This window comes from Metapseudomonas resinovorans, assembly GCF_002003485.1.
In the GTDB taxonomy this organism is placed as follows: domain Bacteria; phylum Pseudomonadota; class Gammaproteobacteria; order Pseudomonadales; family Pseudomonadaceae; genus Metapseudomonas; species Metapseudomonas resinovorans_D.
On the sequence record NZ_BDMA01000092.1, the window covers coordinates 1 to 57152 of the forward strand.

The following is a 57152-nucleotide window of genomic DNA, read 5'->3' on the forward strand; positions in this document are numbered from 1 at the left end:
TGTCCAAGGCCAAGTGGGTGAGCTTGCGACCGCTTTCCAGGTACACACCGCCCTTGATCAGAATGCCTTTGCGGGCAGCTGCCGCCAGGCCGCTGACGATGGTGACTGGGGTCGAGATCACCAGCGCGCAAGGGCAGGCCACCACCAGGAGTACCAGTGCCCGATAGATCCACTCGAACCACTCGCCGCCCATCAGCAAGGGCGGCAGGATTGCTACGGCCAGCGAGAAAACGAACACGGCTGGCGTGTAGATGCGGGAGAACTGATCAACGAATCGCTGGGTCGGGGCACGAGCCCCTTGGGCCTCTTCAACCGCATGAATGATGCGCGCCAGGGTGGAATGGCTGGCTTCTGCGGTGACCCGATACTCCAGTTCCCCGGCCTGGTTGATGGTGCCGGCAAACACCGGATCGCCCACGGTCTTCTCCACGGGCAGGCTCTCGCCGGTGATAGGAGCCTGGTTGATCGTCGAGTTCCCCCTGACCACCTCGCCGTCGAGGCTGATGCGTTCGCCGGGGCGCGCCCGGACCCGACTGCCGATCGCGACGCTGGCCACGTCCGTTTCTACCCAACTTCCATCGACTTGCTGGACGGTCGCTTTCTCGGGCGCGAGGTCCATCAGGCCACGAATGGCATTGCGCGCGCGATCCAGGGATTTGGCTTCGATTAGCTCGGCGACCGCAAAAAGGAACATGACCATGGCCGCTTCGGGCCACTGTCCAATCAGAATTGCGCCCGTAACGGCAATGCTCATCAGGGCGTTGATGTTGAGATTGCGATTCTTGAGGGCGATCCAGCCTTTCTTATAGATGGCCAGTCCGCAAAGCAGCACAGCGGCAACGGAGATGACCGCCACCACCCATTCGGGCACCAACTGGGTGAAATGGAGAATCTCTGCCGAGGCTGCCGCCACCCCCGACAGCCCCAGCCTCCACCAGTGGCCTTTTACAGGCGAGTATGCTTCGGTCGACGCTTTTGCCTCTGCTTCCAGTTGGGGAGTGAAGCCGAGCTCTCGAATAGCACTCAACGCCGGCGCAAGCGCGTCCGGCTCATGGCTGATCGTGAGGGTGCGTTGCAGCAGGTTGAACTGCAGGGCTGCGATGCCCGGTATCCCCGACAGCTTGTCGGTGATCAGCCGTTCCTCGGTAGGGCAGTCCATCTGCGCGATCGCCACCCGCGTAGTTGCGGTGGCCGCCAGGGGTTCCGCCCGCATGCCTACGGACGCGATGGCCTCGACAAGGGTTTGAGGCGACAGCGATGCGTGCTGGACAGCAAGAGTGCGGTTCAGCAGATTGAACTGCAGCTCCTGCACTTCCGGGATTTTCTCCAACTTGCTCCGAATGAGCGCTTCTTCCGTGGGGCAGTCCATCTGCTCGATGCGGAATGTGCTCAACTGACCGGTTCGTTCCGAAGGCGCTGAGCAAACCGCGTCGCAGCAACTCGGTGTCGGCGCGCTGCCACAGGAACCAGCCTTGGGGGTGTCGTCGCAACAATTAGCCATTGGGGCATCTCCTCTGCTATTGCGCAGTGAACACCCTATAGCCACTATAGGGTCAAGCCTTTGTTTGGGGACGGCGATGAAAATTGGCGAGTTGGCAAAAATGGCGAACTGCCAGGTCGTGACGGTCCGGTATTACGAGCGCGAAGGCCTGCTCCCCGCGCCAGATCGAAGTGACGGGAACTACCGGCTCTACACCCAGGCGCATGTCGAGAGGCTGGCGTTCATTCGCAACTGCAGAACGCTCGACATGACGCTGGAAGAAATTCGCCAGTTGCTGGGTTTTCGGGACCATCCGACCAGCAATTGCGCCGGTGTCAATGAACTGGTCGATGAGCATATCGAACACGTGAGGGCGCGCATTGCCAGCCTGCAGGCGCTGCAGACGCAACTGATCGAACTGAGACAAAGCTGCTCTGAAGGCCGAGAGGCCGCCGCTTGCCAAATCCTTCACCAGCTCACCATTAGCGAGAGTCATCAGGCTGAAGAGCATTCTTCGCATGTGGGGCGAGGCCACAAGCAGTAGGGGATGCATCAGGTCGGGCTGCCCTCGCGCAGAGTGCGCCCCAGGCATTCTGGTGGACTCCCCTATGGCAGGTTCGAGGTTTCGCTGACTCGCGGCGGCTGTTCTCGTCTTTTTGATCAGCCCTCAAACCTATTCTGCGACCAACAACCCGCCCAAGCTGTTTGGTTGGGTCGAGGAAGGTTCGCTGTTAGCCGAACCTGACGCGTCTACCGATCCAGCCAGGCCCCTAGCCGAGTTGCTGACTGAATCGCCAAGCACGGCGCGAGCAGGCAGTTGTATGGGTGGGAGGAGAGCATCACGCGGGGAACAAATGGGGGAACAAAGAGCGCCAAGCAGCCAACACCCTCATTCTGCGCGACCCGCATCGAAAACAAGGCAGGCCACAAGCCAGCCGCGCAGTTCCTCACCAGCCACCAGGGTATGGCGCACACCAAGGCTGACGAGTTCGCCAGTCGTGTCATGGCGCCATCAGCTCGATGCTGGTGGAGATGATGGCGGTCATCGCGACCAAGAACTATGAACAGCGCCGCGAGCGTCAGGCTCCGGGCATTGACAAGGCGAAGGCTGAAGGGAAGTACAAAGGGCGTCCGTGGGGGGCCGATCTACTCAAGCGCGTCGCTGAGTTACTGAAGGCTGGTCTGGGTATCCGAGCAACGGCCCATCACGCCGAATGCAGCACCACCGTTCTGCGCATCGGCGACTCAGATGCGTGACGGGTGCCGATACTTCGCGCTGTCACCCTGCTGTCACGAGCTCAGCTGATAGATACCGCGAACGAGCTGTAACCCTTGATTTTATTGGCGTCCCAGAGTGGGTTCGAACCACCAACCTTCCCCTTAGGAGGGGGATGCTCTATCCAATTGAGCTACTGGGACGCGGGGCTTGCCAGTTGCTGGCAAGGTCCGGAGGACGGCCGGCATGTTAGCGACGTCCGCGCGTTTTGTCATGCCTCGCGGGATCAGTGTCCCGCGAGGCATTCACCTCAGCGGCCGAAGCGCTCCTCGGCTAGGCGATCAGCCACGGCGGTGGTGGCGCGGCCTTCGCTGTCGGCGCGAACGAAGATTTCCCGCAGGGTCTCGCCGATGCCTTCGACATGCTGGCGCAGCGCCGTTTCGCTGCCGTTGCTGCGCTCGTACCAGACGTCGATGATGCCGCCAGCATTGATGGCGTAGTCCGGGGCATAGAGGGTGCCGCGACGGCGCAGTTCCTCGGCTAGGCCCGCATCGGCCAGTTGGTTGTTGGCGGCGCCGGCAATGATGGGTGCGCGCAGCGCTTCGAGGGTCTGCGGGTTGATGATGCCGCCCATGGCGCACGGCGCGAAGACGTCCACATCGAGGCCGTAGATTTCGTTCTGCCCCACCACTTGGGCGCCCAGTTGCTCGGCGGCTTTGCGGGCGTTGGCTTCGTGGATATCGCAGACCCAGAGCTGGGCACCCGCCTCCTTGAGGTACTGCGCCAGGCTGAAGCCCACCTGGCCGACGCCCTGGATGGCCACGCGCAGGCCGGTCAGGTCGTCACGGCCAAGGCGATGCTTTGCCGCCACGCGGATGCCGACGAAGGTGCCGTAAGCGGTAGACGGCGAGGGGTTGCCGTCACGCACGCCGCCACCCAAGGCTTCGCGGGTGCCGGCGCCGGCCACGTGGCGGCTGCGTTCGGCCATGATGCGCATCTCGGTGACGCCGGTGCCGGAGTCGGCGGCGGTGATGTAGCGGCCACCCAGGCTGTCGACGAAATCGCCCATGGCCTGGAACAGCGCCTCGCTCTTGTCGCGGTGCGGGTCGCCGATGATCACGGCCTTGCCGCCGCCCAGCGGCAGGTTGGCCAGGGCGGACTTGTAGGTCATGCCACGGGACAGGCGCAGCACGTCGCGCAGGGCCTGTTCGTCGTTCAGGTAAGGCCACATGCGGCAGCCGCCCAGGGCCGGGCCGAGGTTGCTGTTGTGGACGGCGATGATGGCTTTGAGGCCGCTGGCCTTGTCGTGGCCGAAGACCACCTGCTCGTGATGATCGAACTCGACGTGGGTGAAGACGGACATGGATGTACCTCGAATCGGTGTTGGCGTGTTTCAAGTCGAAGAGCACCCTCTCCCCCGGCCCCTCTCCCGCAAGCGGGAGAGGGGGGAGGTCGGGGGGCGTAATTGAGTTCAGGCAGCCGGGTCGAACAGGTGCAGCACCTGGATTTCGCTGGCGGTGAGGCGGGTGCGGAGCTGCTTCTCCTGCTCGCGGACCTTGGCCAGGGCACGTTCCTTCACCGGGCCGTAGCCACGGATCTGCTCCGGCAGTTCGGCGAGGGCGACAGCGGCGGCGTAGTTGCTCGGCTTCAATTCCTTGATGAGCAGATCAACGGTGGCTTCGTACTCGGCGATCAGCTTGCGTTCGAGCTTGCGTTCTTCGCTGTAACCAAAGAGGTCGAACGCGCTGCCGCGCAGGAATTTGAAGCCGGCGAGCACGCCGAAGGCCTTGAGCATCCACGGGCCGAAGCGACGCTTGCGCGGTTCGCCGGTGAGCGGATCGGCTTTGGCCAGCCAGGACGGGGCCAGGTGGAACTCCAGGTGGTAGTCGCCCTGGAATTGGGCCTCGAGTTGCTTGCGGAAGGCGTCGTCGCTGTAGAGGCGCGCCACTTCGTACTCGTCCTTGTAGGCCAGCAACTTCGCGTAGTAGCGAGCAACGGCGCGGCTCAGGGCCTTGTCTTCACCGCTGTCGGCCTGACGCACGCGTTCCACCAGTGCGCGGTAACGCTCGGCGTAGTCGGCGTTCTGGTAGGCACGCAGGTGATCGGCGCGGTGCTGGATGATTTCTTCCAGGGTTTCGCAGCGCGGTGCTTCCACTTCAGCCGGTTTGGCCAGCTTTTCCACCGCCACGAGGTCGTGGGCGGCACGGCGGCCCCAGAGGAACGCCTGCTGATTGAGGGTGACAGACACGCCGTTGAGATCAATGGCCTTGTCGATGGCTTCGGCGGAGATCGGCACCAGGCCGCGCTGGTAGGCGTAGCCGAGCATGAACAGGTTGGTGGCGATGCTGTCGCCGAGCAGGCGGGTGGCCAGGCGGGTGGCGTCGACGAAGTGGGTCTTGGCACTGCCGACCGCTTCTGCCAGCGCGTCGCGCATGGCCTGGCCGGGCACCTGGGCATCGGGATTGCGGGTGAACTCGGCGGTTGCGGCCTCATGGCTGTTGACCACCGCGTGGGCGATGCGGTCGTTGAGCTTGGCCAAGGCCTCTTCGCTGGCGGCCACCACCAGATCGCAACCCAGCAGCAGGTCGGTCTCGCCGGCAGCGATGCGCACGGCGTAGATGTCGTCCTGCTTGGCGGCGATGCGGATGTGGGTGATCACCGGGCCGAACTTCTGCGCCAGGCCGGCCTGGTCGAGTACGGTGCAGCCCTTGCCTTCGATGTGGGCGGCCATGCCCAGTAGCGCGCCGACGGTGGTCACGCCACTGCCGCCAACGCCCGGCAGGAGGATGTTCCAGGGACGCTCCAGGCTCGGCTGGCGCGGTTCTGGCAGCGCCACGAACAGCGCCTTGGCACCGGCGGCCTCGGGCTTGCGCAGGCTGCCACCATGCACGGTGACGAAGCTTGGGCAGAAGCCTTCGACGCAGGAGAAGTCCTTGTTGCAGGCGTTCTGATCGATCTGGCGCTTGCGGCCCAGTTCGGTTTCCAGCGGCAGCACGGACAGGCAGTTGGATTTGACGCTGCAGTCGCCGCAGCCTTCACACACGGCCGGGTTGATGAACGCGCGCTTGGCCGGGTCCACCAGCTTGCCGCGCTTGCGACGGCGACGCTTTTCGGTGGCGCAGGTCTGGTCGTAGATCAGCACCGACACGCCCTGGAACTCGCGCAGCTCGCGCTGCACGGCATCCAGTTCGCGGCGATGGTGGAAGGTGACGATGGGCGCGAAGGTATCGCGGGTCGGGTACTTCTCCGGCTCGTCGGTGACCAGGGCGATACGCTTCACGCCTTCGGCGAAGACCTGATGGCTGAGCTGGTCGACACGCAGCTCGCCGTCGATGGGCTGGCCGCCGGTCATCGCCACGGCGTCGTTGTAGAGGATCTTGTAGGTGATGTTGACCCCGGCGGCCACGGCCGCGCGCAGGGCCAACTGGCCGGAGTGGAAGTAAGTGCCGTCACCCAGGTTCTGGAAGATGTGCGGGGTATCGGTGAAAGGTGCCTGGCCGATCCAGGTGGCGCCCTCCCCGCCCATCTGGGTGTAGGTGTCGGTGTTGCGGTCCATCCATTGGGTCATGTAGTGGCAGCCGATACCGCCCTGGGCGCGGCTTCCCTCGGGCAGTTTGGTGGAGCTGTTGTGCGGGCAGCCGGAGCAGAAGTGCGGCGTGCGGGTGGTCGTGTGCTTGGGCGCGGCCAGGGCCTTTTCCTTGGCTGCGAGGAAGGCCAGGCGGGATTCAATCTGCTCGCTGGAGTAGATCGGGGCCAGGCGCTTGGCGATGACACGGGCGATCATTGCCGGGGTCAGTTCGCTGAGGTTGGGCAGCAGCGATACGCCGTCTTCGTCGAACTCGCCCACGACGCGCGGGCGCTTGTCGACGGGCCAGTTGTAGAGTTGGCCGGTGACCTGATCCTCGATGACGCTGCGCTTCTCTTCCACCACCAGGATTTCATCCAGGCCTTGGGCGAATTCGTGGACGGAAACGGGTTCCAGCGGCCAGCTCATGCCGACCTTGAGCACCCGCAGACCGACCTTGGCGCACAGTTCTTCGTCCAGCCCCAGGTCATTCAGGGCCTGGCGCACGTCGAGGTAGGACTTGCCGGTGGTGATGATGCCGAGGCGCGGGCTGGGCGAATCCAGCATCACTTGGTTGAGGTTGTTGGCGCGGGCGAAGGCGCGGGCGGCGTAGATCTTGTACATGTTCAGGCGCTTTTCCTGCGCCAGGGGCGGGTCCGGCCAGCGGATGTGCACGCCGTCTTCCGGCAGGACGAAGTCTTGCGGAATCTTCACCTCGACCCGCAGCGGGTCCACTTCCACCACCGCGGAGGAATCGACGTTCTCGGCGATGGTCTTGAGCGCCACCCAGCAGCCGCTGTAACGCGACAGCTCCCAGCCGATGATTCCGTAGTCGAGGATTTCCTGGACGTTGGACGGATTCAGTACGGGAATGGAGGCGCCGATGAAGGCGTGCTCGCTCTGGTTGGCGATGCTGGAGGATTTGCAGCCGTGGTCGTCGCCGGCCAGCAGCAGCACGCCGCCGTGGGGCGAAACGCCCGCGGAGTTACCGTGCTTGAAGACATCGCCGCAGCGATCCACACCTGGGCCCTTGCCGTACCACATGGAGAACACGCCGTCGTAGCGGGCACCCGGGAACAGGCTTGTCTGCTGGCTGCCCCAGCAAGCGGTGGCGGCCAGTTCTTCGTTGACGCCTGGCTGGAAGTGGACGTGGTTTTCCTTGAGGAAGGACTTGGCTTCCCAGAGGCTCTTGTCGAGGTTGCCGAGGGGCGAACCGCGATAGCCGGAGATGAAGCAGGCGGTGTTCAGGCCGTGGGCCTTGTCGCGTTGCTTCTGCAGCATCGGCAAGCGGGTAAGCGCTTGGGTGCCGGTGAGGTAGAGGTGACCGGTTTCGAGGCGGTATTTGTCATCCAGGCGGATCTCGGCCAGAGACATGCAGGCGCTCCTTTTATTTTTATGGCGACCTTGATGGCAACGGTGGGTGCCATCTTGTGTTCAGCCCGAAGCAGGATCGCTGCGTCGGACGCGTGCCAAGACTATGACCGGACAGTGCTGATTTTTTCTTTCTATTTTCGGGCTCCAACGCCAGACTTGCGCATGATCCTTCCAACAAAAACAAAACTTCGGACTGATTCATGCAGAACACTCTGAGCCCCATCGACCGCAAGATATTGCGCCTGCTGCAACACGATGCCGACCTCTCCGCCGCCGAAGTGGCCGAGCGGGTGGAGCTGTCACAGTCACCGTGTTGGCGGCGGATTCATCGTATGCAGGAAGAAGGACTGATCGAGCGCAAGGTGGCCCTGCTCAATCCGAAGCTGCTGGGCTTCTCGATCACGGTGTTCGTCAACATCAAGCTATCCGCCCACGGCCGCAACAACCTCACCGAGTTCGAGGAGGCCATCGTCGGCTATCCGGAAGTGCTGGAGTGCTACACCATGGCCGGCGGCTCGGACTACCTGTTGAAGGTGGTGGCCAAGGACATCGCCAGCTATGAACGCTTCCTGCGGGACCAACTGCTGCAACGGCCTCATGTGCTGGAGGCGCACTCGAACATCGCCATGAGCGAGGTCAAACGCACCACGGAGCTGCCGCTGGATTAAGAACCTGTTTACGATTTCGCGAGCTAGAGCCATGCAAGGCAAAAACAGGCGAGGAAGCGGAGTTTACGAGCTGTAAATGAGCATTCCGACCGGGCTGGCGCCCCAGCCTGTTTTTAACGCCGTAGGGCCGACGCGCAGCAGATCGTAAATAGGTTCTGAGGGGCTCAGGCCGAGTCTGGCCAGGCAATGGGGCGGTGGTCTTCGATGAGCTGCAGCAGGCGCTGGCAGGTCTCGGTGAGGGAGCTGGAATTGTCCAGCAGGCAGAGGTCGGCGTTCTCGCCGGCCAGCAGGGTGTCGGCGAATCCGGTGTTACGGGCCAGGCGGGCTTCGATCTCCTCCGCCGATTCACGACCGCGAGCGTGCAGGCGCTGACGCAGTACCTCGTCTTCAACCGTCAGCAGCACGGCCAGCAAGTGCGGGTAACGCCGACGGGCTTCAGGCAGGTAGCCACGGGAGCCGTTCACCAGCACGTCGTCGCCTCCTTCCAGCCAGTCGTCGATCAGGCGCGGAATCCCGTAGGACAGTCCATTGGCGTACCAGCTCATGGCGAAGTCGCCACGCTCCTCGCGCTCGGCGAAAGCTTCGGGACTGACCGCCTCGGCAAGCTCCCCCTTGGCTTCGGCAGAACGGGTGATGACCCGGCGCGCTACGCGGCAGCCGTGCGCGCCCGCGTGCTCTCGCACGGCATCGAGCAGGCTGTCCTTGCCGGAACCGGAAGGGCCTATCAGGTAGATGAGCCTGCCTTTCATGGGTGCACCTGGAGGAAGGGGAGATGGCCCTGGATCACGGCCGGATTTTGAAGAAATTCACAGATGAAAATTTTGAACCGCTTTCATGACGGCGCAAAGGATTCTTTTGCTCAGGGCATGGTCTGACAACTGCAGCTACCCTTTAGCATGATGGCCAGACAGCATCATCCTGCCTTCATGGACCGTGAATGGGGCTTCGAGGGGCAATGCGGCTGTCGGACCGTGGTCAATGAAGGTTCTAGAGCGGCGGAAGCAGCTTTGGGAATTGTCTGGAAAGTGTTTAGGCACTCGCAATTCGGACAATTGGTGCTGGCCAAAAGCCGCTATAATGATCACAATCTGACGCCAATTTGACGTCAAGGAAACGTTCTGCCGACCTTAGGGTCATACCGATTCGAATCGCGAAACTGGTTGAACAATTGCTGCTAAGAACAGTCAAACCGGTGACAATCTTGCAGCTCATTGCCAGCATCGCTTTCCTGAACTAACCGGTTGAATGTATGCGCCCTATGAAACAGGCTATCTATTCCAGTCGCACGGCTGACAAATTCGTCGTTCGCCTCCCCGAGGGTATGCGAGAGCGCATTGCTGTCGTGGCCCGCAATCACCATCGCAGCATGAACTCCGAAATAATCGCCCGCCTCGAGCAGAGCATGCTCCAGGAAGGCGCACTGGACGAAGGCGTTTCCATGCGCCTGGACAGCCCGGAGCTGACCCTCCACGAGCGCGAGCTGCTGCAGCGCTTCCGTCAGCTCTCCCGGCGCCAGCAGAATGCCCTGGTTGCCCTGATCGCCCACGATGCGGAACTGGCGGCCGAGGAATCCTGAGGCCACCCGCATCGAATGAAAGACCGGCGACTGCCGGTTTTTTCATGCCCGCGATTCCGGAACTGCGTCTGGGATGATCGCAAAAACGAAGAAGCCGCCCTGTTAAGGCGGCTTCTTCATTTGTTCGATTGTCAGAGCAGGAAGAGCGTGGCCAGCCCCAGGAAGATGAAGAAGCCACCGCTGTCGGTCATGGCTGTGATCATCACGCTCGACCCCATCGCCGGGTCGCGCCCCATACGCGTCAACGTCATTGGGATCAGTACGCCCATCAGCGCCGCCAACAGCAAGTTCAGGGTCATCGCCCCGGTCATCACCACGCCCAGCGACCAGTTGCCATAGAGGTAATAGGCGACGGCACCAATCACCCCACCCCAGATCAGGCCATTGATCAGCGCAACGCCCAATTCCTTGCGCAGCAGGCGCGACGTGTTGCCGGGGCCCATCTGGTCCAGGGCCATGGCGCGGACGATCATGGTGATGGTCTGGTTTCCCGAGTTGCCGCCGATACCGGCAACGATGGGCATGAGCGCCGCGAGCGCTACCAGCTTCTCGATGGAGCCTTCGAACAACCCGATCACGCGGGACGCGATGAAGGCGGTGACCAGATTGACCGCCAGCCAGGCCCAGCGGTTGCCGACCGACTTCCACACCGAGGCGAAGATGTCTTCTTCTTCACGCAGACCGGCCATGTTGAGCACTTCGGTCTCGCTTTCCTCACGGATCAGGTCGACCATTTCGTCGATGGTCAGACGGCCGATCAGCTTGCCGTTCTTGTCCACCACCGGCGCCGATACCAGGTCATAACGCTCGAACGCCTGCGCGGCATCATAGGCATCCTCATCCGGATGGAAGCTCACCGGGTCGGTGGCCATCACTTCGGCCACTTCCTTGTCCGGGTCATTCACCAGCAGACGCTTGATGGGCAGCACGCCCTGGAGGACGCCGTCGTAATCCACCACGAAGAGCTTGTCGGTGTGACCGGGCAGTTCCTTGAGACGGCGCAGGTAGCGCAACACCACTTCGAGAGCCACATCATCGCGGATGGTGACCATCTCGAAGTCCATCAGCGCGCCGACCTGGTCTTCCTCGTAGGACAGCACGGAGCGAACACGCTCACGCTGCTGCGCATCGAGGGACTCCATCAACTCGTGGATCACATCCCGCGGCAGTTCGGGCGCGAGGTCGGCCAGCTCGTCGGCGTCCATCTCCTTGGCGGCCGCGAGCAGCTCGTGATTGTCCATGTCCGCGATCAGCGTTTCGCGGACCGCATCGGACACTTCAAGGAGGATGTCGCCGTCGCGCTCGGCCTTGACCAGCTGCCAGACAGTCAGACGGTCCTGGAGTGGCAGGGCTTCGAGGATGTGGGCGATGTCGGCAGGGTGCAGCTCGTCCAGCTTGCGCTGCAGTTCCGCGAGGTTCTGGCGGTGGACGAGATTTTCAACGAGGTCGCGATGCTGGCCTTCCTGACGATGCGTCAGGTCTTCCACCAGCTTGTGGCGATGCAGCAGTTCGATTACCTGGGCCAGGCGGTCCTGCAGGCTCTCTTGCGGCTTTTTGGCTTCTACTTCAGTCATATAGCGCGCTCCACCCCCAGTGGCAGAGCACGCCAGAAGGGGTCAGACAGTCATTTCGCGATTGTGCAATCGGGATTCTGAGTAACTACTGGGTAAGTCCATGATGGTTGTCCGAATGCCCCGGCGGGGCTGACCGCGCAATGATAACACCGCCTTTAGACTCTCGCGTTACAAATCATGGAAAGAACAATCGGTTGCATCGCAAAGCTGGGATTGCCTTCACCCTCCTGCGACGACGGCACTCATCTGTAGGACACGCCCGCGCGCGGAGATTCAGCGGATACCCTCGAGCGTCCATGCCAAGGAGACGGCACCATGAATCGACTCTCGATACTCATCCTCATCGCCCTGCCCTGCTGGCCGCAGCCCCCGTTGAACGCGGCATCGGTCTTCCGCTGTAGCGACGCCGAGGGCAACGTAAGCTTCAACCAGCATGGCTGCCCACCGGACAGCCAGGTCGAACAGCATCGCACGCGAACGCCAAATCTCTTGAGCAGCGAGCCGATACAGAACGAATGGAGCGACTCGCATTTTCCGATTCAGAAATGGGAAAGCCCTGAACGTCTTCAGGAAATAGTAGTGGTCGGTGAACGAGAGGAGGTGTGCGGCAACATGATTTCAGCGCAGGACAGGCGCAAGGCGATCATCCGCAAACAGATTCGCAGCGGCATGACCCGCGCGGATGTCGAGAGTGCTCTGGGAAAGCCGGACCGTATCAGCAGAAGCAATGGCAATTTGCGCTATCACTACAAGCCGAAGAAGGGCGTCAGCTACCAGGTGGCATTCGACACGAACGGCTGCGTGAAAGAGGGAAAATAAAGGCGCAAAAGAAAAGGGCCTGCATTTCTGCAGGCCCTTTCGGTATGGCGCACTCAGGAGGATTCGAACCTCCGACCGCCCGGTTCGTAGCCGGGTACTCTATCCAGCTGAGCTATGAGTGCGCAGTTGGTGTTTTTAGACCAGATCACCGCTGGTTTCTTCATGACCCTGGCTATGCCGCGGATCTTTGAAGATGGCGCACTCAGGAGGATTCGAACCTCCGACCGCCCGGTTCGTAGCCGGGTACTCTATCCAGCTGAGCTATGAGTGCGTTGTGGGCGCGCATTATAGGGATTTTCTTGCTTCGGTCAACTGCTTTTTTGATAAGTTTCAATAACTTATCGATCTAGCGCTTAACCATCCCTACAACACTGAATAATGGCGGAGAAGGGGGGATTCGAACCCCCGACACCCTTTTGAGGTGTACTCCCTTAGCAGGGGAGCGCCTTCGGCCACTCGGCCACCTCTCCGCAACACGGGGCGCATGATAACCATGTTTTCCCCGTTTGCAAAGCCAAAAATTGCAGAAAAATTAGTGGCTTGGTTCTTGGTCTTTCTCTTTCTGTATGCGCTGGTAAATTTCCTCACGGTGCACGGCAACCTCTTTGGGAGCATTGACACCAATGCGCACCTGGTTACCTTTCACCCCAAGCACGGTCACAGTGACATCGTCACCCACCATCAGGGTCTCTCCGACCCGGCGAGTCAGAATCAGCATTCCTTTCTCCTTACGGATTCGTTTCGGGACAACAGTCTGCAAAAAAGAAATGGTTACGGCCCCAGCACGAACTGCCGCTGGAACTTACACCCAAGTATTGACCAGCCCCGGCAAAAGGAAAGTTCCACCGTAGCAGCCAAAAACGACAAAAGGCGCGGGGTGAGCCGCGCCTTTTGAAAATTGCCTTACTCGCCCTGTCGGGTCGGGGCGTCCAGCTCGAACGCAGTGTGCAAAGCACGCACCGCCAGTTCGAGGTATTTCTCTTCGATGACCACGGACACCTTGATTTCCGACGTGGAGATCATCTGGATGTTGATGGTCTCCTTGGCCAGGGCTTCGAACATGCGGCTGGCTACACCGGCATGGGAGCGCATGCCTACACCCACGATGGAGACCTTGGCGATCTTGGTGTCGCCGATCACTTCACGGGCGCCGAGCTCGCTAGCGGTCTGCTCCAGCACGCGCTGGGCATTCTGGTAGTCGTTGCGGTGCACGGTGAAGGTGAAATCGGTGGTGTTATCGTGCGCCACGTTCTGCACGATCATGTCGACTTCGATATTCGCGGCGCTGATCGGGCCCAGGATCTTGAAGGCCACGCCGGGGATGTCCGGCACGCCACGGATGGTCAGCTTGGCTTCGTCGCGATTGAAGGCGATGCCGGAGATGATCGGCTGTTCCATGGATTCCTCTTCATCAAGGGTAATGAGGGTGCCCGGACCCTCCTGGAAGCTGTGCAGCACGCGCAGCGGGACGTTGTATTTGCCGGCGAACTCCACCGAGCGGATCTGCAGCACCTTGGAGCCGAGGCTGGCCATTTCCAGCATCTCTTCGAAGGTAATCTTGTCCAGGCGCTGGGCCTGGGGCACCACGCGCGGATCGGTGGTATAGACGCCATCTACATCGGTGTAGATCTGGCACTCTTCGGCCTTCAGGGCCGCTGCCAGGGCTACGCCGGTGGTGTCGGAACCGCCACGACCGAGGGTGGTGATGTTGCCGTGCTCATCCACACCCTGGAAGCCGGCGACCACGACAACGCGGCCAGCCTTGAGGTCGGCACGGATCTTCTGGTCGTCGATCTGCAGGATGCGCGCCTTGTTGTGGGCGCTGTCGGTGAGGATGCGCACCTGGTTGCCGGTGTAGGAAACCGCCGGCACACCGCGCTTGATCAGCGCCATGGCCAGCAGGGCGATGGTCACCTGCTCACCGGTGGAGACCATTACGTCCAATTCGCGCGGTACCGGCTGCTCGCTGATCTGTTTGGCCAGATCGATCAGGCGGTTGGTTTCGCCGCTCATGGCGGAAACCACGACCACGATGTCATCGCCGCCTTCGCGGAACTTCTTCACCTTCTCGGCCACCTGTTCGATGCGCTCGACAGTGCCGACCGAGGTCCCCCCAAACTTCTGTACGATCAAAGCCATTTCAAAAGCCGCCTAATCCCGTGAAGGGCGCCCATTAAACAATCAACGCAGAACACTGCCAAGGCCCGCCGGGCGTGGGGCGGACCGTTGGTGGCGGGCCTTAGAGGCCCTGTTCGACGAACGGTGCAGCCAGGGCCAGAGCCTGTTCCAGGGCCGCAGCGTCGGTACCGCCGCCACGCGCCATGTCAGGGCGGCCACCGCCCTTGCCGCCAACCGCCGCCGCGGCCTGCTTCATCAGATCGCCGGCTTTGAGTTGGCCGGTCAGGTCCTGGGTGACACCGGCGACCAGTGTCACCTTGCCCTCCAGCGCACCGCCGAGCAGGATCACCGCGCGGCCGAGCTTGTTCTTGAGTTGGTCGACCAGCGCCAGCAGCGCGTCGCCGTCCAGTCCATCCAGTCGCGCAGCCAGCACCTTCACGCCTTTGATATCGACGGCGGAAGAAGCCAGGTCGTCGCCGGCAGCACTGGCCGCCTTGGCCTTGAGCTGCTCCAGCTCTTTCTCGAGCTGGCGGTTGCGCTCCAGGAGCGCAGACAGTTTATCCAGCAGGTTGTCGCGGCTGCCTTTGACCAGGCCCGCGGCTTCCTTGAGTTGTTCTTCTGCACCGTTCAGGTAGGCCAGGGCAGCAGCGCCACTCACGGCTTCGATACGACGCACGCCGGCCGCGACACCGCCTTCGCTGGTGATCTTGAACAGGCCGATGTCGCCGGTACGGGATACGTGGGTACCCCCGCAGAGCTCGACGGAGAAATCGCCGCCCATGGTCAGAACACGCACCTGGTCGCCGTACTTCTCACCGAACAGGGCCATGGCGCCTTTGGCCTTGGCGGTGTCGATGTCAGTCTCTTCGGTCTCGACTTCGCTGTTCTTGCGGATTTCGGCGTTGACGATGTCTTCCAGGGCTTTCAGCTGCTCGGGCTTGATGGCCTCGAAATGGCTGAAGTCGAAGCGCAGGCGCTGACTGTCGACCAGGGAGCCTTTCTGCTGGACATGGTCACCCAGCACCTGGCGCAACGCAGCGTGCAGCAGGTGGGTGGCGGAGTGGTTGAGGGCGGTTGCCTGACGAACGGTGGCATCCACCTGAGCAGTGACAGCGGCGCCAACGCGCAGGGTGCCGTGATCGACCACGCCGTGGTGCAGGAAGGCGCCACCGGCCTTGGTGGTGTCGCGTACGTCGAAGCGCAAGCCGGTTGCGGCGATGAAGCCGCAATCGCCCACCTGGCCGCCGGACTCGGCATAGAACGGCGTGCGATCCAGGACCAGCACGCCCTCCTCGCCTTCTGCCAGCTGCTCGACGGCCTGGCCGTCCTTGAACAGGGCGACGACATTGGCGTCGCCGTGGGTGCAGACGTAACCGGTGAAATCGGTGTCTGCGTCGACCTTGACCAGGGCGTTGTAATCCATGCCGAAGGCGCTGGAGGCACGGGACATTTCGCGCTGTTTGTCCATCTCGCGCTCGAAGCCTTCCTCGTCGAGGGTCAGGCCGCGCTCACGAGCGATGTCGCCAGTCAGGTCCATCGGGAAGCCATAGGTGTCGTACAGCTTGAACACCACATCGCCCGAGATAACGGTGCCGGAAAGGCCGGACAGGTCCTGCTCAAGGATGCGCAGACCCTGTTCCAGGGTCTTGGCGAACTGTTCTTCTTCGGTCTTCAACACGCGCTCGATGTGCGCTTGCTGCTGCTTGAGCTCGGGGAAGGCTTCCCCCATTTCGCCGACGAGGGCAGCGACGATCTTGTGGAAGAAGGCGCCCTTGGCACCCAGCTTGTTCCCGTGACGGCAGGCGCGACGGATGATACGGCGCAGCACGTAGCCACGGCCTTCGTTGGAAGGCAGCACGCCGTCGGCGATGAGGAAGGAGCAGGAACGAATGTGGTCGGCCACGACTTTCAGCGACGGCGCGTCGTCATTGGCGCAACCGATGGCGTCAGCGGAAGCCTTCAGCAGGCTCTGGAACAGGTCGATCTCGTAGTTCGAGTGGACATGCTGCAGCACGGCGCTGATGCGCTCCAGGCCCATGCCGGTGTCCACGCTCGGCGCCGGCAGCGCGTGCATTACGCCATCCGCGGTGCGGTTGAACTGCATGAACACGTTGTTCCAGATCTCGATGTAGCGGTCGCCGTCTTCTTCCGGAGAGCCGGGCGGGCCGCCCCAGATTTCCGGGCCGTGGTCGAAGAAGATCTCGGTGCACGGGCCGCAAGGACCGGTGTCGCCCATCGCCCAGAAGTTGTCGGAGGCGTACGGGGCACCCTTGTTGTCGCCGATGCGCACCATGCGCTCTTCCGGCACGCCGACTTCCTTGGTCCAGATTTCGTAGGCCTCGTCGTCAGTGGCGTAGACGGTGACCCAGAGTTTGTCCTTCGGCAGCTTCAGCCAGTTGTCGCCAGTGAGGAATTCCCAGGCGTAGTGAATGGCATCACGCTTGAAATAGTCACCGAAGCTGAAGTTGCCCAGCATTTCGAAGAAAGTGTGGTGGCGCGCGGTGTAGCCGACGTTTTCCAGGTCGTTGTGCTTGCCGCCGGCACGGACGCATTTCTGGCTGGTGGTGGCACGGGTGTAGGCGCGCTTTTCCAGACCAAGGAAGCAGTCCTTGAACTGGTTCATCCCCGCGTTGGTGAACAGCAGGGTCGGGTCGTTGCCCGGAATCAGGGAGCTGGAAGCGACACGGGTGTGCCCCTTCTCTTCGAAGAAGCTCAGGAAGGCTTCACGGATTTCTGCGCTTTTCATAGGTTCTTCCACGGAAACTGCGGCCACGACGGCGGGTGCTAATCGTTATCGGCGAAGGGCGGCAAGCGGAAATCGGCGAAAAAGCAGCAGGTTCTCAAGAATATCCCGGCATTTAACGCCTGTTTCCCACGTTGCGCGCGAAACTCGAAGCCGTCTGGCGACGGGCATACGAATCACCGGCAAAGGGCCGCATTATATCGGCCCTGCGCCAGCGGGATAGTCTCTTTGTGCGATAGATGGCGGCTATTTATGCGCGCCATCCGATCAGGCTTGCCGGAAGGCGGCAAAAGCCTCGATCACAGAGGGAATATCGGCGGCTTGCACGTCCAGGTGGGTCACCAGTCGCAAGCGCGCGGCAGGACTGACGCGAATGCCGCGACCCGCCAGGAAGTCGCCCAGCGCGCGAGCCTGGTCGCCGATCTGCACGTAAACCATGTTCGTCTGTACCGGCTCGATGCTGTAGCCCAGTTCACGCAGGCCCGTCCCCAGACGCTCGGCGTTGGCATGGTCTTCCGCCAGGCGTTCCACCTGGTGATCCAGTGCATAAAGCCCCGCCGCCGCCAACAGGCCGGCCTGGCGCATGCCGCCACCGACCATCTTGCGCAGGCGCCGAGCCTTGGCGATCAGTCCCGCACTGCCACAGAGCACCGAACCCACCGGCGCCCCGAGGCCCTTGGACAGGCAGACGGAAACCGAGTCGAAATGCCGGGTGATCTCGTGGGCATCCACACCCAGCTTCACCGCCGCGTTGTACAAGCGGGCGCCATCCAGGTGCAGGCCCAGGCCGCGACGACGGGTCAGTTCCCGGGCAGCAGCCAGGTAGTCCAGAGGCAGGACCTTGCCTTGCATGGTGTTTTCAAGCGCCAGCAGACGAGTGCGGGCGAAATGGAAATCGTCCTGCTTGATGGCAGCCTCGACCCTGGAAAGATCCAGGCTACCGTCCGCTTCGCCTTCGATGGGCTGGGGCTGGATGGAGCCCAGCACGGCGGCGCCGCCACCTTCGTACTTATAGGTATGCGCCTGCTGGCCGACGATGTACTCGTCGCCGCGCTCGCAATGGGCCATCAGGCCCAGCAGGTTGCTCATGGTGCCGGTCGGTACGAAAAGCGCGGCCTCGAAGCCCAGGCGCTCGGCCAGGCTGGCTTCCAGGCGGTTGACGGTAGGGTCTTCGCCATAGACATCGTCGCCCAGTTCGGCGCGCTGCATGGCCTCGCGCATACCAGCTGTGGGTTGGGTGACGGTGTCGCTACGCAGGTCGATCAGGCTCATGCCGGGCTCCTTGGATGGGCGAAGGGCGCGATCCTAAATCCCGGCCCCGTGCGGGTACAGGTACAGATGGAAAGAAAGGCGTAGAACCTGTTCACGGTCTCGCGAGCAGATCGTGGTCAGGTTCTCAGACGTCGGCAGGCACTATGAGGATCCCGGCCCGCAGGCCGTTCTTCACCTTGGGATTGGGGAAGATGATCCGTGCGCCCTGCTCTTCCACCACCCAACGCGTACCGGCGATGTCCTCGGCCAGCAGGTAGCCTACGGGCAGCTCGCTGAAGTTCTCGATATCCGGCGCCAGGTGCAGTTGGAAGGACTCGCTGTGTTTGATGATCTCGCGCGATACCGAGAACAGTTGCAGGCCATCCAGGCTTTCGCCGTCGGCCTTCGGCTCGCGGCCTTCGATCAGCGCATGCAGGCGCGCCTCGAGTCGGTCGAGGTTGACCTCCGCATTGCTGCCGAACGGACGCGCCTTGCCCAGTTCCAGGGTAAAGGCCTCGGCATCCAGTCGCGCGTAGGTATAGGAGCTGAAGGTGATGCCGGTCTTGTTCTGCAGCAGCACGGCATCGATACCGGCGTCGCGCAGGCGGGCCAGTTCCCTGCGCGAATGCTCGCGGCCTTCGACATAGGGATAGAGGGCGAACTGTTCGATCTTCGACCCACGGATGGCGGTATGCAGGTCGTAGTGCAGGCGCGAGCGGTCAGGCTTGCTGAAGAAGGCAGCGGCGTAGCGCTCCAGCTCACCGGCGCGCATGGCTTCGAAGCCACTGGACTCGGCATGTCGACCATTGAACAGGCGGTTGATGTCCTGCTCGACGAAGCGATCGCCGCGACGAATGGCTTCGGGATTGCCCAGCAGGAACAGAATGCGCGTACGCGGCTTCAACTGGCCGCGCGCGATGGCCTGGACCAGGCGGTCCAGCAGTTCGATCGGGGCGGTCTCGTTACCGTGCACACCGGCTGAAAGGATCAGGTCGAGCCCACTGTCTTCGGCGGCCGGCGGAGTGACGTCCAGCGCCCCCTCCCCCAGCCAGTGCAACCGCACGCCCCCGGATGTCAGCTGGATCTTCTCGGTCGGCTCGCGGCCGGCGAGGGTCAGTTCGAGCAGTTTTCCGAGGGCTAGCATCCTGTTACCTCAATCGTGATCGCAGTCGGGACCATGTACATGGTCATCGTCGTCGCCAGCGGCGTCGGCCGGTTCCATTTCCAGCTGCAGGCTGACCAGGTTAGTGGCCAGCGGGCGCAGCAGCAGGTTGGCGTACTCGGTGTCGCCCTCCTCCACGTCCACGCCGATCAGCAACTGGCCATTGCCGGCCTGCTGGATCCAGACTTCCTTGCCCTGCCAGACGACGGCGAAGCGGGTGCAAGAGGTTTCGAGCTGGGTGCCGTCGGTATCTTCGAGGATGAGCTGCAGGGCGTCGGACATTTCAGGTTTCTCAGTTGAGCTGGAAGGGATAAACAGCGCCCAGTTTAAGGATCTGCGTCAGTTCATCCAATGCCGTCCGGCACTCCACCAGCAATTGCGGATCAGCCAGGTCGGACTCGCTGACGCGGTCGCGATAGTGCTTTTCGACCCAGGTGCTCAGGGTGGCGTGGAGTTCCGGGGTCATGATCACCCCCTGGTTCACCGCCGCCAGTTCGTCTTCCTTGAGTGCCACGCGCAGACGCAGGCAAGCCGGGCCACCGCCGTTCTGCATGCTCTGCTTGAGGTCGAAGACCTTCACTTCGCGGATCGGCCCCTGCGCCGAGGTCAGCTCATTCAGGTAGTTCCAGACGTTGGCATTGCCACGGCATTCTTCCGGAACGATCAGCAGCATGCTTCCATCGGCGCGGGTGAGCAGTTGGCTGTTGAACAGGTAGGAACGCACCGCGTCCTCCACGCCCACCGCGCTGCGCGGCACGCGAACCGCCTGGAAACGACCACCACGCTTGCCCAGCTTGGTATCCAGCTCGGCCAGCACCTTGTCGGTCTCGAGGAAGGCATCCTCGTGGTAGAACAGCACCTCGCCGTTACCCACCGAAATCACGTCGTTATGGAACACGCCCTGGTCGATCACCGCCGGGTTCTGTTGAGCGTAGACCACACCCTCCGCACCCAGCCCATGCAGGCGCGCGACCGCATGGCAGGCTTCCAGGGTCTGTCGCGCCGGGTAACGCTGCGGAGACGGGAAACGGCTGTCAAAGGCGCTACGGCCAAAGACGAAGAATTCGACGCCCGCCTCACCGTAGCCCTTGCAGAACCGGGTGTGGTTGGCCGCGCCTTCGTCGCCGAACTGGCCTACCGCCGGCAGCGCGGCATGGTGGGCGAAGAACTTGTCGTTGGCGAACATCGCGCCGAGCACGCGACTGGTGGTCGGATGCTCGATGGAACGGTGGAACTTGCAGTTCAGGTTGGCGGCGGTGAAGTGTACGCGGCCATCCACTGTGTCGGCGCTGGGGCTGACCGTGCAGGAGTTGGCGGTCCACATGCTGGAGGCGGAACTGCAGGCCGCCAGCAGCGGCATGGCTTCCTTGGCGGCCTTGGCGATGACTTCCGCATCGGTGCCGGCGAAGCCAAGGCTGCGCAGGGCGGCGACGTCCTGGCGCTCCTGCGGCGCGAACACGCCCTGCTTGAAGCCCATCTCCATCAGCGCCTTCATCTTGCCCAGGCCCTGCAGCGCCGCTTCCTTCGGATTGGAAACCGCCTGGCTGTTGCTCTGCGAGGCGACGTTACCGTAGGACAGACCACCGTAGTTGTGGGTCGGGCCGACCAGTCCGTCGAAGTTCACTTCATAGGCGTTCACAGGCTGACTCCTGGAGTAAGGGTTGCAGGCAGGGCAAGGGTTTCGCTTTCCAGCGAGGCCACCGGATAGGCGCAATAGTCAGCGGCGTAATAGGCGCTGGCGCGGTGGTTGCCGGAGGCGCCGACGCCACCGAAGGGCGCACTGCTGGCAGCGCCGGTCAGTTGCTTGTTCCAGTTGACGATGCCGGCACGGCTCTCGATGAGGAACTGCTGGTAGCGCTCGGCGGAATCGGACAGCAGGCCGGCGGCCAGGCCGTACTGGGTGGCATTGGCCTCGGCAATCGCCGCGTCGAAATCGCTGTAGCGGATCACCTGCAGCAGCGGGCCGAAGAACTCTTCATCCGGACGATCCGCCACGGCGGTGACGTCGAGGATTCCCGGAGTCAGCAGTGCCGCGTTCTCCAGCGGCTGGGACATGGCCAGCAGCACCGAAGCACCGCCCGCGATCAGATGGTCCTGGGCCTTGAGCAGGTGGCGCGCCGCATCCAGGGAAACCACCGAACCCATGAAGGGTGCGGGCTGGGCGTCGAAAGCGCCAACCTTGATGGTGCTGGCAACGCTCACCAGGCGCGCCAGCAGGGCATCGCCCCAGGCGCCTTCGGGCACCAGCAGGCGGCGAGCACAGGTGCAGCGCTGACCTGCAGAAATGAAGGCCGACTGGATGATGGTGTAGACGGCAGCGTCCACATCCTGGACCTGATCCACCACCAACGGGTTGTTGCCGCCCATTTCCAGGGCGAGGATCTTGTCCGGGCGGCCGGCGAACTGCTGGTGGAGCAGATTGCCGGTGCGGCTGGAGCCGGTGAAGAACAGACCGTCGATGCCCGTGTTGCCAGCCAGGGCGATGCCGGTTTCACGGGCACCCTGTACCAGGTTGAGCACGCCGGCCGGCAGGCCCGCCTCGACCCAGCATTTCACTGTCAGTTCGGCGACTTTCGGGGTCAGCTCGCTGGGTTTGAAGATCACCGCGTTACCCGCCAGCAGGGCCGGAACGATATGGCCGTTGGGCAGATGACCGGGGAAGTTGTAGGGGCCAAACACCGCCACCACGCCGTGGGGCTTGTGGCGCAGCACCGCAGTGGCGTCAGCCAGCGGGCCGCTTTTCTCGCCGGTGCGCTCACGGTAGCTCTGGATCGAGATCGCGACCTTGTTGACCATGCTGGTCACTTCGGTGGCCGACTCCCACAGCGGCTTGCCGGTTTCTTCGCCGATGCAGCGGGCCAGTTCATCGGCATGGCTGCGCAGCGCCACCGCGAACTGCTCAAGAATGGAAATGCGCTCTTCCAGCGGGCGACGTGCCCAGGCCGGGAACGCTGCACGGGCGGCCTTCACGGCTTCGTCCACCTGGACGGCGCTGGCACCTTGGCCGGACCAAACGACCGACTGAGTCACCGGGTTCAACGAATCGAAGGCTTCGCCCTGCCCTGCCTGCCAATTACCTGCAATGAAATGAGTGCTCATTTATACGGACTCCTTGGCCGACAGCGGAACAGCGCGAACCGAGGCACCGGCAGAGAGCTTCAGGCGCTTGGCCGTCAGTGCGTCCACCACGAGGGTGCCGGAAGCCAGGCGGGCCGGCGCAGCGGTGATGCGGCAGTCTTCGCGCTTGCGGTTATGGATCAGGAAAGGCGTCGCGTCATCGCCCGGCGTACCGACAGCGAGCACCAGGCTCTGGCTGTCGCGCACGGCGCGGATCTTCGACGTTTCGCATTCGATAGCCGGGCCGGCGTCGAAGATGTCGACGTAGCCCTGATAGCTGAAGCCCTCGCCCTTGAGCATGGCCAATGCCGGCTCGGTGTCGGTGTGCACGCGGCCGATGATGTTGCGCGCCGCTTCGGAGAGGAAGCAGGTGTACAGCGGGAACCGGGGCATCAGTTCGGCGATAAAGGCCTTATTGCCGACGCCGGTAAGGTAGTCGGCGCGGGAGAACTCCATCTTGAAGAAGTGCCGCCCCAGACTTTCCCAGAACGGGGAAACGCCATGCTCGTCGGACATGCCGCGCATCTCGGCGATCACCTTGTCACCGAACAGCTCCGGGAACTCGGCGATGAACAGGAATCGCGCCTTGGACAGCAGGCGACCGTTCAGGCCGCTGCGATGACCGGCATGGAGGAAGAGCGAGCAGAGTTCGGAGTTGCCGGTCAGGTCATTGGCCAGGAACAGGGTGGGGATCTGCCGGTGGATATGCAGTTCCTGGGAGGCGCTGACGGTCAGGCCGACCCGGTAGTTGTACCAGGGCTCGCGCAGACCGACGGCGCCTGCCACGGCGGAAATGCCGATGACGGTGCCATCGTCGTCCTCGAGAACGAACAGGTAGTCCGCGTCGGCACGCTCGGCCTCTCCACGGAATGCCTTCTCCGCCCAGCCGACGCGATGCGACAGGCGCTCCTCATTGGCCGGCAGCGTGGTCAGGCCTGCGCCAGTGCTGCGCGCCAGGTCGATCAGGGCCGGTAAGTCGGCGCTGCGTACGGGACGAACGATCATAGTGCCTCCAGAAATTGCGCCCCCTTCCGTCCGGGAAGGAAGCCAGGGAGAGAGCAGTGCCCTCATCCGGCCCACCAGGGCCCACCTCCTCCCGGCGGGAGGAGGATCAAAGACTCAAACCGCGATCAGGCGGACGCTGGCACCTTCGCCAACACCCAGCGCTTCGGCGGCCTCTTCACCCAACACCACCGGCTTGCCCGGAACCCAGTCGAGATCGGCGACGATCGCGCGGAAATCCTGCAACTGGCCGTTGCACACCAGGTACTGCCGTCCGCCCTTGCCCTGCTCACCGAGCTTCACCGGCACCATGCGGCTCTGCGCGATGGAACGGATGCTCGAGGTGCGCGCATGGAGGGTCGGACCGCCATCGAAGATGTCGATGTAGTTGTCGGTCTCGAAGCCTTCGCGCATCAGGATGTCGAAGGTGATCTGCGCGCGCGGATGCACCTGGCCCATGGATTCCTGGGCTTCGTCCGGCAGCAGCGGCACATAGATCGGGTAATGCGGCATCAGCTCGGCGAGGAAAGTGCGGCTCTTCAGGCCGGACAGGCGCTCGGCCTCGGTGTAGTTGAGGTCGAAGAAGTTGCGCCCCACCGCGTCCCAGAACGGCGACTCGCCGTGCTCGTCGCTGTAGCCGACGATTTCCACTACCACGGCATCGGCGAAGCGCTCCGGGTTGCTGGCCATGAACAGCAGGCGGCCGCGGGAGTTGAGTTCGGCAATGGCGGTGTTCACCAGGTCGCGCTCGACGTAGAAGCTGGTCAGCAGGCTGTTGCCAGTGAGGTCATGGCAGAGCGACAGGACGTGGATCTTGTTGTGGATCGAAAGCGAACGAGAGGCATGTACGAACGTCTCGTTGCGGAAACTGTAGAAAGGCTCGGAGAAACCGGCCGAGGCGACGATCGCCGAGCAGCCGGCGAGACGGCCGGTCTTGCTATCTTCAAGGACGAAGAAATAGCTCTCCTCGCCGTTGAAGCTCACCTCGGCGGAGAAGGATGCCTCGGACGCGGCAATCTTCTCGCCCAGGACCTCGGCGTCATCCGGCAACGAAGTGACACCCACGGGGCTGTCCGCGGCCAGGCGCTGGACTTCAGCGAGATCGGCCATTTGCGCGGGGCGCATCACCAACATGGGGGTCACTCCTTTTCTTGTTGAAGACTCCGAACGAACCAGTGGTTCCATCCGGAGAAAAGACGGGCCCCAATGGCCCGCACTCACGCATGAATCTGTTCCATCCCCGGGACCGCAGCGCAGCGCTTCCCTGCACTGCGTCCCGCGGAGGACTTACGCCTGGGTCAACTTGGCGACGGCGCGCTCGAAGCGGTCCAGGCCTTCATCGATGTCCGCATCAGGGATCACCAGGCTGGGTGCGAAGCGCACCACGTCCGGGCCGGCCTGCAGGACCATCACCGCTTCCTTCTCGGCCGCGTTCAGTACGTCCTTGGCCTTGCCTTTCCAGGCATCGGACAGGGCAGCGCCGATCAAGAGGCCCAGACCACGAACCTCGGAGAAGAGGCCGTACTTGGCTCCGATCGCCTCGAGACGGGTCTTGAAGCGGTCATGCTTGGCAATGATGCCGCTGAGCACTTCAGGGGTGTTGATCACATCGAGCACGGCCTCGGCAACGGCACTGGCCAGCGGGTTACCGCCGTAGGTGGTGCCGTGGGTGCCGACCGCCAGGTGCTTGGCGATCTCGGTGGTGGTCAGCATGGCGCCGATGGGGAATCCACCGCCCAGGCTCTTGGCGCTGGAGAGGATGTCCGGAGTCACGCCGTAGTGCTCGTAGGCGAACAGGTGACCGGTACGACCCATGCCGCTCTGCACTTCGTCGAAGATCAGCAGCGCATTGTGCTCGTCGCACAGCTTGCGGGCGCCTTCCAGGTAGGCCTTGTCAGCCGGCAGTACACCACCTTCGCCCTGCACGGGTTCCAGGACCACGGCACAGGTCTTGTCGGAGATGGCCGCCTTCAGGGCTTCCAGATCGTTAAAGGGCACATGGCTGATGCCTTCCATCTTCGGGCCGAAGCCGTCGGAGTACTTCGGCTGGCCGCCAACGGTCACGGTGAACAGGGTACGACCGTGGAAGCTGTTGGTGGCGGAGATGATCTCGTGCTTCTGCGGGCCATAGACGTCATGGGCATAACGACGAGCCAGTTTGAAAGCTGCTTCGTTGGCTTCAGCACCGGAGTTGGCCAGGAACACGCGCTCGGCGAAAGTGGCGTCCACCAGCTTCTTGGCCAGGCGCAGGGCCGGCTCGTTGGTGAAGACGTTGGATACGTGCCAGATCTTGTTGGCCTGTTCGGTCAGCGCCTTGACCAGCGCCGGGTGCGCATGACCGAGGGAGTTCACTGCGATACCGCCGGCAAAATCGATCAGCTCGCGACCGGATTGGTCCCAGACACGGGAACCCTGGCCACGCACCGGGATGAAAGCGGCGGGGGCGTAGTTGGGAACCATCACCTTGTCGAAATCGGCGCGCTCGACCTGCGCATGCTCAACGGACATCAGTTTCTCCTGCCATGAACGGCTAGTGATGAAAGGATTGTAGGGACTGATTCTGGGTTGGCATTGCCGCCATGCGACAACTTCTTACAGCGCCAACCCTGCGAAAACCGGCGCTTATGGAAATGCGACAGAAAGCGTCGGGAAGGCGCAGTTTAAACGCTGATCGCCACCGCTACGCACCCGTGGGGAAAATTTCTCCACGGGGTGACTGGTGGGTACTCATGCAGGGAGCGAGCGGAAAGCCTGTAGGGGCGAATTCATTCGCCAAGCAGTCCGCAGGACTGCCTTTCGGACATCACGGGGCAGCTGCGCTGCCCTTGGCGAATGAATTCGCCCCTACAAGAGCAGTGCCCAAGAAGAACGGCGGAGACGAAGAATCAGCTTCGCTCCGCCACCGGGGTCGGCAACGGTTGCTGGGTCTCGAAGGGGCTGGCGCCGCGGCGCTGGTTGCGATCTTCGCGCGGGGTAACGCCGAAGAAATTGCGGTAGGCGCTGGAGAAGTGCGGGCCGGAAGAGAAGCCACAGGACAGGCCGATCTGGATGATCGACTTGCTGGTCTGCATCAGCATCTGCCGTGCCTTGTTCAGGCGCAGCTCCAGGTAGTACTGGCTGGGCACGCGGTTGAGGTACTGCTTGAAGATTCGTTCCAGCTGGCGACGGGACACGCAGACGTGCTGGGCGATTTCGTCGGTGGTCAGCGGCTCTTCGATATTGGCTTCCATCAACAGCACGGCCTGGGTCAGCTTCGGATGGCTGGAGCCCAATCGGTTCTGCAACGGAATGCGCTGGCGCTCGCCACCCTCGCGAATGCGCTCTACAACCAGCTCTTCGGACACCGCGCCAGCCAGTTCAGCGCCGTGGTCGCGAGCGAGCACCGCCAGCAACAGGTCGAGTACTGCCAGCCCACCGCATGCGGTGAGGCGGTCACGGTCCCAGTCGAACAGATGGCTGGTCGCAATAACCTTGGGGAATCGCTCGGTGAAGTCGTCCTGCCAGCGCCAGTGCACGGCGGCGCGGTAGCCATCCAGCAGGCCCAGTTGGGCCAGCGGATAGACGCCGGCGGAGAGACCGCCGACCACGCAGCCGGCACGTACGGCCTGCTTGAGCGCAGCAGAGAGTGCCGGCGATGTCTGTGCCGGCGGCTCGTCGGCCACCAGGAACAGGCGATGCAGACCTTCCAGCTTGCCCACCCAGGCGTCACCCGGCAGGCGCCAGGCGCCCTCGGTGGCCGGCTCGGCCTGGAGGAAGGACATGTCGTAGACCACTTCCGGATGCAGTCGCTGGGCAACGCGCAGAGCTTCCTCGGCCAGTGCCAGGGTCAGCGCCTTGGTGCCGGGCCAGAGGAGAAAAGCGATTCGATGGGCAGTCATGGCAGGCAGCTTAGCAGACCCCGGAGAAAGGAAAGAGACGTGGTGAAACAGGGATTCGAATGCGCTGCGGCGGCCTTGGGGCCGCCGCAGCGAGGATCACTTCAGACTGCCGGAAAGGAACTGTTTGAGGCGATCGGATTGCGGATTTGCCAGCACTTCCTTCGGGCAACCGCGCTCTTCCACCAGGCCCTTGTGCAGGAACACCAGTTGGTTGGATACCTCGCGGGCAAAGCCCATCTCGTGGGTGACCACGACCATGGTGCGGCCTTCGACGGCCAGGTCCTTCATGACCTTCAGCACTTCACCCACCAGCTCCGGGTCGAGAGCCGAAGTGGGTTCGTCGAACAGCATCACTTCCGGCTCCATGGCCAGGGCACGGGCAATCGCCACACGCTGCTGTTCGCCACCGGACATGTGCGCCGGATAGGCGTCCTTGCGATGGGCCACGCCCACCTTGGCCAGGTAGTGCTCGGCCTTCTCGATGGCTTCCTTCTTCGGTACGCCGAGCACATGCACCGGCGCCTCGATGACGTTCTCCAGGGCGCTCATGTGCGACCAGAGGTTGAAGTGCTGGAACACCATCGCCAGACGCGAACGCATGCGTTGCAGTTGCTTGGCATCGGCCGCCTTCAGGCCGCCGTCCTTGTTGGCCACGAGCTTCAGCTCCTCGCCATTGAGGAGGATCTTGCCGCCGTGGGGCTGCTCCAGCATGTTGATGCAGCGCAGGAAGGTACTCTTGCCCGAGCCGCTCGAGCCGATGATGCTGATGACGTCGCCAGCCTTCGCCGCCAGGGACACGCCCTTGAGGACTTCGTGGCTGCCATAGCGCTTGTGCAGATCTTGGACTTCCAGTTTGTACATGGTTTCGGTCTCGTTTGGCTCAGTCGCTCAGCAGGCGTCCCTGACGAATGGGTTCACGGCCGGCCACCTTGGCCAGCCAAAGTCCAGGTTGCGCGAATCGCATCCGCTCACGCGCGAACAGCACGCCGTCAATCGACGCGCAAACCACTGCATGACGGTCATCCAGCGGGTCGATCACTTCGAACAGCGGATCGCCAGCCTTGACCTTCGCCCCGGCGCTCTGGAGGAAGCTCACGACTCCGGAGTGCGGCGCATAGAGATATTCAGCCCCTTCGAACGGCGTCGCCTCGCAGCAGTCCTGCGGGGCAACCGGCCAATCACCGGTGATCAGGCCCTGGTCAGCGAGGAAGGCCAGGATGGCTTCGGCGCGTGCCTCGGCCAGCGGCTTGTCGGTATCCGCCATGCTGCCCAGCTCCACAGTGGTCGCCATGCAGGCCGGAGGAATCGATGCTTCGGGGAAGCGCTGGGCCAGACGCAGCCAGGGCAACGAGCAGGACTCATCGAATGAGCTGCCGCCGGAGTCTTCGGCGGTCAGGACCGCACCCGCTTCCAGGCGCGCAGCCAAGGGGCGCAGTTCGCGCCAGTGCTGCGGCAGGCAGTAGAGATGCACCGCAGCTTCGAAGTCGCAGTGCAGATCCAGGACCAGGTCGGCATCGCAGGCGTGCTGCAGGAGCAGACGCTGCATGCCCGCCAACTCGGAACCTGCCGGTGGCAGTGCAGCCAGCGCTTCGCCCATGGCCTGGCGGATAAGTGCCACGTTCTCCATCGCATCGGCGCCCAGACGGCCGTCCAGGCGATCCGCCACGAGGCTGGCGAGGTCCGCGAAATCACGATTGAAGTTCTTTCCGCTACCCAGCTCGAAGCGGCCCTGCTGGGCAGCCTGGACGAGCTGGCCAAGGCCAACGGGGTTGGCCACCGGCACCAGCTCGATCACGCCCTTCAGGCGGCCCTGCTCTTCCAGCTCGCGCAGGCGGCGCTTGAGTTCCACGGCCACACGCATGCCCGGCAGCTCATCGGCGTGCAGGGACGCCTGGATGTACGCCTTGCGCTCGCCGCTGCCGAAACGGAAGACCGTCAGCTGGCGACGGGTCCCCAGGCATCCCCAGGGCAGTTCATGGTCGATACGTTGCATGGCGTCAGGCCTTGCGCGGGGCCAGATAGGCCAGGTAGCGACGCTCGGCCGCCTTGAACAGGCGTACCAGGACGAAGGTCAGGCACAGGTAGAACGCACCCGCGGTGATGAAGGCCTCGAACGGCAGGTAGTACTGCGAGTTCACGGTGCGCGCAGCGCCGGTGATGTCGATCAGGGTGACGATGGACGCCAGGCTGGTGGTGTGCAGCATCATGATGACTTCGTTGCTGTACTGCGGCAGCGCACGACGCAGGGCTGACGGCAGCAGGATGCGGCGGTAGAGCTTGCCGCGGGACATGCCCATGGCCTTGGCCGCTTCGATCTCGCCATGGGGCGTGGCCTTGATGCTGCCGGCGAGAATTTCGGCGGTGTAGGCGCTGGTGTTGATCGCGAAGGCCACACAGGCGCAGAAGGTCGCATTGGACAGATAAGGCCAGAAGACGCTTTCACGCACCGCTTCGAACTGGGCCAGGCCGTAGTAAATGAGGAACAGCTGCACCAGCATCGGGGTGCCGCGAATCACATAGGTGTAGAGCCAGGCCGGGAAGTTCACCCAGGGCTGCTTGGACACCCGCATCAGCGCCAACGGCACGGCTGTGGTCAGGCCCAGCGCCAGGGAAATCGCCAGGAGCTTGAGGGTTACCAGCACACCGCCGAAGTAGAGCGGCAGGCTCTCCCAGATCACGTTGTAGTCGAAGATCATAGTTCAGCCGCCTTGATGCCCGCCGAGTAGCGTCGCTCCATGTAACGCAGCGCCAGCAGCGAGACGCTGGTCAGCACCAGATAGAGCGCGGCAACCGCGAGGTAGAAAGTGAAGGGTTCACGGGTCGCATCCGCTGCACTCTTGGCCTTGAACATCATGTCCTGCAGGCCGACCACCGAAATCAGCGCGGTGGCCTTGGTCATCACCAGCCAGTTGTTGGTGAAGCCGGGAATCGCCAGACGGATCATCTGCGGCACGAGGATGCGGAAGAACACCTTGGTGCCGCTCATGCCATAGGCCAGGCCGGCCTCGCCCTGCCCTTTCGGGATCGCCATGAAGGCGCCGCGGAAGGTTTCCGAGAGGTACGCGCCGAAGATGAAACCGAGGGTGAAGACACCGGACCAGAAGGGGTCCAGATCGATGTAGTCGTCGTAGCCAACCATCGGCGCGACGACGTTCACGATCTGCTGACCGCCGTAGAAGATCAGCAGGATCAGCACCAGGTCGGGAATGCCACGGATCACGGTGGCGTAAGTCTCGCCCAGCAAGGACAGCCACTTGATCGGGGACAGCCGGAACGCCGCGCCAATCAGGCCGAGCACCACCGCCATGGTTATGGAAGACAGGGCCAGCAACAGGGTGAGCCAGGCACCATCGAGAATGGTCGAGCCGTAGCCGTTGAGCATGATTCAGATCCTCATGCAGCGCGCCGGGATGCTCCGGGCGGCACCGCCACAACGAAAAAGTGGCACAAACCGCTATGTGAAGTTTGTGCCACTTTCAGGGAAAAGCGATTACTCGCCGTAGACGTCGAACTTGAAGTACTTGTCCTGCACTTCCTTGTACTTGCCATTGGCGCGGATGGCAGCGATGGCAGTGTTGATCTTCTCGGCCAGGGCCGTGTCACCCTTGCGCACGGCGATACCGGCACCTTCACCGAAGTACTTCTTCTCGTTGAAGTCTGGGCCTACCAGGGCGAAGCCCTTGCCGGCGTCGGTCTTGAGGAAACCGTCGTCGATGTTCACCACGTCCGCCAGGGTGGCGTCGAGGCGGCCAGCGGTCATGTCCAGGAAGATTTCGTTCTGCGAGCTGTAGCGAACCACTTCGGCACCAGCCGGCGCGAAAACGTCGGTGGCGTAGCGGTCGTAAATGGAAGCGCGCTGCACGCCGACTTTCTTGCCTTTGAGGTCGGTCAGCGGGTCATTGATGACAGTGCCTTCCTTCATCGCGAGGCGAGCGGGGGTGTGGTAGTACTTCTTGGTGAAGTCGACCGATTTCAGGCGCTCTTCGGTGATGCTCATGGAAGAGAGCACAGCGTCGAACTTGCGTACTTTCAGGGCAGGGATCAGGCCGTCGAACTCCTGCTCGATCCACTTGCACTCGACTTTCATCTCGGCGCACAGGGCGTTGCCGATGTCGTAGTCGAAGCCGGTGATCTTGCCTTCCGGAGTTTTGTAGGCGAAGGGCGGGTAAGCGGCTTCGATACCAATGCGCAACGGCTTGGCATCATCTGCAATGGCGGCCAACGGCGACAACAGGGACAGCGCCATGGCGCCGAGAAGTGCGATCTTCTTCATGTTATGACTCCTTCAAAGGGATATGGCTTCTGTTGGCAGCGTGAGATTCGCCCAGACGGTCCACGAATTGTAGAAAGAGTCGTCGTCTTTGCCGGCTGAATGCCGTGTGCAAAAGGCTCCGACTGGGTGTGCGGCATTCTAGCCACAGCCCCGAAGTCGATATTTCTTCAATGCGACAACAAATTACAGAAGCACTGGAGAGGGGTCGGAAGAGGATTGACAGGCACATGGAAAAGTGCCGGAAAGACAATGCACAGAACCCTAAAAAAAGGCAATTATCGGACCATAAAATAGAAAGCCCAATTATTCTGCGGACTTGCGAGTTTGAACTTGTTTTCAACGACGCAAAGAACGCTCCGAAAGAGCACAGCGCGTTCCCGTTGGAAGCAGATGGGTGCACTCCGTAACCGCGACTGTTACCCGGGCTCCCCTCCCCCGCGGAAACTCGATAAAGAATCGGAAATTACAACGCTGGCGTGATGCGATCTCCATTCGGCCGAAATGGAGGAATTTCATCCGTGCGACGCCGCCACGATTCTTCCGGCCATGAAATGCAAAACCCCGCCCGGGCTTGTGGCCCGGGCGGGGTTTTGCTGCAGGTGCCGGTCAGGCGACCTGCATGGTGCGATGAGTATCGATGAGGTGCTGCACCACGCCGGGATCAGCCAGAGTGGAGATGTCGCCGAGAGAGTCGTACTCGGCGACGGCGATCTTGCGCAGGATACGGCGCATGATCTTGCCCGAGCGGGTCTTCGGAAGGCCCGGAGCCCACTGGATTACGTCTGGGGTAGCGATCGGACCGATCTCCTTGCGCACCCAGTTTCTCAGTTCCTGACGCAGTTGCTCGGAAGTCTCCTCGCCGGCGTTCAGTGTGACGTAGACATAGATGCCCTGCCCCTTGATGTCGTGCGGCACGCCCACGACCGCGGCCTCGGCGACCTTGGAGTGGGCCACCATCGCGCTTTCGATCTCGGCGGTGCCCATGCGGTGACCGGAGACGTTCAGCACATCATCCACGCGGCCGGTGATCCACCAGTAGCCGTCTTCATCGCGACGGGCACCGTCGCCCGTGAAGTACATGCCACGGAAGGTCTTGAAGTAGGTATCGACGAAGCGGTCGTGGTCGCCATACAGGGTGCGCGCCTGACCCGGCCAGGAGTCGATGATCACCAGGTTGCCTTCGGCCGGACCCTCGATGATGTTGCCGAGGTTATCCACAAGCGCCGGCTGAACGCCGAAGAACGGACGCGCGGCAGAGCCCGGCTTCATGGCGTGGGCGCCCGGCAGCGGCGTCATCAGGCAGGCGCCAGTTTCGGTCTGCCACCAGGTGTCGACGATCGGGCAACGGCTCTGGCCGACGTTCTCGTAGTACCAGTGCCAGGCTTCCGGGTTGATCGGCTCACCCACGGAACCGAGCAGGCGCAGGCTGGAGCCATCGGCGCCTTCAACCGCAGCCTTGCCCTCGGCCATCATGGCGCGGATGGCGGTCGGCGCGGTGTAGAGAACGTTGACCTTGTGCTTGTCGACGATCTTCGCCACGCGGGTCATGTCCGGATAGTTCGGTACGCCTTCGAACATGACCGTCGTGGCGCCATTGGAGAGCGGCCCGTAGACCAGATAGGTGTGGCCGGTCACCCAGCCGATGTCCGCGGTGCACCAGAAGACTTCGCCCGGACGGTAGTCGAACACGCGCTCATGGGTCAGCGATGCGTAGGTCAGGTAGCCGCCGGTGGTGTGCAGGACGCCCTTGGGCTTTCCGGTGGAGCCGGAGGTGTAGAGGATGAACAGCGGGTCCTCGGCACCCATCTCCTTCGGCGCGCAGGTGCTGCCCGCCACTTTCATGAGGTCTTCGTACCAGACGTCGCGGTGCTGGTTCCATTTGATCTCGCTGCCCGTGCGCTTGACCACGATGATCTTCTGCACGCTGCTGGTTTCCGGGTTGGTCAGCGCGTCATCGACGTTGGCCTTGAGCGGAGTCTTCTTGCCGCCGCGCAAGCCTTCGTCAGCGGTGATCACCACCTTGGAACGGCAGTCGATGATGCGGCCAGCCAGGGCCTCGGGGGAGAAGCCACCGAACACCACGGAGTGGATGGCGCCGATACGGGTGCAGGCCAGCATGGCGACCACGGCTTCCGGGATCATCGGCATGTAGATGGTCACCACGTCACCGCGATGCACATCCTGGCCACGCAGGGCGTTGGCGAACTTGCAGACCCGCTCGTGCAGGTCGCGGTAGGTGATGTGTTCGTGCTCGGAAGGATCGTCGCCCTCCCAGATGATCGCGACCTGGTCGCCGCGCTCGGCGAGATGGCGGTCCAGGCAGTTGGCGGAGACGTTGAGGGTGCCGTCGGCGAACCACTTGATATCGACGTGATGGTCGTCGAAGGAGGTCTGCTTAACCTTGGTGAAAGGCTTGATCCAGTCCAGGCGCTTGGCCTGTTCGCGCCAGAAACCGTCCGGATTGATCACGGACTGCTGGTACATGGCTTTGTAGGTCGCTTCGTCGGTGAGGGACTGGGCGGCCACTTCAGGGCGGACCGGATAAAGAGAAGCAGCACTCATTGGGTCTTACCTCGGTGGGTAGTTGTTTTTGTATGGCGTCTTTTGTATCCCCCACCCTTCTACAGGGCCATTCGACCATGGTCTTACCAAACCCGGACTATGGTCGAAGCACCGAAAATCGCGTAGTGCCGGGCAGGCCCGCATTCACTTATCCACAAGGCAAAAAAAACCGGCCCATATCCAGGGACATGGGCCGGTGAAGCACTATCGGGTCGTTGGTGAGAGCCCGGGATCAACCCGGAGCACGGCACGCGGACGACCGGCCGCGTGCCGCACAGTGTCAGACGTGGGCGTCCTGGTATTCCTTCTCGGCTTCGTCGAAGCGCTTGATCATCGCAGCGGACGGCGCATTGCCGATGCGGCTGAAGATCAGGATGCCGAGGGTGCAGAGGATGAAGCCCGGAATGATTTCGTACAGGCCGGTCCAGCCGAAGAAGTTCTTCCACAGGACAACGGTCACCGCACCCAGGATCATGCCAGCCAGCGCGCCGTTACGGGTCATGCCTTTCCAGATCAGCGACAGGATCACCACCGGACCGAAGGCAGCGCCGAAGCCGGCCCAGGCATAGGACACCAGGCCCAGTACCTTGCTTTCCGGGTCAGCGGCGATGACGATGGAAATCACGGCCACCAGCAGCACCATGGCGCGACCGACCCAGACCAGTTCGGCCTGGCTGGCGTTCTTGCGGAAGAAGGCCTTGTAGAAGTCTTCGGTCAGGGCGCTGGAGCACACCAGCAACTGGCAGCTCAGGGTGGACATGACCGCGGCCAGGATGGCGGACAGCAGCACACCGGCGATCCACGGGTTGAAGAGGATCTTGGCCAGTTCGATGAACACACGCTCGTGGTTCTCGGTGACGGCGCCAGCCTGCTCCGGATGGGCGGAGAAGTAGGCGATGCCGAAGAAGCCAACAGCGACCGCGCCACCCAGGCAGAGAATCATCCAGGTCATGGAGATGCGGCGGGCGTTCGGGATGGATTTGACGGAGTCAGCGGCCATGAAGCGCGCCAGGATGTGCGGCTGGCCGAAGTAGCCCAGGCCCCAGGCGAGCAGGGAGATCACGCCGACGAAGCTGGCGCCCTTGAGCATGTCGAAGTTGGCCGCATCCTTCATTTCGATCGCGATGAAGGTGGTGTCCATGCCGCCGGTAGCGATCATCACAATGATGGGAGTGAGGATCAGCGCGAAGATCATCAGGCTGGCCTGCACGGTGTCGGTCCAGCTCACTGCCAGGAAACCACCGACAAAGGTGTAGCAGATGGTGGCGGCAGCACCGGCCCACAGGGCGGTTTCGTAGGAAATGCCGAAGGTGCTCTCGAACAGGCGGGCACCGGCGACAACGCCGGAGGCGCAGTAGATGGTGAAGAACACCAGGATCACCACGGCGGAGAAGATGCGCAGGATGCGGCTGTTGTCTTCGAAGCGGTTGGTGAAGTAGTCCGGCAGGGTCAGGGCGTTGCCGTTGTGTTCGGTCTGCACGCGCAGACGGCCGGCAACCAGCAGCCAGTTGAGGTAGGCGCCGATGATCAGGCCAATGGCGATCCAGCTTTCGGAGAGACCGGAGAGGTAGACGGCACCCGGCAGGCCCATCAGCAGCCAGCCGCTCATGTCGGAGGCGCCGGCGGACAGGGCGGTAACGAAGCTACCGAGGCTGCGACCACCGAGGATGTAGTCGGAAAGGTTGTTGGTGGAGCGATAGGCGGCGAAGCCGATCAGCACCATGGCCGCGATATAGATCACAAAAGTGATCAGCATCGGGTTGCTCATACTCATGGGGGTCTCCCCTGCTCGTTTGTTTTTATTCGGGGGCGGCGGGTAGTCCGCTCCCGTGGTTGGTATTTGGCGGCCACTTGTGGCGGCTACCGGTTTGCTTCCCGACCACGTCAGCCATGGGGCCGATGTAATCCCGATCGGGCAATGGTCACAGGGCATCCGGCCCCACCAATGCGACGACGGGCCAGCTCTGGTGGACCTGGCCCATCGCACGAATCCGTAACGCTCCCGGCGCACCTGTGAACCGCGCTATTGCGCGGTCTAGTACATCCATCAGGGCTCGCAAGAACGATTCCCATTTGGGCCCCGCAAGGCGAGTGCGGAATTTAGAGATATGGCACTGCGCCTTTCTTTTAGGATTCTCTGGTTTCTTTGCCAAATCCTCTGATTCAGGGAACTTTCCGCCAAAAGGTGCAACCCACCCGCAAGCCCATGAAACGGACATTTCGGCAAATTCCGCTATTTCCACACCAAGCATAGGTTGCCCAACAGGTACAACCCGATAAAAGAACCCTGGAAAAGGTTGCAACTCCGGCAGTTACCGAGGGCAGAAAACAGGTCGATGGTGGGTTCGAGCGGAGGCAGCGGCACTAGCAGGTAGGAATTACCTGGCGCCGCGCAGTCGCTTGGGCGTGAGCCCCAGATAGCGACGCATCGCAGTGGTTAACGCGCTCTGGCTGGAGAAGCCGCATTCCTCGGCGATCCGCACCAGGGGTTGTTCGCTTTCGCGCAACAGACGGGCGGCACGATCGAGGCGGGTTTTCAGCAGGTATTGGTGGGGTGTCAGGCCCAGGTGGTCCTTGAACTGGGCATGGAAGTGACTCGGGCTCAGGCAGGCTACCTGGGCCAATTCTGCCACGCTGATCCGCCGCGACAGATTGCCCTGGATATAGCCATCCAGACGCTCGATATCGAGACTGCCCGCCGGGCGCCGCTGCACATCCCCGAACAGGCGCAGATACAGGGCACGCAACAGAAGTCCGCCCAGGGATCTGGCCAACAACGGATCGCTGCCATAGCGCGCCAGTTCCGCACCGGCATAGCTCAGGAGATTCTGGAAGTCCGCATCCAGTTCCGGATAACGCGGCGTTTCGAAGAGACGACCCAGCAGCTCCAGGTCCTCGGCCGAAGTGCCGTGCTCATCCAGATCGAGGATCAGCATGCGGTTCTCGCCCACGCCCGCGAACTCGTGCCCGGCATCCCCCGGCACCAGGCACGCACGCATCCGGCAAACCTCGCCGCCACGGCCATCCACCTCGAACTCGGCGCGGCCGGCAAGGGACATCACCAGTTGGTGATGGTCGTGGGCGTGGTGATGGGCCTGATCGTCCAGGCGCAGGAGACGAGCTTCGAGCATGGTGGGGCTTGATCAAAATTTGCGCATTCTAGCGGGCACAACCGGGGTTGCACAGCGCCGCACGGCAGAAGGCCGTGGCGTCAGGCGGTTGAAAAGACCAATGGATTGCCCCACATAGCCTGGGTAAGCCAATAGCCAGGTGCCCCCATGAGCGATCAGGACATCAACGCCGACATCGTCGAAGAAGCTACTTCCAGCCAGCGGACAGGCTTGGTACTGCCTGGCCAGAACCTGCCGGACAAGGTCTACATCATCCCTATCCACAACCGCCCGTTCTTCCCGGCCCAGGTGCTACCGGTAATCGTCAACGAAGAGCCCTGGGGGGAAACACTCGAGCTGGTGGCCAAGACGGAGCATCACTGCCTGGCGCTGTTCTTCATGGAGAACCCACCGGAAGACCCGCGCCATTTCGATCCCAACACCCTGCCGGAACACGGCACCCTGGTGCGCGTGCACCACGCCAGCCGCGAGGGCGGCAAACTGCAGTTCGTGGCCCAGGGCTTGTCGCGCGTACGGATTCGCGGCTGGCTCAAACGCCATCGCCCTCCCTTCCTGGTGGAGGTGGATTATCCACAGAGCCCCCAGGACCCTCGAGACGAGGTGAAGGCCTACGGCATGGCGCTGATCAATGCGATCAAGGAGCTGTTGCCGCTCAACCCGTTGTACAGCGAAGAACTGAAGAACTACCTCAACCGCTTCAGCCCGAACGACCCGTCGCCGCTGACCGACTTCGCCGCCGCATTGACCACCGCGCCCGCCCACGAGCTGCAGGAAGTGCTGGACACGGTGCCGATCCTCAAGCGCATGGAGAAAGTGCTGCCGCTGCTGCGCAAGGAAGTGGAAATGGCGCGGCTGCAAAGCGAGCTGTCCGCCGAGGTGAATCGCAAGATCGGCCAGCACCAACGCGAGTTCTTCCTCAAGGAACAGCTGAAACTGATCCAGCAGGAGCTGGGCATCACCAAGGATGACCGCAGTGCCGACAGCGAGCAGTTCATCCAGCGCCTGGACGGCAAGGTGCTGCCGGAGCAGGCGAAGAAGCGCATCGACGAGGAGCTGAACAAGCTGTCGATCCTGGAAACCGGATCGCCGGAATACGCTGTCACCCGCAATTACCTGGATTGGGCCACGTCCGTGCCCTGGGGCGTATACGGGGCGGACAAGCTCGATCTCAAACATGCCCGCAGGGTGCTGGACAAGCACCACGCCGGGCTCGACGACGTGAAGAACCGCATCCTCGAGTTTCTCGCGGTAGGTGCCTTCAAGGGTGAAATCTCCGGTTCCATCGTGCTGCTGGTGGGCCCGCCCGGCGTGGGCAAGACCAGCATCGGCAAGTCCATCGCCGAATCCCTGGGCCGCCCGTTCTACCGCTTCAGCGTCGGCGGCATGCGCGACGAGGCCGAAATCAAGGGCCACCGTCGCACCTACATCGGGGCCTTGCCCGGCAAGCTGGTGCAGGCCCTGAAGGAAGTGGAGGTGATGAACCCGGTCATCATGCTCGACGAGATCGACAAGCTCGGCGCCAGCCACCAGGGCGACCCGGCTTCGGCCCTGCTGGAGACGCTCGACCCGGAACAGAACGTCGAATTCCTCGACCATTACCTGGACCTGCGCCTGGACCTGTCCAAGGTGCTGTTCGTCTGCACCGCCAACACTCTGGATTCCATCCCCGGCCCGCTGCTGGACCGCATGGAAACCATTCGCCTCTCCAGCTACATCACCGAAGAGAAGCACGCCATCGCCAAGCGTCACCTCTGGCCGCGCCTGCTGGAACGTACCGGCGTACCGAAGGATCGCCTGTCCATCACCGACGGCGCCCTCACCTCGGTGATCGATGGCTATGCGCGGGAAGCGGGCGTTCGCCAGCTGGAGAAGCAGCTGGGCAAGATCATCCGCAAGTCCGTGGTGCGCCTGCTGGAGGAACCCGAGGCGAAGATCAAGGTTGGGCAGAAGGACCTGGAGAACTTCCTCGGCCTGCCGCCGTTCCGCCGTGAACAGGTGCTGGCGGGTATCGGCGTGATCACCGGTCTGGCCTGGACGAGCTTGGGCGGCGCCACCCTGCCCATCGAAGCGACGCGCATCCATACCCTGAACCGGGGCTTCAAGCTCACCGGCCAACTGGGCGAAGTCATGAAGGAATCGGCCGAGATCGCCTACAGCTACATCAGCTCCAACTTGAAACGCTATGGCGGCGACCCGACGTTCTTCGACCAGGCCTTCGTCCACCTCCACGTGCCGGAGGGCGCGACGCCCAAGGATGGCCCCAGCGCCGGCATCACCATGGCCAGCGCCCTGTTGTCCCTGGCACGCAACCAGACGCCGAAGAAAGGCGTTGCCATGACCGGCGAGCTGACACTCACCGGCCAGGTGCTGCCCATCGGTGGAGTCCGCGAGAAGGTCATTGCCGCCCGCCGGCAGAAAATCTTCGAGCTGATCCTGCCGGAAGCCAACCGGGGCGCCTTCGAAGAGCTGCCGGACTACCTCAAGGAGGGCCTGACGGTGCACTTCGCGCGCCGCTTCGGCGACGTGGCGAAGTTGCTGTTCGCCTGAGCCTGCGCGTCCGGCGGGGTGGGAGCGAATTCATTCGCGATTGAAATCGCTTCCACAGCCTCGCTTGAGATGAGATTTCCCCTTCGGAACCTACGCAAGGTCGGAGTCAGCCGTTATGCTGACCCCCGCCCTTGACCGACGGAGCCTCCGATGTCCCTCGTTCCCTCCCCTCGCCTGCTGCTGCCCCTGGGATTCATCCTGCTCGGCGCCTGCGCCCAGCAGAAGACCGGCTCCGTGGTGCTTCAGGACCAGCAGGACGATTGCCCGCTATCCCTCAGCCAGGGCCAGCCGCTGGTGCTGACCCTGCCCAGCAACCCCACCACCGGCTTCCGCTGGGTCGTCCGCGACGCGGCCGCCAATGTGCTGCAGAGCCTTGGCCCGGAGGTCTATTCGACCCCCGAAGACGCGGGCCTGGTGGGAAGCGCGGGCCAATCCACCTGGCGCTTCAAGGCCAGCCAGCCCGGCGAGGGCCGCCTGCACCTGGATTACCAGCGCCCCTGGGAGACCGACGTGGCGCCGGCCGAATCCTTCGACTGCCAGATCAGCGTCAAATAGCGCCAAATGACTGCACCAATGGCGTTCGCCGCCTGGCGAGCGCCGCGCCGGGTTCCCATAGTGCTGCTCTGACGGATTCGCGGGAGCATTCATGGGAACCTTGATCTTCGGCCTGGCTGGTGTGCTGTCTTTCCTCACCGGCGTCGCACTTGAACTGGACTGGCTGTGCTTCGTCAGCAAGCCGATCCCCATCATCGCCCTGCTGCTCTGGCTGCGCCGCGCGCCTTCCGGGCCGTATCGCCGCTGGATCACGATTGGCCTGCTCCTGTCCCTGCTCGGCGACATGCTGCTGGAATGGCCGGCCGATCTGTTCGTCTTCGGCCTTGGCGCTTTCCTGCTCGCCCATCTCGCCTATCTGTGCGCCTACCTGCAGCAAAGCGGCCAGTTGGCGCCTGTCGCCCTACTGGTGGCGGCGGGCTGCGGAGGCGGCATCTTCGCCCTGCTCGCGTCTGGCGGACTGGGCGGTTTGCTGATACCAGTTGCCTGCTATGCGCTGGCCATCAGCGCGATGCTCTGGCGCGCCCTGGCCCGTCTGGGCGCCGGTGTCGAGCGCAAGTCGGCGATGCTGGCGGCAGGCGGTGCAGCGCTATTCGTGCTCTCCGACAGTCTCATCGGCATCAACCGTTTCGTCTCGCCATTTGACGGCGCGAGCTACTCCATCATTCTCAGCTACTGGCTGGGCCAGTTCGGCATCGCGGCCTCAGTAGTGGCATTTTCGACCGCGGTGCCCTCCTCGAAAAATCCATCGGCACCCTCTCGGGAAATCGGCTATAGCAATTAGGCGGACACTGGAAAATGGAGCGTGTGATGGGCAGCCTGGTACGACTGTGGAGCCTGCTTTGCTGTGCGGTTCTTCTCACAGGCTGCGGTAGCCTGCTGCCCAGCGAGCGGGCCGAAGTTCTGTCGCCATTCAGGGACTACACCGATGCGGAGATCCGCTATTCACAGGCGGTGCCGGGAAAGACGACGCGCCCCGAGCTGTTTTCCCTGGGCTTCGACCCGCTGATCCAGGGCAACGGCAAGATGCTTTCGTTCATCGACGTGCGCCTGATGTTCGTCCAGCCCAACGTGCCCATCGACTATCTTCCTGAAGGCCTGATGAAATGCCTGGAAGCCAAGGATCGCTGCATCGGTTACGCCTTCGAGTTCACCAAGACGGATACCCAGCGGGTCGGCAACTTCTGGGCCGACGTGTTCAACTTCCGCAAGAACCGGGAGTTGCAGGGCTGGGTCTTCCGCGCGGTGTTCGTGCTGGTGGATGACGTGGTGGTGCACAAGGTGAGTAACGGCGAGCCGAACATCCGCCGACATGAGGTCAAGCGCAATCCACTGGGGCCGCTGCAAGGGGCAGGCGAGTTCTTTTCCGATCAGCTGAAGTGAGGGTGGTTTGGCCGCGCCGCGCAGTCCGTTAGAATGCCGGCCTTTTCCATTGCTGGTACCGGCCCGTGACCGAACGTCCCGATCGCATCTACGCCAATCCCCAGGCCCAAGTCGCCGACTTCGCCTTTAACGAGGACGTGGTCCGGGTCTTCCCGGACATGATCAAGCGCTCGGTACCGGGTTATCCCACCATCGTCGAGAACATCGGCGTGCTGGCGGCGCAATTCGCCCAGCCCGGCACCCCGCTCTACGACCTGGGCAGCTCCCTTGGCGCGGTGACCCAGGCGCTGCGTCGCCATGTGAAGACCGACGGCTGCAAGGTCGTCGCTGTGGATAACTCCAGCGCCATGGTGGAACGCTGCCGCGAATACCTGCACGCCCAGGACGCCATGTTCCAGGAGTTGTTGCCGGTCGAGGTGATCGAAGCCGATATCCTCGCCCTCGACTTTCAGCCCTGCTCGCTGGTGGCGATGAACTTCACCCTGCAGTTCGTACCCCGCGAGCACCGCGTCGAACTCCTCTCCCGCATTCAAAAGGCGCTGCTGCCTGGCGGTGCGCTGATCCTCTCCGAGAAGCTGCGCTTCGAAGACGCCGAAGAACACCAGTTGCTCACCGAACTGCATGTCGCCTTCAAGCGCGCCAATGGTTACAGCGAGCTGGAAATCGCCCAGAAGCGCAGCGCGCTGGAAAACGTCATGCACCCGGACAGCCTGGAAGAACACCGCGAGCGCCTGCTGGCCGCCGGTTTCTCCAAGGTCGTGCCCTGGTTCCAGTGCCTCAATTTCGCCTCACTGATCGCCCTACCATGATTCGTACGCTGGACCTCGATGCCCTGCAGCAAAGGCTGGCAGGCACTCCCCTGCAGGATTGGGCGGTCGACCTGCCCGCACAACTCGACGCAAAGATGACGGTTGGTCATGGCGACCTGGAGCGCTGGGGCGCTGCGGTCAACGCCCTCCCGACCCTGCAACCGCAACAGGTGGAACTGGCCCAGCGCTTCCTGCTTGACGGCCCCTGTGACGAAGCAACCCGCGCTGTACTGAAGTCCGCGCTGCAGGGACTCATCCCTTGGCGCAAAGGCCCCTTCGAACTGTTCGGCGTGCACGTCGACACCGAGTGGCGTTCGGACTGGAAGTGGTCACGGGTAGCGCCCCATCTCGACCTGCGCGGTCGCCGCGTGCTGGATGTCGGTTGCGGCAACGGTTACTACCAGTGGCGCATGCTGGGTGCCGGCGCGGATAGCGTGGTGGGTATCGATCCGAACTGGTTGTTCTTCTGCCAGTTCCTGGCCATGAAGCGCTTCCTCCCGGACCTCCCGGCCTGGCACCTACCGCTGGCGCTGGAAGAGCTGCCACCCAAGCTGGAAGGGTTCGACACCGTATTCTCCATGGGCGTGCTCTATCATCGCCGCTCGCCTATCGACCACCTCTTCGACCTCAAGGACTGCCTGCGCCGGAATGGCGAGCTGGTGCTGGAAACACTGGTAGTGGAAGGTGACGCCCAGCAGGTACTGGTGCCCGAGGACCGCTACGCGCAGATGCGTAACGTCTGGTTCCTGCCGTCAGTCCCGGCACTGGAGCTGTGGCTGCGCCGCGCGGGTTATGTGGATGTCCGTTGCGTGGATGTCAGCTACACCAGCGTTGAGGAGCAGCGCAGCACCGAGTGGATGCGTTACCAGTCGCTGCCCGAATTCCTCGACCCCGCCGACCACAGCCGCACCATCGAAGGCCTCCCGGCACCGGCTCGCGCCGTGCTGATCGCCCGCAAGCCCTGACGATCGCTGCTTATGGGGGCACGCACCGCTTTTCGTAGGTTGGGTAGAGCCTGCGAAACCCAACGCAGCGAACTCACCCCGCACATCGTTGGGCCTCGTTCCTCGGTGCCAACCTACGGGGCCGCTGCGCAGCCCTTCGCGATTGAAATCGCCCCCACAGGAACCGAATCCTGTGGGGGCGAATTCATTCGCTGAACTGCAAATCCGCTTTCTGCAGCGCCTCTCAGCGTTTGGGGGCGGCCGCAACGATCAGCTGCTTCATTTCCACAACCGCCTGTTTGAAGCCGACGAACAGCGCGTGGGCCACCAGTGCGTGGCCGATGTTCAGTTCGTTGATGCCAGGAATCGCCGCAACCGGCTCGACGTTGTGGTAGTGCAGGCCGTGGCCGGCGTTGACGATCAGGCCGAGGCGAAGGCCCAGCGCCACGCCCTCCTGGATGCGCTGCAGTTCGCGAGCGGCTTCTTCCGGATTGTGGGCATCGGCATAACGGCCGGTATGCAGTTCGATGGCCGGGGCGCCAACGCGGTGCGCCGCCTCGATCTGCTGCAGATCGGCATCGATGAACAGCGACACCTCACTGCCCACTTTGGCCAGGCGCTCCACGGCGGCCTTGATGCGGGCTTCCTGGCCAGCAACGTCGAGGCCACCTTCGGTAGTCAGCTCCTGGCGCGTTTCCGGCACAAGGCAGACATGCTCGGGACGAATCTCCTCGGCGAAGACCATCATTTCCTCGGTTACACCCATCTCGAAGTTCATGCGGGTCTGCAGAACCTCCTTGAGCAGGCGCACATCGCGCTCCTGGATGTGACGGCGGTCTTCACGCAGGTGCACGGTGATGCCGTCGGCGCCTGCCTCTTCGGCGTCCAGCGCTGCCTTGACCGGGTCCGGGTAACGGGTGCCGCGGGCCTGGCGAAGGGTGGCGACGTGGTCGATGTTGACGCCGAGAAGTACGCGGTTGGCTTCAGTCACGGGATGGTTCCTTGATCGTCATGAATAGCTCGCGGCTGACCAGTGGCCGGCCGCCCAGGTGAGGTGCCAGGGCCTGCCGCATCAGGCGCTTGGCCGCGCCGAGGGCGCCCGGGGCGCTCCAGTCGGCTTCGGCCAGCGCGAGGAGTTCGCGGCCCTGGAACAGGCCGGGTTGCAGCTGCCCCACCGGCTCCAGTCCGGCATCGGGCAGCAAGCGGTAGATGCCGTCGGGTGCGATGGGTTGCCCGGCGACGTCCGAATCCAGGGCGAAACCATAGCCCAGCTCGTCCAGCAGGCGCCATTCGAATGCGCGCAGCAGGGGTTCCAGCGGACGGTTGGCGGCCAGGGCCTGGAGGGTGACGGCGTAATGCTCGAACAGCGCCGGCTGCGGGTCTTCGGCCGGCAGCAGGCGAACCAGCAATTCATTGAGGTAGAGGCCACTGAACAGCGCTTCGCCAGCCAGCAGGTTGGGAATGCCGGCACTCTCCAGCCGGCCGACGTTCTTCAGCTCGCCGCGGCCACGGAATTCGGCTTCCAGTGGCAGGAATGGCCGCGCCAGGGTACCGGCCTTGCCGCGAGCACCGCGCAGCACCGCGCGCAGGCGACCTTCAGGCGTGAAGAAGTCGACCAGCGCGCTGCTTTCCCGATAGGCCCTGCTGTGCAGGACGAACGTCGGTAGCGCCGCGCTGATCATCGAGAGGCTCAGAGGTCGTTGTAGCCCAGGGAACGCAGGGCACGCTCGTCGTCGGACCAGCCGCCCTTCACTTTCACCCAGAGGTTGAGCATGACCTTGGAGTCGAACATGGTTTCCATGTCCTTGCGGGCGTCCTGGCCGATGCGTTTGATGCGCTCGCCACCGTCGCCGATGATGATCTTCTTCTGGCCATCGCGCTCAACCAGGATCAGGGCGTGGATGTGCAGGACACGGCCTTCCTGCTTGAACTCTTCGATTTCCACGGTGATCTGGTAGGGCAGCTCGGCGCCCAGCTGGCGCATGATCTTCTCGCGCACCAGTTCAGCGGCAAGGAAGCGGCTGCTGCGATCGGTGATCTGGTCTTCCGGGAAGAAGTGATCCCCTTCCGGCAGACGCTCGGCCACCAGGCGCTCCAGGGTATCCAGGTTGTGGCCTTGCAGAGCGGAGATCGGCACCAGCTCGGCGTTCGGCAGCTGTTCCTGGAGCCAGGACAGGTGCGGGATCAGGTCGCCCTTCTCGTCCATGCGGTCGGTCTTGTTCACCGCGAGCAGAACCGGACCCTGCACATACTGCACACGCTCCAGCACCAGCTGGTCCTCTTCGGTCCAGCGGTCACGGTCGACAACGAAGACGACCACGTCCACGTCCTTCAACGCCGCGGAGGCGCTGCGGTTCATGTAGCGGTTCAGCGCCTTGTCGCTCTTCTTGTGCAGGCCGGGGGTGTCGACGTAGATCGCCTGGACGTTGCCCTCGGTCTTGATCCCCAGCATGTTGTGGCGGGTGGTCTGCGGCTTGCGCGAGGTGATCGCCAGCTTCTGTCCGAGGATGTGGTTGAGCAGCGTGGACTTGCCCACATTGGGGCGGCCGACGATGGCGACATAGCCGCAGCGGGGGGTATCGATATCAGTCATTGCCATTCTCCACACCAAGGGCGACCAGGGCGGCGGCGGCGGCCACCTGTTCAGCGATACGGCGGCTGGCGCCCTGGCCCTGGGTCTTGTCATTCAGCAGGGTGACCTGGCACTCGACGAAAAAGGTTCGGCAGTGCGGTTCACCCTGGATATCCACCACTTCATAGCGTGGCAGTTCGCAGGCCCGAGATTGCAGGAATTCCTGCAGACGGGTCTTGGGATCCTTGTTGGTATCCACCAGGGTCAGGCCTTCCAGTTCATTGGTCAGCCAGGCGAGGACGCGCTCGCGCGCGGCCTCCATGCCGGAATCCAGGTAGATGGCGCCGATCAGCGCTTCCAGTGCATCGGCGAGAATCGACTCACGGCGGAAACCGCCGCTCTTCAGCTCGCCCGACCCCAGGCGCAGGTACTCGCCCAGTTCGAAGCCACGAGCCAGTAGTGCCAGGGTCTCACCCTTCACCAACCGTGCGCGCAAGCGCGACAACTGGCCCTCGCGGGCCTGGGGGAAGCGTTCGAACAACGCCTCGCCGGCGACGAAATTGAGGATGGCATCGCCGAGGAATTCGAGGCGCTCGTTGTTGCGCCCCGCAAAACTGCGGTGGGTCAGGGCCAGAGTCATCAGACTCTGGTCCTTGAAGGTATAGCCGAGCTTACGCTCGAGACGACTGAGGGATACGCTCACTGGGCTCGCACACGGAATTCTTTGTCGAAGCGCACCACCAGATCGAGGTTCTCGACCAGGGGTTCGCGTTTTTCATACTGCAGGTGCGCCTGGAACTCGTTGTTTTCCAGGGTCACCTTCAATGCCTTGTCCAGGTCCAGATCACGGATACCGTTGACCTGCATGCCCTTGGACACATGGCTGTAGAAGTCGGGAATCGTCCTGATTTCCAGGGCTTTCTCGGTTTCCACCGAAGTGATGATCTTCTCCAGGGAGAAGAAATCCAGGTAATGCGGGATGACCTTGAAGGCGGTGCTGGCCAGGAAAGCCACTACGGCCAGGACCAGCAGCCAGCCCATAACCGACATACCCTTCTGCTTACGCGCGAACGTCATGATCGACCTCAATGTCTGTTTTTATTGGAGGCCGGTAGGCCCGCAAGCAAGACTATATAGCGACTGCGGCGCTGTCATGAACAACGCCGCAAAACCGCAATGGCGAGGGGCCTGTTAGCGAATCAGGCCCACTCGGGAGAAGTTTGGCAGATTGCGCATCTTCGGATCGGGCCAGCTCATCCACACGGCGAAGGCCTTGCCGACGATATTCCGGTCCGGAACCATGCCGAGCAGGTCCTTCGGAATGCGAGGGTCGTTCCAGTAACGGCTGTCGTTGGAGTTGTCCCGGTTGTCGCCCATCATGAAGTAATGCCCCTGAGGCACCACCCACTCGCGGCCCGGCTCCATGCGGTAGCGCTTCATTTCCTTGCGGATCAGGTGCTCGGCCTCGCCCAGTTTCTCTTCATAGAGATTGGCGCTGCCCAGCGTGCCCGGTTCTTCGCCCAGCAGCTTCTCGGCGACCGGCTTACCATTGATGGTCAGGTGCTTGTCGCTGCTGTAGGCAATGCGATCGCCCGGCAGGCCGATCACACGCTTGATGTAGTTGATGTTCGGGTCGCTGGGATAGCGGAACACCATGACATCGCCGCGCTGCGGGTCACCCACCTCGATCACCTTGTTATCCAGCACCGGCAGGCGGATGCCATAGGCGAACTTGTTGACCAGGATGAAATCGCCCACTTCCAGCGTCGGCTTCATCGAGCCGGACGGGATCTGGAACGGTTCGACCAGGAAGGAACGCAGCACCAGCACGATGGCCAGCACCGGGAAGAACGACTTCCCGTACTCCACCAGCAGCGGTTCCTTGTTCAGCCTGTCGAGGACGTCCGGATCGGGCTCGTTGACCTGCCCCTCGTAGGCGGCAATCGCAGAGCGCCGGCGCGGCGCCAGCAGAACGAGGTCGACAAGCGCGAGGACGCCGCAAACTGCCACGGCGATAACCAACAACAGCGGGAAATTGATCGACATAGACCCTAGCTATCCACTTTGAGCACAGCAAGGAAGGCTTCCTGCGGGATTTCCACGCTGCCGACCTGCTTCATCCGTTTCTTACCGGCCTTCTGCTTCTCCAGCAGCTTTTTCTTACGGCTGACGTCGCCGCCGTAGCACTTGGCCAGAACGTTCTTCCTGAGCGCTTTTACGGTAGTACGCGCAACGATCTGTCCACCGATCGCCGCCTGGATCGCCACGTCGAACATCTGACGCGGGATCAATTCCTTCATCTTCTCGGTCAACGCACGACCTTTGTAGTGGGCCTGGTCGCGGTGCACGATGAGTGCCAGGGCATCGACCTTCTCGCCGTTGATCAGCACGTCCAGCCTCACCAGATTAGCGGGTTCGAAGCGATCGAAGCTGTAATCCAGCGACGCATAACCACGACTTACCGACTTCAGGCGATCGAAGAAGTCGAGCACCACCTCGTTCATCGGCAGGTCGTAGCAGACCTGAACCTGCGAGCTGAGGAACTGCATGTCGCGTTGGACGCCGCGTTTCTCGATGCACAGGGTGATGACGTTGCCGAGGTGTTCCTGGGGAACCAGGATGTTGGCGCGAACGATCGGCTCGCGCATTTCGGCAATGGAGGCGAGGTCGGGCAGCTTGGACGGGTTGTCGACGTAAATCGTTTCGCCGTTCTTCTGCACGATCTCGAAGACCACGGTCGGCGCGGTGGTGATCAGGTCCAGGTCGTATTCGCGCTCCAGGCGCTCCTGGATGATCTCCATATGCAGCATGCCGAGGAAGCCGATACGGAAACCGAAGCCCAGGGCCTCGGAGCTTTCCGGTTCGTACTGCAGGGCCGCGTCGTTCAGGGTCAGCTTCTGCAGGGCTTCACGGAAGTCCTCGAAATCGTCGGAGCTGACCGGGAACAGGCCGGCGTAAACCTGCGGCTTGATGCGCTGGAAGCCTGGCAGCACGTCCACATCAGGGGTGTTGGACAGGGTCAGGGTATCGCCTACCGGCGCGCCCAGGATGTCCTTGATGCCGGCGATGATGAAACCTACTTCGCCAGCCTTCAGATCCGGCATCTCAGTGTGTTTCGGGGTGAATACGCCCACGCTGTCCACTTGGTGGAGCTTGCCGGTGGACTTCACCAGGATCTTGTCGCCCTTCTTCACGCGACCATGTTTGACGCGCACCAGAGAGACCACGCCCAGGTAGTTGTCGAACCAGGAGTCGATGATCAGGGCTTGCAGCGGAGCGTCGACCTCGCCTTCCGGCGCCGGGATCACTTCCACCAGGCGCTCCAGCACGTCGATCACACCCATGCCGCTCTTGGCGCTGCAGGGGACGGCGTCGGTAGCGTCGATGCCGATGATGTGTTCGATTTCTTCCTTTACCCGCTCCGGCTCGGCCTGGGGCAGGTCCATCTTGTTCAGCACGGGCATGACTTCCAGGCCCTGCTCGATGGCGGTGTAGCAGTTGGCCACGGACTGCGCTTCAACGCCCTGGCCGGCGTCCACCACCAGCAGCGCGCCTTCACAGGCTGCCAGGGAACGGCTGACTTCGTAGGTGAAGTCCACGTGGCCGGGGGTGTCGATGAAGTTCAGCTGGTAGGTCTTACCACTCTGAGCCTTGTAATGCAGGGTGACGCTGTGGGCCTTGATGGTGATGCCGCGCTCACGTTCCAGGTCCATGGAGTCCAGTACCTGGGCCTCCATCTCGCGATCGGACAGGCCGCCGCACATCTGGATGAAGCGGTCAGCCAGGGTCGACTTGCCATGGTCGATGTGGGCGATGATGGAGAAATTGCGGATATGACTCAGGTCACTCACAGGTCAACACTCAAAAGAAGCCGCAAGCAGGTTGCTCGCCGAAAAATAGCGGGGGAGTTTACCTGATCGGCGACCTGCCCGTCACGCCCATGCGGCGGAAGGCAGGAACGAAAAAGGGCGGCCAATGGCCGCCCTTTCGTACCGCAACCGCTTTATTCGGCCAGCTTGAAGGTAATGAAGCTGGCGCGGCCCTGACGCAGGACACGCATGGACACCGAACGGTTCTTCGGCAGGTCCTTGGCGACCTGGGTGAATGCCTTGGCAGACGTGATGGCCTGGTTGTTCAGGTGAGTGATCACATCGCCCGGACGCAGCCCCATCATGGCAGCCGGACCATCCTGGACTTCCTTGATGACCACGCCACCCTGGATATCCAGGGACTTTTTCTGCTCCTCGGTCAGCTCGACCACGCTCACGCCCAGGCGATTGCTGCTGCGCTCGACGCCATCGCCGGTCGCGGCAGCCATTTCGTCGCCGTCTTCCGGAAGCGCACCGATGGCCATGTCGAGGGTCTTGCGGCTACCGCCACGTACCACCTCGAGCTGAATCTTGCTGCCGGGTTTGAGATTGCCCACAAGGTGCGGCAGGTCAGCGGAAACCACGATCGGCTGGCCGTTCATGCTGAGGATGACGTCACCAACCTGGAGGCCGCCCTTGGCCGCCGGACCACCTTCCTGGACCTGGGCAACCAGTGCACCGGCAGGCTTGTCCAGACCGAAGGACTCAGCCAGGTCCTTGTTCACTTCTTGGATCACAACGCCCAGCCAGCCGCGGCTGACCTTGCCTTCGGACTTGAGCTGGTCGGCCACGCTCATGGCGACGTCGATCGGGATGGCGAAGGACAGGCCCATGAAGCCGCCGGAGCGAGTGAAGATCTGCGAGTTGATGCCGACCACTTCACCGTCCAGGTTGAACAGCGGGCCACCGGAGTTGCCCGGGTTGATGGCCACGTCGGTCTGGATGAACGGCACATAGTTCTCGTTCGGCAGGCTGCGGCCCTTGGCGCTGACGATACCGGCGGTCACAGAATGGTCGAAGCCGAAGGGCGAACCAATGGCCAGCACCCAGCTTCCCACTTTGAGTTCGTCGGACTTGCCAATCTTCACGATCGGCAGGTCCTTGCCGTCGACCTTCAACAGCGCCACATCGGTACGCGGATCAGCGCCGATGAGCTTGGCTTCCAGCTCACTGCGATCGGACAGGCGCACGATGATCTCATCGGCATCGGCCACCACATGGTTGTTGGTCAGGACATAGCCGTCCTTGGAAATGATGAAACCGGAACCGAGGGACTGCGCCTCGCGCTGGCGGCCACCCTGGGGATTGCGCGGCACTTGCGGCATGTTGCGCTCGAAGAATTCGCGCAGCATCGGCGGCAGGCCTTCCAGGTCAGGCATCACCGGGGCACCGGCCGCAGCACCACGCTGGGGCAGCTTCTGCCGGGTACTGATGTTGACGACCGCCGGGGACGCCTCTTCAACCAGAGGCGTGAAGTCCGGCAGTTCGGCACGGGCCACGAGGGTTTGACCGAGCAGCAGCAGGGCTGCCACGGCGGTCATACAGGATTTGAGGTTAAGCATCGACATACAGCTCCCGTCGCATAACGAGTGGTATGAACCCACCGGGCCGCCCGGCCCTGCGAGCAAAACAGAAAAACAAAAGCAAAACGGGCCCGGAGCATCAGCCCCAGGCCCGGTGGAACAACGTGAAAAAGACAAGGCGGGAGCCTGGGCTCCCGCGCTGCAATTCGGATGCAGATCCTGTAGCAGGGATCATTGTGTCGCAGTGGCCTCCGCTGCCCGCATGGACAGGGCGACGCGTTCGGCCGTTCCCAGCGGGATCTCGCCGACCACCGTCACCATCACGTCGCCATCTGGCGTGCTGACCCGCTTGGACACCATCACGGTCGGCCCCAGCTGACTGCGCGCATCTTCGACGACAGCGCCATGCAGCGGCTCAAGGAATACCGAGAAGCGCGCCAGTCCATCGCTGTAGAGCAGGCTGGACACCGCATCGGATGACACTGGGCTACGACGTTCCTGGGCACTGGACAGGCTGAAGCCCGGAGGCAGCCATTCGGATCGCCAGTGGGCGGGCTTGTCGCCCTGCGCCTCGGTGAGCCGTACGGCCTTGCAGGCAGAACTGGGCTGCAGATCGGCATCAGCCGGAGCCCCGGCAGTATCGAGGCGGGTGAACTGGAAGCGTTCGAGGAGCTGCCCCTTGTCACTGAGCAACAGCGACTTGAGAGGCAGTCCGGTATCACGATCCAGATGCAGCTCGAAGCCGTAGCGGTGCTGGTCGCGCGGGGTCAGGGTCAGCACCGTCGCCGGTCGCCCGGCTACGCGTGACTCGCCGGCCAGGCGCAGGTCGTACCACTCGGAGAGTTGCTTGGCATCGAGCGCCCGGGCGGGCCAGACCTGGCTATCGGACAACTGATCGGATAGGGAACCACCCACGCACTGGGTGCGGCCATTGACCCGCACCACTTCCTGGGCCGGCCCATCGAGCTGTAACAGACGCTCGCGCACTTCCCCGCCCTGCTGGACCTGATGCCAGACTTGGTGAGTGGAGAAACTCCCGTTTCGCTCGTAGACGAACGTTCCCTGGAAACTCTGGCGCAGCTCCGCGTCAGCGAGTCGCTGCAGCCAGTCCTGAGCGTCGGCGGCCAGGGCTGGTTGAGCCAACCAGCCGCCAAGCAAGATGAATACCGGTAGTGCGCGCATGTTCCTCCTCAGCGGCTCTCCAGACTGGCAGCGCGGGCGTATGGCAGAGCACTGTCGCTACCGCTCATGGCCGCCTGCTGCGCATGTTGCCGCAGGTAAGCCGGCAAGCGCTTCTCATGCCAACCGGACGACGACTGGGTCGCGCCGATGGGCTGCTGCACTTGCTGGGCTTCCTCACTATAGCCAGCCAGCACGGCACCCTGCTGGGCCTGCGGCATGACCATGGCGGGTTGGCCAGCTTGCTGCTGAGCCAGTTGCTGGGTGCCGGCGGCTTCGTCCTGGTTGTACAGGCGAACACCCGCCAGCACAGCCACGGTGACAGATGCGGCCACAGCCAGGCGACCCAGGCTGCGCCAAGGACCCTGCACGGCCTTGACCGGCGGTGCTGATTCCTCGGCCAGTGCGGCGGAAACAGCAGCTGCGATGTCCAGGCGCGGCTCCAGCAGCTCCTTGTGCATCACGGCACGAGCGATCTGGTAACGCGACCAGGTTGCCCGCAACTCTTGATCTTCGCTGGCGGCGAGAACTCGGCGCAGCTCCAGTTCGTCCGCCTCGTTATCCATCACCGCGGACAGCGATTCCTGCATAGCTTCACGACTCATGGCGGTTCCCCTCTTGGCTGTCGCCGCTGTCTCAGGTTCCATGCAACAGAGGTTGCAAGGCTTTATCGATGGCTTCCCGCGCCCGGAAGATGCGGGATCGCACAGTACCGACCGGACACTGCATAACGCTCGCAATGTCTTCGTAACTCAGACCGTCGAATTCGCGCAGGGTCAACGCCGTGCGCAAATCTTCCGGCAATTGCTGGATGCTCCGGTGCACTGTGGCCTCGATCTCGTCACGCAGCAGGGCTCGCTCCGGTGACTCGATATCCTTGAGGGCGTGGTCGCCGTCATAAAACTCGGCGTCCTCAGCACTTACATCACTATCTGGCGGGCGTCTGCCACGCGCCACCAGATGGTTCTTCGCCGTATTGATGGCGATACGGTACAGCCACGTATAAAACGCACTGTCGCCGCGGAAGTTTCCGAGCGCACGGTAAGCCTTGATAAAGGCTTCCTGGGCTACGTCCTGGGCTTCCTGGGCGTCGTGCACGAAACGCACGATCAATCCGAGAATCTTGTGCTGGTACTTCAACACCAGCAGATCGAAAGCCCGCTTGTCGCCTCGCTGCACCCGTTCGACCAGCTGCTGATCCTCTTCCTGGGTTAGCATGAACACTCCTCGTCGTTCTCGAAGGGGTGTTGCGCCAGCCAGTGGATCGGCTTGCCAAAATAGACTCGGGCGTTGCGCAAAAGTTCTCCCCTCCAAGCAAGCTTCCCGCAGATTGTCTTTTCATCTGCACGGAATGACGCAGCAGGGCTCGCGGCCATGCTGCGCCGAATATAAGTCGCTTGATCTACAGGCATCCGGGTTGCACATTTCATGTGCATTCGTTGCGTGAATGTAAGCAAGCACCGTCTCTTCAAAATGGTGACCCTGAATGGAACCCGAACGACTAAAAAAGTTCCCTAGCGCCATACATGGTCATAAGCGCGCTATTGTGCCGCCCGCCCCACCTATATACTAGCCGCCGCTTTTTTCGCGGGAACCGACATGAGCCAACATTTCCAGCATGACGTACTGGTCATCGGCAGCGGCGCCGCCGGCCTGACCCTGGCCCTTACCCTGCCCTCGCACCTGAACATCGTGGTCCTGAGCAAGGCCGACCTCAGCAATGGTTCGACCTACTGGGCCCAAGGCGGGGTCGCCGCTGTGCTGGACAATACCGACACCGTCGATTCCCACGTCGAGGACACCCTCGTCGCCGGTGCCGGCCTGTGTCGCGAAGATGCCGTGCGCTTCACGGTGGAACACAGCCGTGCGGCCATCCAATGGCTGATCGACCAGGGCGTGCCGTTCACCCGTGACGACGAAAGCGCCCGCGAAGACGGCGGTTTTGAATTCCACCTGACCCGCGAAGGCGGCCACAGCCATCGGCGCATCATCCATGCCGCCGACGCCACCGGTGCCGCCATCTTCAATACCCTGCTGGAACAGGCCAAGAAACGCCCCAACATCCAGTTGCTGGAGCAACGGGTGGCCGTCGACCTGATCACCGAGCGCAAGCTTGGGCGCGAGGGCCAGCGCTGCCTGGGTGCTTATGTACTGAATCGCAACAATGGCGAAGTGGATACCTTCCACGCCCGCTTCACGGTGCTCGCCTGCGGTGGTGCAGCCAAGGTCTACCTCTACACGAGCAACCCCGACGGCGCCTGCGGCGACGGTATCGCCATGGCCTGGCGCGCCGGCTGCCGGGTGGGCAACCTTGAGTTCAACCAGTTCCACCCCACCTGCCTCTATCACCCGCAGGCCAAGAGTTTCCTGATCACCGAAGCGGTACGTGGCGAAGGCGGACTGCTCAAGCTGCCCAATGGCGAGCGATTCATGCAGCGCTTCCACCCTCGCGCCGAACTGGCCCCACGCGATGTCGTGGCCCGGGCCATCGACCACGAAATGAAGCGCCTGGGCGTGGACTGCGTCTACCTGGACATCAGCCACAAACCCGCCGAGTTCGTGAAGAGCCACTTCCCCACCGTCTACGAGCGCTGCCTGGACTTCGGCATCGATATCACCCGCGAGCCCATTCCGGTGGTTCCCGCGGCGCACTACACCTGCGGCGGCGTGGTAGTGGACAAGCACGGACGCACCGACATTCCGGGTCTCTACGCCATTGGCGAGACCAGCTTCACCGGCCTGCACGGCGCCAACCGCATGGCCAGCAACTCCCTGCTGGAATGCTTCGTCTATGGCCGCTCGGCGGCGGAAGACATGCTCGGCCAGCTGAACAAGGTGCGCATGCCCACGAACCTGCCGACCTGGGACGCCAGCCAGGTAACCGACTCGGACGAGGACGTGATCATCGCCCACAACTGGGACGAGCTACGGCGCTTCATGTGGGACTACGTTGGTATCGTGCGCACCAGCAAGCGCTTGCAGCGCGCCCAGCACCGTGTGCGCCTGCTGCTCAGTGAAATCGATGAGTTCTACAGCAACTACAAGGTCAGCCGCGACCTGATCGAATTGCGCAACCTCGCGCAGGTAGCAGAACTGATCATCCGCTCGGCCATGCAGCGCCACGAAAGCCGCGGCCTGCACTACACGCTGGATTACCCGGACCTGCTTCCGGAAGCCAAGGACACTATCCTGGCTCCGCCCACCTTCGGCGACTGAAGCCCAGCCTCACCCGCAACCGGCGGTGCTGCTCCTGATCGAGGGCATCCGCCGGAATGCACAGCCCGCTACTCCAGTACGCTCCCGGAACCCGAAAGCGCAGGATCACCGCCAGCGGCTGCGCCATGCTGTCAGGGCGCAAGCGGACCGGCGTCCAGCCATCCACCGCGCGCCATAGCTGCCAGCCTTCGTCGTTCAGGCGTAATCCGGTAAAGGCTTTGGGGGACGTGAGAAGAATCTGCCTGGGCAGGCACCAGGCGGCGTGTGCCACGCAGGCAAGATGGCCGGCGAGCCGCGCCCAGAGAGGAATGTCGGCGAGTGACAGGGCCAGAACGGCCAGAAAAGACAGGATCAGGTAGAGCGCCAGCAGGCGCCGCGACGGGCGCCAGTGGCATTCGAAGGCGTTACTTGGGCTGGACACGGTCCAGGATCATGCGAACCATGCGGCGCAAGTCCGCATCTTCCGGTTCGCCGCGCTGCATGAACCAGCCGAACATGTCCTGGTCTTCGCATTCCAGCAGCTTGCGGAAGCGGGCCTGGTCTTCAGCGTCGAGACTGGGATAGACCTCCTTCACGAAGGGGACGAGCAGCACGTCCAGTTCAAGCATGCCGCGACGGCTGTGCCAGAAGAGTCGGTTCAGTTCAATTGAGTCGGCCATCACAGCGCCTCCAGGAATGAGGCGCGCATTATAACCACAGCCGCCGGCCCGGGCACCCGCTGACAAGCCACCAGCGGGACTCTATGATGGCGCCCCAGACTTTTTTCCAGCGATCCGTAATGGCCGACTCAGCATTCTTCTGTCCGCTCACCCATGAAGGCCTGCTCGCCGTGCGCGGCGTGGATGCCGCGAAATTCCTTCAGGGCCAGGTGACCTGCAACCTCAATTACCTGGACCAGGCCACCAGCAGCCTGGGTGCCCGCTGCACGCCCAAGGGCCGGATGACGTCCAGCTTCCGCATCCTCATCGAGGGCGAGGGTCTACTCCTGGCCATGGCCAGCGACCTGATCGAAACGCAGCTGGCCGACCTGAAGAAATATGCCGTCTTCT

Annotated in this window: 50 protein-coding genes, 4 tRNA genes and 1 pseudogene (1 of these 55 running past the window's edge); 13 read left to right on the forward strand and 42 right to left on the reverse strand. The window is 62.7% G+C overall.

Annotation, left to right across the window (positions count from 1 at the left end; all coding sequences use genetic code 11):
• Window positions 1–1369 (reverse strand): heavy metal translocating P-type ATPase (locus MnOB_RS25760; protein WP_234358338.1); only part of this gene is annotated, 1369 nt, incomplete at its 3' end.
• Between the two features lie 208 nt (window positions 1370–1577).
• On the opposite strand from MnOB_RS25760, the gene cadR reads away from it, so the two are divergent.
• Window positions 1578–2024: a Cd(II)/Pb(II)-responsive transcriptional regulator gene (cadR, locus tag MnOB_RS25765; protein ID WP_077527384.1), complete on the forward strand. Its 447-nt coding sequence runs from the start codon at window positions 1578–1580 to the stop codon at window positions 2022–2024.
• A 399-nt stretch (window positions 2025–2423) separates the two neighbouring features.
• Window positions 2424–2737: pseudogene (locus tag MnOB_RS25770) on the forward strand (recombinase family protein); the annotation flags it as partial.
• 85 nt (window positions 2738–2822) lie between these two features.
• Here MnOB_RS25770 and MnOB_RS25775 read toward each other — a convergent pair.
• The 3 genes from MnOB_RS25775 to MnOB_RS25785 form a co-directional block, all read right to left on the reverse strand.
• Window positions 2823–2899: transfer RNA gene (locus tag MnOB_RS25775), tRNA-Arg, on the reverse strand.
• Between the two features lie 107 nt (window positions 2900–3006).
• Window positions 3007–4059: a Glu/Leu/Phe/Val dehydrogenase dimerization domain-containing protein gene (locus MnOB_RS25780; RefSeq protein WP_107504134.1), complete on the reverse strand. Its 1053-nt coding sequence runs from the start codon at window positions 4057–4059 to the stop codon at window positions 3007–3009.
• Window positions 4060–4167: 108 nt separating this feature from the next.
• Window positions 4168–7635 (reverse strand): indolepyruvate ferredoxin oxidoreductase family protein, encoded by a 3468-nt coding sequence (locus MnOB_RS25785; protein WP_077527385.1) that lies wholly within the window; start codon window positions 7633–7635, stop codon window positions 4168–4170.
• A gap of 200 nt (window positions 7636–7835) precedes the next feature.
• Between MnOB_RS25785 and MnOB_RS25790 the strand changes: the two genes are divergently transcribed.
• Complete coding sequence (locus MnOB_RS25790; RefSeq protein WP_077527386.1) at window positions 7836–8303, forward strand: Lrp/AsnC family transcriptional regulator; 468 nt, start codon at window positions 7836–7838, stop codon at window positions 8301–8303.
• A gap of 164 nt (window positions 8304–8467) precedes the next feature.
• On the opposite strand, the gene phnN is transcribed toward MnOB_RS25790, so the two are convergent.
• Window positions 8468–9052: a phosphonate metabolism protein/1,5-bisphosphokinase (PRPP-forming) PhnN gene (phnN, locus tag MnOB_RS25795; protein WP_077527387.1), complete on the reverse strand. Its 585-nt coding sequence runs from the start codon at window positions 9050–9052 to the stop codon at window positions 8468–8470.
• A 500-nt stretch (window positions 9053–9552) separates the two neighbouring features.
• Between phnN and MnOB_RS25800 the strand changes: the two genes are divergently transcribed.
• Entirely contained in the window at window positions 9553–9879 is a 327-nt protein-coding gene (locus MnOB_RS25800; protein ID WP_041770386.1) for an Arc family DNA-binding protein, read from the forward strand.
• A 131-nt stretch (window positions 9880–10010) separates the two neighbouring features.
• Here the strand turns inward: MnOB_RS25800 and mgtE are convergent, their stop codons facing one another.
• Window positions 10011–11453 carry a magnesium transporter gene (gene mgtE / locus MnOB_RS25805; protein ID WP_077527388.1) on the reverse strand — a complete coding sequence of 481 codons (1443 nt, stop codon included), beginning with the start codon at window positions 11451–11453 and terminating at the stop codon, window positions 10011–10013.
• A 315-nt stretch (window positions 11454–11768) separates the two neighbouring features.
• Here mgtE and MnOB_RS25810 point away from each other — a divergent pair, with 315 nt between their 5' ends.
• A complete protein-coding gene (locus MnOB_RS25810) occupies window positions 11769–12272 on the forward strand; it encodes a DUF4124 domain-containing protein (RefSeq protein ID WP_077527389.1) in 504 nt (167 codons plus the stop codon).
• A gap of 45 nt (window positions 12273–12317) precedes the next feature.
• Here MnOB_RS25810 and MnOB_RS25815 read toward each other — a convergent pair.
• From MnOB_RS25815 to MnOB_RS25925, 23 genes are all read right to left on the reverse strand, one after another.
• Window positions 12318–12394, reverse strand: a tRNA-Arg gene (locus tag MnOB_RS25815).
• 72 nt (window positions 12395–12466) lie between these two features.
• A tRNA-Arg gene (locus MnOB_RS25820) sits at window positions 12467–12543 on the reverse strand.
• A 108-nt stretch (window positions 12544–12651) separates the two neighbouring features.
• Window positions 12652–12742: transfer RNA gene (locus MnOB_RS25825), tRNA-Ser, on the reverse strand.
• 62 nt (window positions 12743–12804) lie between these two features.
• Window positions 12805–12990, reverse strand: a complete 186-nt coding sequence (gene csrA / locus MnOB_RS25830) for a carbon storage regulator CsrA (RefSeq protein ID WP_003283978.1) — start codon at window positions 12988–12990, stop codon at window positions 12805–12807.
• A gap of 185 nt (window positions 12991–13175) precedes the next feature.
• A complete protein-coding gene (locus tag MnOB_RS25835) occupies window positions 13176–14411 on the reverse strand; it encodes an aspartate kinase (RefSeq protein WP_077527390.1) in 1236 nt (411 codons plus the stop codon).
• 100 nt (window positions 14412–14511) lie between these two features.
• Complete coding sequence (gene alaS / locus MnOB_RS25840) at window positions 14512–17136, reverse strand: alanine--tRNA ligase (RefSeq protein ID WP_077527391.1); 2625 nt, start codon at window positions 17134–17136, stop codon at window positions 14512–14514.
• A 264-nt stretch (window positions 17137–17400) separates the two neighbouring features.
• Window positions 17401–18405 carry a low-specificity L-threonine aldolase gene (gene ltaE, locus MnOB_RS25845; RefSeq protein ID WP_077527392.1) on the reverse strand — a complete coding sequence of 335 codons (1005 nt, stop codon included), beginning with the start codon at window positions 18403–18405 and terminating at the stop codon, window positions 17401–17403.
• Window positions 18406–18529: 124 nt separating this feature from the next.
• Window positions 18530–19528 (reverse strand): succinylglutamate desuccinylase, encoded by a 999-nt coding sequence (astE, locus tag MnOB_RS25850; protein ID WP_077527393.1) that lies wholly within the window; start codon window positions 19526–19528, stop codon window positions 18530–18532.
• 9 nt (window positions 19529–19537) lie between these two features.
• Window positions 19538–19828, reverse strand: coding sequence for a topoisomerase II (locus MnOB_RS25855; protein ID WP_077527394.1), 291 nt, complete (start codon window positions 19826–19828; stop codon window positions 19538–19540).
• A gap of 10 nt (window positions 19829–19838) precedes the next feature.
• The gene (gene astB, locus MnOB_RS25860; protein WP_077527395.1) at window positions 19839–21185 is read right to left on the reverse strand and encodes an N-succinylarginine dihydrolase; all 1347 of its coding nucleotides are present in this window, start codon (window positions 21183–21185) and stop codon (window positions 19839–19841) included.
• Complete coding sequence (astD, locus tag MnOB_RS25865; protein ID WP_077527396.1) at window positions 21182–22645, reverse strand: succinylglutamate-semialdehyde dehydrogenase; 1464 nt, start codon at window positions 22643–22645, stop codon at window positions 21182–21184. The genes astB and astD overlap by 4 nt, the downstream gene beginning before the upstream one ends.
• A complete protein-coding gene (astA, locus tag MnOB_RS25870; RefSeq protein WP_077527397.1) occupies window positions 22646–23668 on the reverse strand; it encodes an arginine N-succinyltransferase in 1023 nt (340 codons plus the stop codon). It abuts the gene before it with no gap.
• Window positions 23669–23782: 114 nt separating this feature from the next.
• Window positions 23783–24799, reverse strand: a complete 1017-nt coding sequence (gene aruF, locus MnOB_RS25875) for an arginine/ornithine succinyltransferase subunit alpha (protein ID WP_077527398.1) — start codon at window positions 24797–24799, stop codon at window positions 23783–23785.
• Window positions 24800–24952: 153 nt separating this feature from the next.
• Window positions 24953–26173 (reverse strand): aspartate aminotransferase family protein, encoded by a 1221-nt coding sequence (locus tag MnOB_RS25880; RefSeq protein WP_077527399.1) that lies wholly within the window; start codon window positions 26171–26173, stop codon window positions 24953–24955.
• 377 nt (window positions 26174–26550) lie between these two features.
• The gene (gene argR, locus MnOB_RS25885) at window positions 26551–27543 is read right to left on the reverse strand and encodes a transcriptional regulator ArgR (protein WP_077527400.1); all 993 of its coding nucleotides are present in this window, start codon (window positions 27541–27543) and stop codon (window positions 26551–26553) included.
• Between the two features lie 96 nt (window positions 27544–27639).
• A complete protein-coding gene (aotP, locus tag MnOB_RS25890; RefSeq protein ID WP_028626373.1) occupies window positions 27640–28404 on the reverse strand; it encodes an arginine/ornithine transport ATP-binding protein AotP in 765 nt (254 codons plus the stop codon).
• 19 nt (window positions 28405–28423) lie between these two features.
• Window positions 28424–29536: a succinylglutamate desuccinylase/aspartoacylase family protein gene (locus MnOB_RS25895; RefSeq protein ID WP_077527401.1), complete on the reverse strand. Its 1113-nt coding sequence runs from the start codon at window positions 29534–29536 to the stop codon at window positions 28424–28426.
• A gap of 4 nt (window positions 29537–29540) precedes the next feature.
• Window positions 29541–30239, reverse strand: coding sequence for an ABC transporter permease (locus MnOB_RS25900; protein ID WP_077527402.1), 699 nt, complete (start codon window positions 30237–30239; stop codon window positions 29541–29543).
• Window positions 30236–30925 (reverse strand): ABC transporter permease, encoded by a 690-nt coding sequence (locus MnOB_RS25905; RefSeq protein WP_077527403.1) that lies wholly within the window; start codon window positions 30923–30925, stop codon window positions 30236–30238. The genes MnOB_RS25900 and MnOB_RS25905 overlap by 4 nt, the downstream gene beginning before the upstream one ends.
• Window positions 30926–31033: 108 nt before the next feature.
• Entirely contained in the window at window positions 31034–31816 is a 783-nt protein-coding gene (locus tag MnOB_RS25910) for an ABC transporter substrate-binding protein (RefSeq protein ID WP_077527404.1), read from the reverse strand.
• A 606-nt stretch (window positions 31817–32422) separates the two neighbouring features.
• Window positions 32423–34378, reverse strand: a complete 1956-nt coding sequence (gene acs / locus MnOB_RS25915) for an acetate--CoA ligase (RefSeq protein ID WP_077527405.1) — start codon at window positions 34376–34378, stop codon at window positions 32423–32425.
• A 280-nt stretch (window positions 34379–34658) separates the two neighbouring features.
• The gene (putP, locus tag MnOB_RS25920; RefSeq protein WP_077527406.1) at window positions 34659–36152 is read right to left on the reverse strand and encodes a sodium/proline symporter PutP; all 1494 of its coding nucleotides are present in this window, start codon (window positions 36150–36152) and stop codon (window positions 34659–34661) included.
• A 604-nt stretch (window positions 36153–36756) separates the two neighbouring features.
• Window positions 36757–37509: a helix-turn-helix transcriptional regulator gene (locus tag MnOB_RS25925; RefSeq protein ID WP_077527407.1), complete on the reverse strand. Its 753-nt coding sequence runs from the start codon at window positions 37507–37509 to the stop codon at window positions 36757–36759.
• A 147-nt stretch (window positions 37510–37656) separates the two neighbouring features.
• On the opposite strand from MnOB_RS25925, the gene lon reads away from it, so the two are divergent.
• The 6 genes from lon (at window position 37657) to cmoB (ending at window position 43765) form a co-directional block, all read left to right on the forward strand.
• Entirely contained in the window at window positions 37657–40056 is a 2400-nt protein-coding gene (lon, locus tag MnOB_RS25930; protein ID WP_077527408.1) for an endopeptidase La, read from the forward strand.
• A 150-nt stretch (window positions 40057–40206) separates the two neighbouring features.
• Complete coding sequence (locus MnOB_RS25935) at window positions 40207–40611, forward strand: protease inhibitor I42 family protein (protein WP_077527409.1); 405 nt, start codon at window positions 40207–40209, stop codon at window positions 40609–40611.
• A 91-nt stretch (window positions 40612–40702) separates the two neighbouring features.
• Window positions 40703–41392 (forward strand): lysoplasmalogenase, encoded by a 690-nt coding sequence (locus MnOB_RS25940; RefSeq protein ID WP_077527410.1) that lies wholly within the window; start codon window positions 40703–40705, stop codon window positions 41390–41392.
• A 26-nt stretch (window positions 41393–41418) separates the two neighbouring features.
• The gene (locus tag MnOB_RS25945; protein ID WP_077527411.1) at window positions 41419–41991 is read left to right on the forward strand and encodes a hypothetical protein; all 573 of its coding nucleotides are present in this window, start codon (window positions 41419–41421) and stop codon (window positions 41989–41991) included.
• 65 nt (window positions 41992–42056) lie between these two features.
• Window positions 42057–42800, forward strand: a complete 744-nt coding sequence (gene cmoA / locus MnOB_RS25950) for a carboxy-S-adenosyl-L-methionine synthase CmoA (protein WP_077527412.1) — start codon at window positions 42057–42059, stop codon at window positions 42798–42800.
• On the forward strand, window positions 42797–43765 hold the full coding sequence (gene cmoB / locus MnOB_RS25955; RefSeq protein ID WP_077527413.1) for a tRNA 5-methoxyuridine(34)/uridine 5-oxyacetic acid(34) synthase CmoB: 969 nt from the start codon (window positions 42797–42799) through the stop codon (window positions 43763–43765). Before cmoA ends, cmoB begins: the two co-directional genes overlap by 4 nt.
• A 223-nt stretch (window positions 43766–43988) precedes the next feature.
• On the opposite strand, the gene pdxJ is transcribed toward cmoB, so the two are convergent.
• The 11 genes from pdxJ to rpoE all read right to left on the reverse strand — a co-directional run bounded on the left by pdxJ (window position 43989) and on the right by rpoE (window position 54105).
• On the reverse strand, window positions 43989–44735 hold the full coding sequence (gene pdxJ, locus MnOB_RS25960) for a pyridoxine 5'-phosphate synthase (protein WP_077527414.1): 747 nt from the start codon (window positions 44733–44735) through the stop codon (window positions 43989–43991).
• On the reverse strand, window positions 44728–45426 hold the full coding sequence (gene recO, locus MnOB_RS25965) for a DNA repair protein RecO (protein WP_077527415.1): 699 nt from the start codon (window positions 45424–45426) through the stop codon (window positions 44728–44730). Before recO ends, pdxJ begins: the two co-directional genes overlap by 8 nt.
• 8 nt (window positions 45427–45434) lie before the next feature.
• Window positions 45435–46337 (reverse strand): GTPase Era, encoded by a 903-nt coding sequence (gene era, locus MnOB_RS25970; RefSeq protein ID WP_077527416.1) that lies wholly within the window; start codon window positions 46335–46337, stop codon window positions 45435–45437.
• Entirely contained in the window at window positions 46330–47019 is a 690-nt protein-coding gene (rnc, locus tag MnOB_RS25975; RefSeq protein ID WP_077527417.1) for a ribonuclease III, read from the reverse strand. Before rnc ends, era begins: the two co-directional genes overlap by 8 nt.
• Entirely contained in the window at window positions 47016–47393 is a 378-nt protein-coding gene (locus MnOB_RS25980; RefSeq protein WP_077527418.1) for a DUF4845 domain-containing protein, read from the reverse strand. The genes rnc and MnOB_RS25980 overlap by 4 nt, the downstream gene beginning before the upstream one ends.
• A 114-nt stretch (window positions 47394–47507) precedes the next feature.
• Window positions 47508–48362 carry a signal peptidase I gene (gene lepB / locus MnOB_RS25985; RefSeq protein WP_077527419.1) on the reverse strand — a complete coding sequence of 285 codons (855 nt, stop codon included), beginning with the start codon at window positions 48360–48362 and terminating at the stop codon, window positions 47508–47510.
• A 5-nt stretch (window positions 48363–48367) separates the two neighbouring features.
• The gene (gene lepA, locus MnOB_RS25990) at window positions 48368–50167 is read right to left on the reverse strand and encodes a translation elongation factor 4 (protein WP_077527420.1); all 1800 of its coding nucleotides are present in this window, start codon (window positions 50165–50167) and stop codon (window positions 48368–48370) included.
• Window positions 50168–50319: 152 nt separating this feature from the next.
• Window positions 50320–51753, reverse strand: coding sequence for a DegQ family serine endoprotease (locus MnOB_RS25995; RefSeq protein WP_107504135.1), 1434 nt, complete (start codon window positions 51751–51753; stop codon window positions 50320–50322).
• Between the two features lie 186 nt (window positions 51754–51939).
• The gene (locus MnOB_RS26000) at window positions 51940–52890 is read right to left on the reverse strand and encodes a MucB/RseB C-terminal domain-containing protein (RefSeq protein WP_077527422.1); all 951 of its coding nucleotides are present in this window, start codon (window positions 52888–52890) and stop codon (window positions 51940–51942) included.
• Between the two features lie 8 nt (window positions 52891–52898).
• Window positions 52899–53492, reverse strand: coding sequence for a sigma-E factor negative regulatory protein (locus tag MnOB_RS26005; protein WP_077527423.1), 594 nt, complete (start codon window positions 53490–53492; stop codon window positions 52899–52901).
• A gap of 31 nt (window positions 53493–53523) precedes the next feature.
• A complete protein-coding gene (gene rpoE, locus MnOB_RS26010; protein ID WP_077527424.1) occupies window positions 53524–54105 on the reverse strand; it encodes an RNA polymerase sigma factor RpoE/AlgU in 582 nt (193 codons plus the stop codon).
• A 381-nt stretch (window positions 54106–54486) separates the two neighbouring features.
• Between rpoE and nadB the strand changes: the two genes are divergently transcribed.
• Window positions 54487–56103, forward strand: coding sequence for an L-aspartate oxidase (nadB, locus tag MnOB_RS26015; RefSeq protein WP_077527425.1), 1617 nt, complete (start codon window positions 54487–54489; stop codon window positions 56101–56103).
• Here the strand turns inward: nadB and MnOB_RS26020 are convergent.
• Both MnOB_RS26020 and MnOB_RS26025 read right to left on the reverse strand, forming a co-directional pair.
• Window positions 56072–56524 (reverse strand): protein YgfX, encoded by a 453-nt coding sequence (locus MnOB_RS26020; protein ID WP_077527426.1) that lies wholly within the window; start codon window positions 56522–56524, stop codon window positions 56072–56074. The genes nadB and MnOB_RS26020 overlap by 32 nt on opposite strands.
• The gene (locus MnOB_RS26025; RefSeq protein WP_077527427.1) at window positions 56508–56762 is read right to left on the reverse strand and encodes an FAD assembly factor SdhE; all 255 of its coding nucleotides are present in this window, start codon (window positions 56760–56762) and stop codon (window positions 56508–56510) included. Before MnOB_RS26025 ends, MnOB_RS26020 begins: the two co-directional genes overlap by 17 nt.
• 119 nt (window positions 56763–56881) lie before the next feature.
• On the opposite strand from MnOB_RS26025, the gene ygfZ reads away from it, so the two are divergent.
• Window positions 56882–57152: the beginning of a CAF17-like 4Fe-4S cluster assembly/insertion protein YgfZ gene (gene ygfZ, locus MnOB_RS26030; RefSeq protein ID WP_077527428.1), read on the forward strand. Its footprint extends 671 nt past the window's final position; only the first 271 of its 942 coding nucleotides appear in the window; it begins with the start codon at window positions 56882–56884; its stop codon lies off the right edge, out of view.

What these genes read in the sequence shown, in the direction of transcription:
- cadR (WP_077527384.1), top strand. Translation starts at nt 1,578, where the DNA reads ATGAAAATTGGCGAGTTGGCAAAAATGGCGAACTGCCAGGTCGTGACG.
- MnOB_RS25780 (WP_107504134.1), bottom strand. Translation starts at nt 4,059, where the DNA reads ATGTCCGTCTTCACCCACGTCGAGTTCGATCATCACGAGCAGGTGGTC.
- MnOB_RS25785 (WP_077527385.1), bottom strand. Translation starts at nt 7,635, where the DNA reads ATGTCTCTGGCCGAGATCCGCCTGGATGACAAATACCGCCTCGAAACC.
- MnOB_RS25790 (WP_077527386.1), top strand. Translation starts at nt 7,836, where the DNA reads ATGCAGAACACTCTGAGCCCCATCGACCGCAAGATATTGCGCCTGCTG.
- phnN (WP_077527387.1), bottom strand. Translation starts at nt 9,052, where the DNA reads ATGAAAGGCAGGCTCATCTACCTGATAGGCCCTTCCGGTTCCGGCAAG.
- MnOB_RS25800 (WP_041770386.1), top strand. Translation starts at nt 9,553, where the DNA reads ATGCGCCCTATGAAACAGGCTATCTATTCCAGTCGCACGGCTGACAAA.
- mgtE (WP_077527388.1), bottom strand. Translation starts at nt 11,453, where the DNA reads ATGACTGAAGTAGAAGCCAAAAAGCCGCAAGAGAGCCTGCAGGACCGC.
- MnOB_RS25810 (WP_077527389.1), top strand. Translation starts at nt 11,769, where the DNA reads ATGAATCGACTCTCGATACTCATCCTCATCGCCCTGCCCTGCTGGCCG.
- csrA (WP_003283978.1), bottom strand. Translation starts at nt 12,990, where the DNA reads ATGCTGATTCTGACTCGCCGGGTCGGAGAGACCCTGATGGTGGGTGAC.
- MnOB_RS25835 (WP_077527390.1), bottom strand. Translation starts at nt 14,411, where the DNA reads ATGGCTTTGATCGTACAGAAGTTTGGGGGGACCTCGGTCGGCACTGTC.
- alaS (WP_077527391.1), bottom strand. Translation starts at nt 17,136, where the DNA reads ATGAAAAGCGCAGAAATCCGTGAAGCCTTCCTGAGCTTCTTCGAAGAG.
- ltaE (WP_077527392.1), bottom strand. Translation starts at nt 18,405, where the DNA reads ATGAGCCTGATCGACCTGCGTAGCGACACCGTCACCCAACCCACAGCT.
- astE (WP_077527393.1), bottom strand. Translation starts at nt 19,528, where the DNA reads ATGCTAGCCCTCGGAAAACTGCTCGAACTGACCCTCGCCGGCCGCGAG.
- MnOB_RS25855 (WP_077527394.1), bottom strand. Translation starts at nt 19,828, where the DNA reads ATGTCCGACGCCCTGCAGCTCATCCTCGAAGATACCGACGGCACCCAG.
- astD (WP_077527396.1), bottom strand. Translation starts at nt 22,645, where the DNA reads ATGAGCACTCATTTCATTGCAGGTAATTGGCAGGCAGGGCAGGGCGAA.
- astA (WP_077527397.1), bottom strand. Translation starts at nt 23,668, where the DNA reads ATGATCGTTCGTCCCGTACGCAGCGCCGACTTACCGGCCCTGATCGAC.
- aruF (WP_077527398.1), bottom strand. Translation starts at nt 24,799, where the DNA reads ATGTTGGTGATGCGCCCCGCGCAAATGGCCGATCTCGCTGAAGTCCAG.
- MnOB_RS25880 (WP_077527399.1), bottom strand. Translation starts at nt 26,173, where the DNA reads ATGTCCGTTGAGCATGCGCAGGTCGAGCGCGCCGATTTCGACAAGGTG.
- argR (WP_077527400.1), bottom strand. Translation starts at nt 27,543, where the DNA reads ATGACTGCCCATCGAATCGCTTTTCTCCTCTGGCCCGGCACCAAGGCG.
- aotP (WP_028626373.1), bottom strand. Translation starts at nt 28,404, where the DNA reads ATGTACAAACTGGAAGTCCAAGATCTGCACAAGCGCTATGGCAGCCAC.
- MnOB_RS25895 (WP_077527401.1), bottom strand. Translation starts at nt 29,536, where the DNA reads ATGCAACGTATCGACCATGAACTGCCCTGGGGATGCCTGGGGACCCGT.
- MnOB_RS25900 (WP_077527402.1), bottom strand. Translation starts at nt 30,239, where the DNA reads ATGATCTTCGACTACAACGTGATCTGGGAGAGCCTGCCGCTCTACTTC.
- MnOB_RS25905 (WP_077527403.1), bottom strand. Translation starts at nt 30,925, where the DNA reads ATGCTCAACGGCTACGGCTCGACCATTCTCGATGGTGCCTGGCTCACC.
- MnOB_RS25910 (WP_077527404.1), bottom strand. Translation starts at nt 31,816, where the DNA reads ATGAAGAAGATCGCACTTCTCGGCGCCATGGCGCTGTCCCTGTTGTCG.
- acs (WP_077527405.1), bottom strand. Translation starts at nt 34,378, where the DNA reads ATGAGTGCTGCTTCTCTTTATCCGGTCCGCCCTGAAGTGGCCGCCCAG.
- putP (WP_077527406.1), bottom strand. Translation starts at nt 36,152, where the DNA reads ATGAGTATGAGCAACCCGATGCTGATCACTTTTGTGATCTATATCGCG.
- MnOB_RS25925 (WP_077527407.1), bottom strand. Translation starts at nt 37,509, where the DNA reads ATGCTCGAAGCTCGTCTCCTGCGCCTGGACGATCAGGCCCATCACCAC.
- lon (WP_077527408.1), top strand. Translation starts at nt 37,657, where the DNA reads ATGAGCGATCAGGACATCAACGCCGACATCGTCGAAGAAGCTACTTCC.
- MnOB_RS25935 (WP_077527409.1), top strand. Translation starts at nt 40,207, where the DNA reads ATGTCCCTCGTTCCCTCCCCTCGCCTGCTGCTGCCCCTGGGATTCATC.
- MnOB_RS25940 (WP_077527410.1), top strand. Translation starts at nt 40,703, where the DNA reads ATGGGAACCTTGATCTTCGGCCTGGCTGGTGTGCTGTCTTTCCTCACC.
- MnOB_RS25945 (WP_077527411.1), top strand. Translation starts at nt 41,419, where the DNA reads ATGGGCAGCCTGGTACGACTGTGGAGCCTGCTTTGCTGTGCGGTTCTT.
- cmoB (WP_077527413.1), top strand. Translation starts at nt 42,797, where the DNA reads ATGATTCGTACGCTGGACCTCGATGCCCTGCAGCAAAGGCTGGCAGGC.
- recO (WP_077527415.1), bottom strand. Translation starts at nt 45,426, where the DNA reads ATGATCAGCGCGGCGCTACCGACGTTCGTCCTGCACAGCAGGGCCTAT.
- era (WP_077527416.1), bottom strand. Translation starts at nt 46,337, where the DNA reads ATGACTGATATCGATACCCCCCGCTGCGGCTATGTCGCCATCGTCGGC.
- MnOB_RS25980 (WP_077527418.1), bottom strand. Translation starts at nt 47,393, where the DNA reads ATGACGTTCGCGCGTAAGCAGAAGGGTATGTCGGTTATGGGCTGGCTG.
- lepB (WP_077527419.1), bottom strand. Translation starts at nt 48,362, where the DNA reads ATGTCGATCAATTTCCCGCTGTTGTTGGTTATCGCCGTGGCAGTTTGC.
- MnOB_RS25995 (WP_107504135.1), bottom strand. Translation starts at nt 51,753, where the DNA reads ATGTCGATGCTTAACCTCAAATCCTGTATGACCGCCGTGGCAGCCCTG.
- MnOB_RS26000 (WP_077527422.1), bottom strand. Translation starts at nt 52,890, where the DNA reads ATGCGCGCACTACCGGTATTCATCTTGCTTGGCGGCTGGTTGGCTCAA.
- MnOB_RS26005 (WP_077527423.1), bottom strand. Translation starts at nt 53,492, where the DNA reads ATGAGTCGTGAAGCTATGCAGGAATCGCTGTCCGCGGTGATGGATAAC.
- rpoE (WP_077527424.1), bottom strand. Translation starts at nt 54,105, where the DNA reads ATGCTAACCCAGGAAGAGGATCAGCAGCTGGTCGAACGGGTGCAGCGA.
- nadB (WP_077527425.1), top strand. Translation starts at nt 54,487, where the DNA reads ATGAGCCAACATTTCCAGCATGACGTACTGGTCATCGGCAGCGGCGCC.
- MnOB_RS26025 (WP_077527427.1), bottom strand. Translation starts at nt 56,762, where the DNA reads ATGGCCGACTCAATTGAACTGAACCGACTCTTCTGGCACAGCCGTCGC.